The following is a 57,671-nucleotide window of genomic DNA, read 5'->3' on the forward strand; positions in this document are numbered from 1 at the left end:
AACCATACAGCTATTCAGCCTGCTTACTTTCGAAATGGACGGAATCCGTTTATTGAGCGTGCTGACTGTCGTCAATACATTGATGATCGTTCTATTCACGGCAGCGGTCGGAAAATGGATCACCGGTAAGAAAGAGGAACCGATCATGTACACGGGATTCATCCTCTTCGGACTGGGTTATTTCTTCATGGCCTTCAGCAATCATATACTCACCCTATTCCTCTCCGTGATCGTCCTGACCATCGGCGAACTGCTTTATGTGCCGACACGACAATCACTCCTCGCCGATATCGTGGATGACAGCAAGCGGGGAGCGTATATGGCCATGAACGGACTGGTCTTTCAGGTGGGGAAGATGATCGGCGCCGCGGGCTTGATTGTCGGGAACATCATTGGTGGAATGGCGATGGGAGCCGGATTCTTAGGGCTCGTCGTCCTTGGGATCTTCTTTTCAAAAGTCGCTTTGAAGAGTGCAGGAAAGGAAGCCCCTGTCATCAAGACAAGTGCTGCGGTGGGTAAATAATACAGGCACGATCGAGTGTCCACCGGTGTGATACATTTATTTAAATCAAATCAAGGGGGACAAATCTTTGAGACTCATATTATTATTCGGACCCCAAGCTGTCGGAAAGATGACGGTGGGGCAGGAATTAGAGAAAAAGACGGACTTAAAACTATTTCATAACCATATGACCATCGAACTGCTCCAACCGTTCTTTGGATTCAGTGAAGAAATGTGGAGCATATGTCATATGATGAGAGAAGAAATCTTTAAAGCCTATTCAAAAGGTGACGAGTACGGGATGATTTACACGTTCATGTGGGCATTCAACGAAAAAGGGGACTGGGAATGGGTCGAGAAGGTCACAGATATTTTTGAAGCGAATGGTGCAGACGTGTATTTCGTAGAATTGGAGTCTAACTTGGACGTACGATTAGAAAGGAACAAAACACCGAACCGTCTGCAGCATAAACCAACCAAGCGAAATATAGAAGACTCTGAGAAAAGATTGCTTGAATCGTTGGATAGCCTCCGGTTGAATTCCCATGAAGGAGAGATTGTTAGAGAGAAATACTTGAAGATCAATAATACAAATTTGAGTGCAGAAGAAGTTGCTGAGATAGTGATCAGGGAGTTTCAATTGGGGCAGGGGGACACTGTCTGGGAATAATGATAATTCGACACGGAGGATCGATTATTTCCAGAGCAATCTATTGAAACCAGTATCAATAAATCGGAAACAGGATCAATTATCCCGAATCCGAATAGAAAGTTGATCAAACAGGATGAATGATCGGAACAGGTCGATATTCTATGACATTTCACAAGCGGTTATGGCGCAGTGTCCGTGAATTGGGATCTTCTTTTCAAAAGAAGGGAGAAAATCAGAAAGGAGAAATGAAGAATGATAGAGTTGAAATACTTTGTGGAACAGGATTTCAATCAGCTGATCGATTGGATGGATTCACCTGAGTTTTTGCTGCAATGGGGAGGTCCGGCATTCCACTTTCCATTGGATAAAGCCCAGTTGGAGAAGTATCTTGAGAACGCTAATCAAGAGGGGACAGAAACCCTGATTTATAAAGTAGTGGATCATGAGAAGGTCATTGGTCATATCTCCCTCGGGAAAATCGATCGTCGCAATCGATCGGCCAGAATTGGGAAAGTACTGGTTGGTGACAAAAGTACAAGAGGCAACGGAGTAGGGCAGCAGATGATGAAAGAAATCCTCCGCATCGCCTTCGATCAACTTCACTTACACAGGGTAAGCCTGGGTGTATTCGACTTTAATGCTCCAGCCATACACTGCTACGAAAAGGCGGGGTTTACGAAAGAGGGATTATTGAGAGATGCCAGGAAAAGTGGGAACGACTACTGGAGTTTGTGGGAGATGAGCATACTGGAGGACGAGTGGATGGTGAAATCAACATAGTGTGATGGCCGCCCCGGCACGCAATGAGTGACGTGCCGGGGCGGCCATCATTTATGTAATCAGCGGTTTAAAGAAAATTCGACAGGAGGAATCAATTAATTGAAAACAGGATCAATTCATTATACTCAGGATCAATAAACCTTAACCTGGGATCAATCATCCCAAGTCCGGATTGAAAGTAGGTAAAAAGGGATCAATTGCTGGCACAGGTGGGTTTCCTATGACCTTTCAAACACATAAATCACTTCAAATAAGCACTATTGACCATAAACACACCACCCTTCAACCATTTTGTAAAAAAACGTAAGAAAAAAGGTCGAATTTTGTTAACACAATCTTCATTAAGCCTTATTTTAAACTACATATCCACTCAACATCCCTTTCCTAAACTGAAGTAGAAATACATATTCAGGATAGGAGATGAAGAAATTGAACAAAAAATTACTAATTGGTACAGGCGTTGCTTTTTCATTGTTGTTCAGCCCGTTCAGTCAGGCGTTTGCCGAAGAACCGACAGCAGGGGAAAGGAAGCAAGTAGACAATGTAGCTCACCGCGGGGCGGCAGGGTACGCACCTGAAAATACGATTGCCGGTTTTGATGTGGCGGTTGATATGAAGGCGGATTATATTGAAATCGATGTTCAGAGAAGTAAAGATGGTGAATTGGTCGTCATTCATGACACAACGGTGGACCGTACTACAGATGGAACGGGAAAAGTAGGGGACTTAACACTTGAACAGCTTAAAGGTCTTGATGCTGGTAGTTGGAAGGGAGAATCATTTGCGGGAGAACCCATTCCGACATTTGAAGAGATTCTTGATCGTTACCACGGTAAGGTTGGAATCTTAATCGAATTAAAGGCCCCGGAACTTTACCCTGGTATTGAAGAACAAGTGGCAGAAGCATTAAAAGAACGGAATCTCGACAAACCTCAAAATGAAAAAATCATTCTTCAATCATTTAATTTTGACTCGATGAAAAAAATGGATGGGCTGCTTCCACATGTTCCAGTCGGTGTGTTAACGTCCAACCGTGCACTTACTACACCGGAAGCGTTAGAAGAAATCTCAACCTATGCGGAATGGTTCAACCCAAGCTACGGAATCGTGACAGAAGAAGTAGTGGATAGAGTCCACGCCCAAGGGATGCAAATTGGATCATGGACGGTGCGCAGCCAGGAAGCGGCAGACTTTCTTTTCGACATGAACGTGGACGCGATCATTACGGATTATCCGGATTATGTAGATCCTAGAAACTAATATTCTAATAAAAAGGGAGTGGCTTCTGCTGCTTCTTTTTTTCGGGTCTGACCCTCCACACTTGGGGTCAGATCCTCTTTTTTGTGGTATAATTATCCAAAAAAGAAGGTGGTCATCATGTATCTTGGAGATTTACTCTTTCAGTTTGTCTTCTTTTCATTACTGCTACTCGGAGCTGTATCCTTCTCCCTTTTCATCAGAAGGATCAACATCAATAGACGTAAAGAAGTTCGTACTTCTGATGATATCAATAAGAAGTTAGATAGAATCATTGAATTGCTGGAAAAGCAGAAGGGTGGCTGAACAGCCTACTTGTAAAGAGGAGGTTCTTAAATTAGGAATCTATGATAATGGACAAAGATGTATGGAGAGGAGACATGAGATGCAACTTTTTCACTATCACTGGTGGACGGACAGACCGGAAGAAATGGAAAGGTTTTATCGGCAGTCAGGATTCAGAACCACGTTAAGAGTCGGTCGATACAATGGGGAAATGCACACATTCAATCCTCCTTTGAACTGGGAAGATTTTAGAGATAAAGACATTCGTTTCAGAATAATCGAAATGGTCAAAGGTCAAACCAATCTAACATTTGGACACGGAAAAAAGGATATGTTCGACCATATCGGCTTCCTGGTTACGGATACTGAGTATTCAGGGATCATAGAGAGGGCGGGAAAACTGCAGTGGAAGGTAGATGAAGGCGAACGAAGAACGTTCATTTCCACCCCCTGGAAGTTTCGGATCGAACTACAAAAAAGGCGGGAAGTGGTGAGTGAAGAAAAACACCCATCTATACAAGCGATGGAGATTCACATGAATTTCCGCGAAGACCCTGCCTTAGTCAGCAGGCTTTTAGGTTTTGAACTGACAGAACAAACGAATGGAAAAGTGACAATGGGGAACGAAGAATGCACCCTTATTTTTTGCAGCAGTGAGAAAAAGGAGACGCGTCTGCATTCCGTTACGTTCCTTGCCGATCATAATTTCACTATGGCCGACACTGTTCATACGAAATTAATCGGCAGAACACAATGATGGAGTGGGAATCAATGAGACGGCACCGTGGCTAAGGGGATTACCGGTATGTTCTTTTATTAGAATAACCTAAATATAGATGACATATCTTATCGCTTGATCAGAAAGGGGGAATTTCATGTTTTTATTTATCGCATTGGCGCTATTCTTCCTGAATGTGGCGTTTCTTATCTTAAAGCTGGTGGCTCCATACTCTGAAATGATGAACTCCTTTAAAACAGTCAATGGATTCTGGAAGGCTCAAGCCGCTTGCTTGGCTTTTGTCCTGCTCTTTGTATTCCTGCATTTTTCAGGGGAAGAGAGGGCCAAATGGCATACCAGCCCGGACTTTGTTTCAGAAGGCAATTTGTATTTGGGTGATGAGAAGGGGAGCATCGAGTACAATTCATTTGTGGTGGAGGAAGAAAATTTTGAAACGAATCTGATACTGCCTGAGAAAGCCGTAGGTGCCGATAAAATCCGTCTTCTATTCACTCATGATGGAGATGGAAAAAGAGCACCCCTGGCACTGCCCAATTCCCGGGAGAAGGAACAACCAGTGACGCTGTGGTTTCCAGCCAGTGGACAATGGAGAATGGATATTGAAATAGATGGTACCGTCTATTCTTCAATTGTATTGCCTGTCAAAGAGAAGTAACCGGATCACAGGGATCTGTTCCCTGTGGTCTTCGGAAACTGGTCGTCCATCATTAAGTAGAATGCGTGGGCGGTCTTTTTTTTTGAAGAACAACCTCTCATTAATCACATCTCAATGTATAGATAGGAATATTTTGGAACCTTTTTCAAGTGAATCCGTACTTGTAGGAGAGGTCAATTTATTCACATGAAGGAGGAGTCGTGATGGATTACAGATTACTTACCATTGGAGTCGCTCTGTTACTGATTTCGTATCTCGTCGGTGTGAAGAAACAAACGTGGCTGTTGGCCGGCTTTAATGAAAAGATGATCAAAGATAAGTCGTTGTTAGGTACGATAACAGGGGTACTATTCTTTCTTCCCTTAGGGGTGCTTGGGATCGTTAACAGTCTGTTGGATTATGCCCATGAAGGGACCATTTTTGTGATAGTCATGTTGGTTTTACTTACCGTTGTGTATGTAGTTATTAATAGAAAGTTCCTGAAATGAAGGGTGTGTGAAGATGAAAGGAAAGCGTATCACGATCAATGGGAAATCGATTTATGTGTGTGTGAAAGGGGAAGGGGAGCCGATCATTTTTCTCCACGGCGGTCCAGGCGGGAGTCTTGACTATTTTCTACCGCATATGAATCCTCTCGCTGAAGACTATCAGATCATTCTCTATGATCAAACAGGCTGCGGTAAGTCAGGGGGCGATACCTATTCCATAGAAGAGGAAATCTACACTATTGAAGGAATAAGAAAGGCACTTAACCTAGAAAAAGTGACCCTGCTCGGCGAATCGTGGGGGAGTATCCTGGCTTTGTCTTATGCAGCAAAGTATCCATCCCATATTCATAACATCATCCTGACAGCCGCCATCGGTTTATCCTCGAAAGACTATGTAACGTTTAAAAAAGTCTTTCTTCAAAAGTTGGGTCCCTATAAAAAAATGCTGCTCGGTTATTACTCTTTATCATCCATTTTCGGAGTGGATGTCTCCCGGAGGCTCGACAATCTGATCGACCCTTACTATGTATATTCAGTCGAGACATTGAAAAACAAAAAAGAGATCCGCTTCAACAAAGAGGCCCTTCATAACATAGGCAGAGATATTGAACAAAATTACAACCTATTCCCACTTCTGTTTCAAATCGAATCGTTACCTATTTTGATCGCTCAGGGAGCATTTGATATTCTTCCCCCAGCCTATATACAGGAAAATGTCATCCCATATTTGAAGAGCGCAGAACTTGTGGAAGTCAAAGGAAGCGGGCATTGGACCATCTTGGAACAACCTGAAGAGGTGCTGGCATTGACCCGATCGTTTATGAGTGGAGGAAAGGTGGAGAGCCGATGGATATAATCTTTCGGGTAGTGTTGTGAACAATATACATAATCATTCTTGATTAATAATAGGGGATGATTAATGGGGCTTATCGGAGACTTGGTAAGCTTCTTTTTTATGGAAAGAATGCGACAGAGGGAACGAGGAGATTTTTACTTACTTATATTGAAAGCTTTAAAAACTAAGCAAGAATGAGATCAATGCAGGCTTTATTAGAGCTTTCTTGTAATGAGGGGATTGCTTTATATTTTGTCTCAAATGAATAGTTGTCTACCGATAACCATAAAAATATTATTAAAAATAAATAAATATTTATTGATAATCAATAAATGGAGTGGTAGATTAAAATCAATAATAAATAAGCGAGGTGCTTTTTATGAAACGGGAAACACTCTTCTTAAAGATTGCTGTTTTTCTTATCGGGGCTCCCATTGTTGCTTTGTGCGTTTTGGGGTTACCCTGGTTAGCCATGGATGTAGCAGAAAGTGATTCGAAGCTTGCGTATGTGGTATATGGCATTCTGGTCGTTATGTATATATCCGCTATACCGTTTTTCATCGCATTGTTTCAAGCTTTTAAACTTTTAAGCTTTATCGACAAGAACAATGCGTTCTCGGAATTATCCGTAAAAGCCTTAAAGACGATAAAGAAATGTGCCATTGCCATCAGTCTTTTATACGTGGCAGCGATGCCGCTCTTTTACATTCTGGCGGAGGTTGATGACGCCCCTGGTATCATATTGATCGGGATGATCTTTATTTTCGGCGCAGCGGTGATTGCGGTCTTTGCGGCTGTCCTTCAGAAGCTGTTGAAAAATGCCATCGATATCAAATCTGAAAATGATTTAACGGTCTGAGGTGAAAATATGACGATAATTATCAATATTGATGTGATGCTGGCTAAAAGGAAAATGAGCGTAACAGAGCTTTCGGAAAAGGTCGGAATCACGATGGCAAACCTTTCGATCTTGAAAAATGGAAAGGCAAAGGCGGTGCGGTTCTCAACGTTAGAGGCGATCTGTAAGGCTTTGGAATGTCAGCCGGGAGATATTATGGAATACCAAAGTGATGAAGACAATCAAGAGCAATAAGTTATTTGAAAAAAGGCAGGAGGCACGCATGATGAGAGCACTGAAACAGCTCGTTCGATTTGGTTGGGAGCAGGCCTTGTCATGTTTGTTTCCCGTCGTTATTTTTTCCTCACTGGCACTTACACAGATCATACCGTTTCCTTTTCTGCCAAGGTATGACTGGCTTCTCTTCATCTGCCTGCTCATGCAGTGGGGGATGGTGAGATCGGGACTTGAAACAAGGGATGAACTGAAAGTAATCACCTTGTTCCACCTGATTGGTCTGGCACTTGAACTGTTCAAAGTCCATATGGGCTCCTGGTCGTATCCTGGGGAAGGATATTCAAAAGTGTTAGGAGTGCCATTGTACAGCGGATTCATGTACGCAAGTGTGGCGAGTTATCTTTGCCAGGCGTGGAGGAGGCTGAAGGTTGAACTGATTCAGTGGCCGCCATTCCCGGTCGTTGTCCCCCTTGCAGCTGCGATTTATTTGAACTTTTTCACCCATCATTATTGGGTCGATATCCGCTGGTGGTTATCAGGCATTGTCATGATTGTCTTTTTGAAATCATGGGTCACTTACGAGGTGGGGGGAATCCGTTACCGCATGCCACTCGCCCTATCGTTTGTGCTCATTGGATTTTTCATATGGATTGCCGAAAACATCGCCACCTTCTTTGGCGCCTGGGAATACCCGAACCAGACCGATGCCTGGAGTATCGTTCATCTGGGAAAGGTAAGCTCATGGCTCTTGCTGGTGATTGTGAGCTTTTTAATCGTGGCGACGTTGAAGCGGGTGAAAGGAAAGAGTTCAGTCCGGGCGGGAACCAGCCACTATTCTTAATGTCAAAGAAATGATCAGTCGTTCAGGAACGACTGATCATTTTTATTAATGGCCTAATTACGCAGCCTTCATCAAAATAGCCTTTGCAGGTTCATATAGGAATAAGGGGGAATCTCCTGAAAAAGTTGCTTCGGATAAATTGTCCATATAAGAAAAAAATATAGGAAGCTAAAAAATGAACGAAAAGGACTTACCTGGTCCGATTCTGTGGGAGTGACATGAAATTGACGATACTCGTAACGGGCTTTAATGGAAAAGTGGGAATAGAGGTTGCCAAGAAATTGAAAGAACGGAGCATTTCCATGAAATGTGCTGTTAGAAATGTTGAAAAAGCAGAAGAAATGTACGGAGACGGCTATCGTTTCACAACATTGGATTTGGCCGATCCCACTACATTTGATGGGGCTCTGGAAGAGGTGGATCAGGTCTTTCTCATCTATCCACCTGGAGACAAACTTGAGTTTCAAGCGTTTCTCCAAGCTATCAAACAGAAGGGAATCAAGCATATCGTTTACTTATCCGTCAAGGATGTCCAATACCTTCCTTTCATCCATCACTATAAAAACGAAAAGCAAATAAAAAAACTCGGCATCCCGTATACCTTTATAAGGGCCGGATATTTCATGCAGAACCTGCAGGACTTTTTGGGTGATGAAATTAAGGAAAGAAGAAGGATTTTCATTCCTGCAGGAAAGGGGAAAACCAGCTTCGTAGACACACGTGACCTTGCAGAAATCGCTATCCATGCTTTTCAGAATCCCGGGGAGCATACGAATAAGAGCCACGTCATTACCGGGGATAGAGCACTTGATTTCTATGAAGTCGCTGATCGTATGACAATGATTTTTGGGGAGAAGGTTCACTATTCGAACCCGTCTGTTAAGGAATTTAAATCGTATATGTTGGAAAAAGGCGAAAAAGAAGATTTCGTGAATGTAGTCATCGGCATCCATTTTCCAACCAAGTTCGGATTGGCAAAAGGAGTCACTCACGATTTTGAAAAAATAACTAATACAAAACCCATTAAACTTGAATGTTATATTGAAGATTATAAAGAGAATTGGGTGAAGGGTTGAGCACTGATGAGTTCCCACAGGGACAGGTACCTTGGTTTCGCATTTTCCTAAAAGGGAAAAAGCCGGGTAACCTGTCCCATTTGTATTTCAACCTGAAAAAGTAAGAAGAGGGTAGAAGGACATCATAGATCCATCATAGATCAATGGAAGAACCCGACACTTAACCATTCACCGCAACAAACGCACCTATTAAAGGATAATCCAAACCCCTCCTCGAATAGAAATAGATAGAATGGAGGGGATGCCCATGAATGGCAAGATCGAGGTTGAGAATTTGACCAAAACGTTTAAAAAAGGAAACGTCCAGGCGGTGAAAGGCATCACATTCCAAGTCGATGAGGGCGAGTTTTTCGCCTTCTTAGGACCCAACGGAGCGGGGAAATCGACGACGGTACAGATTCTGACGACGCTCATCAATGCTTCATCCGGAAGAGTAGAAGTGGCAGGTTACGATGTGATCCGGGAGCCGGAGCATGTTCGTCGCCATATTGGAGTCGCCCTTCAGGAAACGGGGGTCGATCCGGATCTGACAGGGCGTGAGATGGTGGAACTTCAGGCGTACATATTCGGATTCGGGAAGGAAGAAGGGAAAAGGAGGGCTCAGGAACTGCTTGAGATCGTAGATTTGTCAGAAGCATCCGAGCGGAGGATCGGAGGTTATTCAGGGGGCATGAGGAGAAGGCTGGATCTGGCCCTTACCCTGGTCAACGAACCGAATATCCTTTTCCTGGACGAACCGACGACGGGACTCGACCCGTCGAGCCGGGCGGCGATCTGGAAGGAGCTTCGACGGCTGAATAAGGAGAAGGGGACGACGATTTTTCTCACAACACAGTATTTAGAAGAAGCGGACTCCCTGGCGGACCGGATCGGAATCATCAATAAAGGCGAAATCGTGGCCATGGGGTCTCCGAAGGAATTGAAGGCACAGATCGGTCAGGACCTGATCACCCTTACGCTGAAAAATCGTGAAGCGATCGATTACAGTGTAGATCTGATCCGCACACAATTGGAAGGAGTCAATGTCCTGGCTCAACAGGAAAAGATCCTCGTTTATGTAGAGGAAGGGACAAAGCAGCTGCTTGAGGTCGTCCGCATCCTGGACAATGAAAACATCGGGATCATCAATATTCAATTGTCTTCCCCTACCTTGGATGATATTTTCTTGAAATTGACGACTGAGACGAAGAAAGGGGTGAAGAGCAGTGGGGAATAATGTACTCAAGGATACGTGGCTGATGACCATCCGTAATATCAAAACCACCATCCGAAACCCGTTTTCCTACATTCCTAACTTAATCATTTCTGCTTTCTTCCTGCTTGTGTATGAAGGTGGACTGAGCGGGATTTCCGAGCTGCCGACTTTTGAAGGGGCCGACTATCTCGCCTTCATCCTTCCCGTTTCGATTGTTTCTGCAGCCATCGGTGGAGCCGGCGGAGCAGGGCAGAGCATCGTGAAGGATATTGAGACCGGATTCTTTTCAAGATTGCTTCTCACACCGGCATCGCGCCTGGCCATCGTCTTAGGGCCGATTATTGCCGGGATGCTCCAACTGCTCGTCCAGACCCTCCTTATCATCGGGATGGCCTTTTTAATGGGGCTGAACGTCAAGACCGGGTTTGCCGGTACTCTGTTCGTTCTGTTGATCGCAATCGGCTGGGGCCTTGCTTTTGCAGGATATTCCGTGGGGATTGCCTTGCGGACGAGAAATGCCCAGGCAGCCCAGGCGGGTACGTTCATCTTTTTTCCGCTTATTTTCTTAAGCACAACGTTCGTTCCATATGAATTGATCGAAGCCCAGTGGTTAAAGATTGCAGCCACGATCAATCCCACCACCTATGTGTTTGAAAGCATGCGTACTGCCCTTATTGACGGTTGGGTGTTCTGGGATTTGATGCAGGGTGTGATTGCCATTGTGATCGTCTGCGCCATTACGATCACATTTGCTGCCTTTTCCGCCAAAGGGGCGGTTTCGCGAAAATAGTCTGATGTAGAATCCTTCTGGACGTGGGAGGATTCTTTATTTGTTGGCTCTTTTAAAGGTAAATATTGATATTAGATTCCTCCCTGGATTCTTAGTAAAATTACTGTTAGCACAAATGTTCTGGAGGACGTAAGCCTGAGCATGGCGCTCAGTAACCTTCTAAAGCAATCAACTATTTATCTGAATAAATGAAAATTCTGAGGTGTTTTAATATGTCAAATCCAAAACTATTTACACCCATTTATATAGCAGACACCCCTTTTGTAAACGGCCAACTAAAACCAAAGAAAGCCAAGAAATATGATTTCAGAATTCACAGTCGCGAGCAATTAAATAATAGTGTTTATCACTTTGTTTACAGCAGAGCAGACAAGTTGATTCATTGTTTCTATGTTGTAGAGGACTGGCAAGAGCCTGATAGAATATTATTTATCGAAAATAATGAATTATATGATGAATTCACTAAACAATTCGGAAGAGAAGGTGAAGGGGATCTTGGCGGTATGGATGTTTACTTGGATACTAATTCATTGAAAGATGTCCCCATAAGAGTAAGTGAAGCTATAAAAGCTGGCACTTATTATGAAGAAACTCCGCTTTGCCATTTGTATGGTCAAGGTATGTGGCACGACAATGCTTATGTCGTTGCCAATCGAATCGGTCTGGAAAAACTTCGAGAAGCTATTGATATTGCTTTGAATAATGGGGAATTTAGAACGTGCTCTTCGACATCAGATCATGAAGGGTATGATTTATTTATATCTTGTGTTCCAGATAACTTCAATTGGGATTCCATTGATATGCCTTACAACGATACCGACTTTTTTGAGAAAACAAAACCTCCAGTAGTAGCTTTTAATAAATATAGTTTAAAACTAAGATAGTTTGATCTCACTTAACGAATGAGAGAATAGGTAAGAAAGAGTGGGAAACTTTTATAGTGCAGTTTCCCACTCTTTTTAATTTATCATCATTAACAGTTATCACAGCCCCTTTATTAAAAAGATGGTTGACAATCTTAACTGTAAATAATATTATTACAGTGTACCCGGAAAACAACGAGTATATTTTTATGATCAAAACTGTTACTTTTTTTATTACATTTAAGAAGGAGTGTGTAAACATATGGTCAATCTATTTCTGACACCAAGCTGTACGTCCTGCCGCAAAGCAAGGGCATGGTTTGAGGAGCATTCTATCGAATATGTCGAACGCAACATGTTGACGGAACCGTTGACACCTGACGAGATCAAAGCGATTCTTCGCCTGACGGAAAATGGAACAGAGGACATCATCTCAACTCAATCAAAGGCGTACAAGGAATTAAAGGTAGACATTGATTCATTGCCACTCCAGGATTTATATACATTAATCAGGGAGAATCCGCAAATGCTGAAGAGACCCATCATGCTAGATGAGAAGAGATTGCAGGTCGGTTATAACGATGAAGAAATCCGCAGCTTCCTGCCAAGGAAAGTGCGTACATTCTCATACAATGAACTGCAAAGGCTTGCCAATTAAACGAAAAACCGGATTCTTGACAGTATAAACTGTAAAAGTTACCATTACAGTAACATCCGTGAAGGAGGCAGGCCATGAATAGTGACTTTACCTTAGCCATCCACAGTTTAACGTACCTGGCACTGCAGACGGACCGCATGTCCACAAGCGACGCCATCTCAGAAAGTGCCGGCGTCCATCCAGTCCGGATCCGCAAAGTCCTTAGTCTGTTGAAGAAGAAGGGATTCATCGCGTCCAAAGAAGGAACGGGTGGCGGATTCATCTTTGCCAGGGAACTGAGCGATATCCATTTATGGGATATTTATAAAATTACATCAGAAGGCGCACTACAGCCAAAATGCACGGCTTCCAACGAAAAGTGTCTCGTCGGGGCGAACATGAAAAACGTCCTTTTTCAGATTTTTATTGGGGCAGAAGAACAACTGGGTGATTACTTAAAGGATTACACCATCAAAGATATCATCGAGATGATCAATCAAGAGAAAGCATAGAAGGCTTTCTTTTTACATTAAATGTAACAAATAATATTACAGTTAAGAAGGTGAAGAGGTATGTCAAACCAGCATTCTATATTAAAAGTTGGAGATTGGGTCAAAGGGAAATTACTGACTGGTGAATTGGTCATAGGCTATATCGAGAACCTTGATACCCAAGGGGGAGCCGTAAAAGCGAAAATCGTGACCAGCGACAATAAGACCATTGAAGGTAAAAGCATTCCACTGTTAAACAGACAGGTAAATAAAATTCCTGATGCACATGTCAAAAATAAGGAGCAGATACAGTTTCTCATTGACCTTGCCTTGGAAACAGGGGATGAAGAGTGGTTCCTGGAGCTCACTGCTAAATTGAACTCCATGCGGGAACTTGCTGAAGGTGTGAAATGAATAACGTGAAAAAAAGCTGAAGAGAGGGATTCTTCAGCTTTTTTTCGGTGTATGGGGGTGTCACTTCGGTTGTCGATCTACATCTGCCGGCTAAAGACCCTTCCGGTTAAAAACAGCACGATCATTGCACATCCCCCAAACACACAAGCATACAGATAAGGCATGACGATATCACCCAGGTCCCTGATCGGTTCGGGAGGGACTAAACTAATCCCAAAGGAAGCAAATAGTATATAGAAAAGACCAGTACTGAGAGAAATCAAAGCCATATCTTTTCCACACCATTGCTTCTTCCTTCTATAGAGGAGAAAAACAACTGCCGTGATAAAGAGAGACCATGCAAAAGATACCCATAACCCAGCTATAGATCGAGTTAAAATAAACGCGAGCAACAGTAGTAAACTAAACAACATTCCTGAAAGAAAATTCTTCATATGGCCCCCTTTTTTTCTTTGGAGATTTTCACTGCAAATCCAGCAAGGAAGGCTAAACAGGTATACACCAAAACCCATACCAGGAACGAATCATTGAATACCGTAAATGTGGCAACAAGCGTCGCTAGGAAGACAACCAGTGGTGAGACCAAGATGTTTTTAAAGAGGAAATAACCAACCATACCGACGATCATAGAAAGGACCGGAAATCCAACTAAAATCATGAGCACAATATCCAATGAGAACCACCATCCTTTTAGTGTAATTTTACACAAAAAGGATATATTTATCAATTGGTTATTTTGAAGCAATTTATGTATCGAAGACATTACTAACCAGCATGAAAACAAGTTGACTTCAAAATAAATACGATATATAATTATCTCATATTCAAGATATTTTAAATGAGGATTTATTTTTTTTGGTGTATATCTCGAATTCGAGATAATAATGAAGAATACGAATCAACACTTTCGAAAACATTACCTATAATAGGAGAGTGAATAGAATGAACAAACAAACAATGGGGATCCATCATATCACGGCAATCGTCGGGCATCCGCAGGAAAACGTGGATTTTTATTCCGGTGTCCTTGGACTGCGCCTAGTCAAGCAAACCGTCAATTTTGACGATCCGGGTACCTATCATCTATATTTCGGGAATGAAGGCGGTAAGCCGGGTACGATCATCACATTCTTCCCATGGGCTGGAGCTTATCAAGGGAAGATCGGGGACGGGCAGGTGGGAGTGACCTCGTATGTCGTTCCAAAAGGCGCAATGGGCTTCTGGGAAGAGAGACTCGAAACGTTCAAGGTTCCGTTTACAAAAATGGAACGATTTGGTGAAGAGTATTTAGAATTCGATGATCCACATGGACTTCACCTTGAAATCGTGGAACGGGAAGAGGGAGAAGCGAATACCTGGGCGCATGAAGGAGTGACACCTGAAGTTGCCATCAAAGGTTTCGGCGGTGCGACTCTCTTATCGGCTCAACCGGATCAAACGGCGAATCTATTGGAAAACGTAATGGGGCTCGAACTCGTCGGGGAAGAAGGAGATTTCAAACGCTTCCGCTCACCTGCTGACATCGGGAATATCATCGATCTGAAATCAACCCCGATCGGCCGCGGTCAGACAGGCGTCGGCACTGTTCATCACATCGCCTGGCGTGCAGTCGATGACAGAGACCAGCTGGAATGGCAGAAGGTCGTAGCTGATAATGGATACCGAGTCACACCGGTACAGGACCGCCAATATTTTAACGCCATTTATTTCCGCGAGCACGGTGAAATCCTGTTTGAAATCGCAACGGATCCTCCTGGATTTGCACATGATGAATCACCTGACACGATGGGGGAACGTTTGATGCTTCCGGAGAGATATGAAACTCATCGGGAGCAGATTGAACGTAAGTTGATTCCGATAGAGGTCAGGGGTCTGGATTGATTTGAATGAAAAGGACGGTGTGCTTGTCTATAAGCAAACCGTCCTTTTGTATAAAAAATCCTACAGTTCGGAATGACTCCTAACTATTTCAATTCTCTAAAGACCAGACGTTCGAGTCGCGGAAAGTTCGTTCACTTAATTCCGAGTGTCCTCTGCTTATTTCATTTTGGATAAAATATTCCCTTTATTTGATGATCTATGCTTTAGGTGTCAAAACAAAGCACAAAATGACAGGTGTAAAGTTATCAGAAGGATTAAGATAAGACCGTAATCCTGTTAAAAGGAACGACATTAAAAAGGGGGAAATGAATATGCCTAGCTTCAATGTAAGTATAGTTCAGGCAAGAGGAGACTCTTTTCAGATTGGCTTAAAAACGGGTGAAAATGTCTGTAATACTTCCATCTTGAAGATTTTTGAATCGGTCACCAAGCAGGAGATTGATCTTTATAGCATGAAGTCGATCTATTCCACATTTGCCCCGCATTTGCTTGAAGAATTAGAGGGTCTGGCACAAGGATTAGGGATTTCGCCGGACAGGGCAGCAGCTTTGTTTAGTGGATATGATGTTCCAAAGACTGAGGCAATGGGGTGTTCCACACTTCTTACAAACGAATATTATGTGAGAAATTACGATTTTTCTCCCGCTCTATATGATGGGATATTCAGTTTGATACAAGCGGATGAAACCTTTGCTACAGCCGGGTACAATCTTCAAGGTCTGGGGAGGCACGATGGAGTGAACGAGAAAGGGCTTGTTGCAGGATTGCACTTTGTCAGTCATGATGGGTACGCGAAAGGAGTTTCTCCCTGGACAGCTATTCGGATGGTACTGGATCGTTGCTCTTACGTTGATGAGGCCGTCGCCATGCTGAAGGAAATCCCTCACTCCGCCTGTTATAACTTTTCCCTTGGTGATCAAAAAGGAAATATGGCAGAAGTCGAAGCGAGCTCTGAGAAAGTGATTGTCAGGTATGGAGACTCAGCCCTATCATGCGTGAATCATTTTCAGGATGACCGGCTTAAAAGTAAAAATCGGGACTCCATTGAAGGTTCGGTCCAGCGTAATGAACATCTTCTTCGATTAGTGGATAAAAGCCTTACCCATCATGACATGTTCCGTCATTTTAAAAGTGTAGAGTCACCTATCTTTTTCACTGCTTATGAAAGCTTATTCGGAACCCTCCATACTTTTTCGTACTCCTATCAACATTCAAGGATCCTCACGACCATTGCCCGGAGCAGTCAGATACTGGATATAAACTTAAAGGATTGGGTAAAGGGACAAGACATCAGGGAAGAGAGTTTAAGTGGATTTATTGTTGAAGGATAGATAACAGGGGGCAGTAAAAAACTGTGATACCCCATTTTCTTTCAGGTTACTCGAAAAAAACAATGCCCCTGCCAGGTCAGCAAGAGCATTGTCCTCAATATTCATAGAAACCCATCGGCTTATTTATATCCTGAAAATCTTTTATACAGTTACATCCTTTTCCTCGTGATCTTTTCGGATTTGATTTAACTCCTCCGTCAACCGCAGGAATTCCTCTTTGTTTCGATCACGTAATGATTGGTCGATTTTCTGTTCGAGTTGCTCTTTCCGGAATGTTAGCAGGGCCTTGTCCAAAATCATTTCTGCAAAAAGAGAGTCTATGCCGGGTACCTCGGACTGTGGTGAATTTAGCAAATACTTCTTCATGAAAAATCAACTCCTTGACCTTTTTTCTATTATACTAACCATTATCTCAATATTCAAACATTTTAAACAAAAAAGTTAAATTTGTTTTGAAAATGTAAAAACACTGACATTCTTTTTCCGTTTAATTTAGCATGATAGATAGAACGTGAAAGGGGGATTTCATTTTGAAGAAGCCAGAAGTCATATTGAATGTCTTTTCATCTATTGATGGGAAAATCACTACTGCTCCGAACCGAAATGTAATGGAATGGACAGCGGCAGGGATAGACGGGGAGGCGAATGACGTCACGCATCAGCTGTATGATGAATTGGATTGTGATGGGTTGGTATCAGGAAGTGAAAGTCTGATTGTATGGGGAAACGATTGGGTGGAACTGGAGAAATCGATTTATGAGCCCGGAAAATCAAAGGCATATATTGTGTTTGATGGAAAGGGACGCATTGACTGGTCTCAGACAGAAGGCTTATTGGTTGTCACCAGGGAGGATGTTTCGGGTGATTATATCGAACAATTAGAAAGTAAGCGAATTACCTACCTGCAAGCTGGCAGAGGTGATTACATCGATCTGCCTCTCGCGTTACATAAACTCTATGAATCAGGTTTCAGGCGATTGGGGCTTAGTGGAGGCGGGGGGATCAACGGAGCGTTTTTAAGACAGGGTTTGATTGATGAAGTGAGCTTGGTGATTGCCCCTTTAGCGATAGGTGGAACGGCCACACCTTCCATTTTCGATTCCCCGGGTTTAACCGGTTTGGGGGGAGCAGCCCGATTGGAATTGAAAACGATGAAGGCTGTCGGTGAGGGTTCTGTCTGGCTTCATTATAAGGTGAAAAAGTAGCGGGGAATTAAGCCGGAAGCCTGTCCTTCTCGATGAAACGAGGTGAGGGGCAGGCTCCAATTTTCACTTAAAGAACATCATCAATAATCTCCTCAAACGTATCACTCACACGGCTTCTGTTAACCAGGATCTCCTGATTGTCGAGGGTCACGCTTCCCCTGTGTTCATCCAGGTTGAACTTTTCTTTCAAGACAGCCATCGATCCTTTGCTGCGTTTGTCGATTTCGAAGTAGATAGTGGTCTCATGGTCCCCTTGAAGGATATATACTTCAAGTTCGTCTAGCTTCCGGCTGTATTTCCCAAAGGTTGGTGTGAATTCATATTGCTGCACGAATGGACGGTTCGTTTTCATCCAAACCGGGGTGTTCTGACTTTCCATCTGCTTGAATTTAAATCCGATGACCTTGATGGCATCGATAATATTTTCATGAACGGTTGAAGGGTCTACGGATACATAATCCCTGTCCTTGGGATCGACGGCATTCTTGATATCGATGCCCGTATCGATCCAGACCGGCGGAACATTCTTCTGAGTTTCAGGGTGAACCATCGTAATTGGGGTATCAAGAGGCACCTTGAATGAGAACGGAATGATCTTCTTTTCCCCCTTTGAAATGGTAAAGGGCTCATTTAGTCGGTGGGCTTCCACGACGGCAGGTGACAGTCGATCGCCCCCTTCATGGCCGTACAACGTCATCAGCTTCAGGTGGATTGACTCGATTCGTTGCTCCGTGCCTCCACCTTTTACCTCCACGACTCCCTCGAGCATCTCCCCCTGCTGAATATAGGCATTCTTCACCTTGGTATCAACCGTCGCCGAACCGATGCCTAAACTGGCAATCACTTTATTGAACATGGACATGTGAATTCATCCTCCTTCTTATTATTCCCATGGTAGCATAGATTACCAGTTTGAGAGGTTAGGGAAATGAAATAAAAAAGTGTTCATGCTTGATGAACACTTCTACCTCTATGATTGTCACGCCGCCAGAATGGCGTAACGCCAATCGTATAAGGTGAATGTGATCCCTCACATTCTTCTTTTAGCCTAATGTATGAAACGGGTTTCATAGCAAGGGGAATTTGAAATTAATAATAAGCATTGCTTGTTGAGTCTCCAGTGAGCCTAAAGAAAATTCGACACAGAGGATCAATTAATTGAAAATCGGATTAATAATTCAAATTTCAAATCAAAAAATTCTAAACCGGATTGATTATTGTCGGAAGATACACTCGACTAAGAAATCCCCCTAATTCGGCCTGTTGCCTATACAAAAATCCTGACCTTTTAAAATTAGATAAAAACCTAGCCCAAAAATCGTTAAATTCCACTAATTTTCTAGATTAGGGATCGAGAAGGAAAAATAGGTTGAGAGAGAGAATGCCTAAAGAGCGGAATAGATTGAAAACGTAGAGCCTAAAAGGCAAGCAAAAGAGAACCTAAGGGAAGTGTATATCATGAATACGAAGCTGATCATTGTTGAAGGTATACCTGGGTCTGGCAAGACTACAACGGCTGCCCATATCAAACATCATTTGGAGGAGTCCGGATTACATGTAAAGCTTTATCAGGAGGGAGATACCAGACACCCTGCAGATTACGAATTTACTGCTTGTTTAAATCAAACTCAATTCGGGGAGATCTTGACTAAATATCCAAAAGAGCAGGACCTAATAAGGGAGTATACAAAAGAAAAAGAGGATTTGTATTTTATTCAATATCACGAATTGCGGATAGAGGATGGCGGTAACTCATTTATCGCGGATGATTTAGCCTCTTATGATGTATATGAATTGGACTTGGAAACGTATGAAAATGTCTCTTACAACTATTGGGAGGAATTTATCAACGGTACGAATTTTGATAATACCGTATATATTTTTGAATGCTGTTTTCTACAAAATCCATTTACAACATTCATTGCAAAACATAACGCCGGCATTCCGAGGCTGGAACATCATGTATCCAGGATCGGCTCTTTGATTGCTCCTCTGAACCCTTTGCTGATCTACTTGTATCAAGATGACATCCGTAAATCTTTTAAACAAGTTTATGAAGAACGTGATCAGGGGTGGAGGGACTTCTTTACCGACTATCACATGAAGAATGGCTACGGAAAAGATACACAACTTACAGGGTTCAATGGACTGGTTGAGTATCTTGAAATGCGAAGGGATGAGGAGTTAAGACTGGTAGAATCAATGGATATAAGAAAACTACTCATAATGAATGATGAGAAGGATTGGGAAGAGTATTATCGATTGATTAATAGGGAGCTTTCTCATTTGGAATAAACGTTCTTTCTTGGGGGGACCCGCTTAACTTATGAATGTTGAAGTGAATATTAGTGTTTAAGAACCGGTCAGTGATGGCTGGTTTTTTGTTGTGTAATTCTCTACATACTGAAAATCTGCCAGTGCCTACCAAGCATTCCCGTAATTCATTTTCCATCTTTTTAGCCCTCCTATACTATGGTAAATTAAGAAGAATAGTAGTTTGAGTTTTCGAAAAATATACTGATAGAAACAGAAGCAGAATGATCATTATTCTGCCTCGAGTAATGGAGGCGCTATGTTTTTCTCACTTCGCAACCGATTATTTATGATCTTTACGTTGCTTCTGACGTTTCCTTTTCTGGTTTTATCCATCTTGATCCCCAACTGGTTTACGTCCATCATGGAAGACCGGACGAAGGATTCGACGATCGAGATGATGGAGCAATATTCACTATATATTGATTCGATCACCTCCCAGGCGGAGGATTTAGGGAAGCAGGTTTTGGTGAACCCGACGACTCAGGAATGGATTAAGTCCGAGGAAAAGGATGGGGAGGCTACGAGTGCCGAACGGCTTTTGAAGAAGAACCAGTTGAAAACCGAGTTATCCTCGATGATGATCAATAATTCCAAGTCGATGTCCGTGTCTGTTTATCTGAACGACGGGACGGGCACTGGGGGAAATCTTCCTCCACTTGAGAAGACGATTTGGTTCAATGATTTTTATGAAGAAGACCAGCGCTGGCTGCGGTCCCATAATGATTTGATGGCTGATCAAGTAAATAGTTATCTTCTTCCTCTCTTTGATATCAACACCCTTGATTTGTCTGGTGTGATTAAAGTCAACTTTCCATCCTCACTGCTTGAGAAAGCGTTAAGTAAAATCAAGCTGGGGGAGAACGGGCGGGTTTACTTGCTGGATGGCCGCGGAAGGAATGTGCTGACGGGTAGCATCGATACACCAAAGAGCGTGGTGAAAGAAAGTTTGCAGTCCATGAAAACGGGGACCAGGAGCTCCGGCTTGATCGAAATCCCTTATGAAAAGGAAGAGTATATGATCTTCTATCAGAAGGTAAAGGTAGGGGACTGGGTGCTCGTCAGTGAAATTACCAAGTCTGAATTGTTCGCGAAGATCGATGAGCTTCAGAGGAACCTTCTTTTGACGAGTGGCTGGATTTTCTTATTGACGATCATGGCGTCTTATCTTCTTTCTTCTACGATTGTCAAGCCGCTAGGGAAATTGACTGGTGCCATGAAGCTGGTGGAAACAGGAGACTTTAAAAGAGCGAAGGATTTCATCCCTTCGATCAAAACGGCAAATGACGAGATTGGCTATGTGGTGGATGTGTTCGGGCAGACAACGAACCGGTTGAACACCTTGATTGAAACTGAATATGAAGCGAACATCCGCAGGCGGGATGCGGAATACAAGGCACTGCTCTTACAAATCAATCCCCACTTCCTCAATAATACGCTGGAGATCATCGGTGGTCTGGCAGCGCAAAGGAAGAACAAAGAAGTGATTGATGTCACGATCCATTTAGGGAGGATCATGAGATATTCCCTCAATACGGAAACGGACATGGTGACACTTGGGGAGGAAATGGCCTATATTCGGAGGTTTACAGAGATTCTCAAGCTCCGTTATGAAGAGGCTCTGAAGGTTTACATCCAGGAGGACTCCGAAGCTGCCGCACTCCCGATCATTAAGTTTGTCATACAGCCACTCGTGGAGAATGCCGTGAAATATAGTTTCATAGAGAAAACGGAAGCCTCTATCCGCATTTCCACTAAGAAAGTGGATGACTGGGTAGAGATTGTGATTGAAGACAACGGAATAGGAATCCCTGAGGAAATCGTGGAAGAATTGAAGCATATTCTAGACCGCCATGAATCAAGGAATGTATTGGAGAGCAAAGGGCGGAGCATAGGCTTAAGAAATGTCCTTGGCCGCTTGAAGTTGTATTACGGAGATAATTTCACCTATCAAATTAAATCAGAAGAAAGACAAGGCACTACCATTGCCTTGTACATAAAGAGTGGAAGGGGGGATATACATGCTGAAGGTGATCCTGGTGGATGATGAAATCCAGATTCGGAAAGGGCTCAAGTGGAAGGTCAATTGGGAAGAGGAAGGATTCGATATCGTCGGTGAAGCTTCAAATGGAAAGGAAGCGCTGAAGGTCGTAGAAGAAGAGAAGCCTGATCTCGTCCTGACCGATGTCAGGATGCCCGTCATGGATGGGATTCAACTTGTGAAGATGTTATCGGCCGAGCAGCCGGATATCAAGGTCATCGTGTTGTCTGGATATGCTGATTTCGAGTATGTCCGGTCTTCGCTGGTGGAAGGAGTTAAAGATTATCTTCTCAAGCCTGTCGATCCTGAGGAATTATCCGCTGCCCTCAGAAAGAGCAGAAATGAAATCGAAGCCGAGAAAAAGAGAAGAATAGAAACGGACCGGATGACCCAATTGATTCACCATCATGCAGAGGAAATGCGGGAGCAGTACCTGCTTCATCTGGTGAAGGATGAGTGGGCGGAACTAAACATCACCGGGGAAAGACTGCGGCAGCTGAAGCTGGATGAACTCGTAGGAGAGGAGGCTGTCGTACAGTTTATCACCGTCGAAATTCGAAGTGGGGACCGTGAGCAGGTAAGGGAGCTTTTCCTCCCTTTCAGGATGCTGTGCAGGGAACTATCCTATGAGCATGAGGGCGTTTTGTCCTTTTATGATACGAGCTATCCGAATATGATCCATTTCCTCTGTCATCATCGATCCGGTGAGAATCAAGCTCGTCCTTTTGTTAATGAGCTTCAACGCAGTGTCAGCACGTACCTGAATCTTGAAACGGTCATTGGGTTAGGGAAAGAGGTGAGGGGCTTACCTCAGTTAAAGAACGGATATATTTCAGCGCTCCTTTCCTGGAGCCAAAGTTCAGCAGACGCCCGATCTCAGCTCGTCGATGGGACAACGAATAAACAGACCATCGAGCTTACGGAGGAAGCGGAATGGAAGCTTTCAAACAGTATGGAGCAGGGTGAATACGACACCTTCAAGAAACTCCTCCTCATGACTCTTGCAGAATGTGACCAGCAATCGATGATGTCGTATTCCTTCGTTGCGAACCGGGTGTTGTTCATGCTCGGGTCCATGGCAAGGAAATATGACTTGTATTCCGATGACATGAAGAAGATGATGTGGAACTGTCAATTGAGTATATGGGAACTGACTTCCCGGGACAGGGTGAAAGAACATCTTCTGAAGGCAGCAAGGTCGATTACGGAAAAAGTGAGTGAAACCCGCCGTTCCTCAAATGGTACCGCCATCGTGGAGAATGTGAGGCAGTATATGGATCGGCACTACGCCAATGAGATCTCCTTAACCTCCCTTGCGGATCAGTTCCATATCAATTCAGCCTATTTATCGGAAATGTTTAAAGAACAGGTAGGACAGAATTTCAGTGATTATCTCGTGGATCTTCGAATGGATAAAGCCCGGTCCCTGTTAAAGGATGAACAGTTAAAGATCATTGAGATTGCCCATCTTGTGGGGTACTCGAATTCAGGTTATTTCAGCACCGTTTTCAAGAAGAGGTTCGGGCAGAAGCCCCTAGACTATCGAAAATCCATGATAGCAGATAGGGAGGGGGAGTCGCGATGAAATACAAATTAACTGCCATCTATCTTGCAGCTTCGATTCTCATCGTTACCGCGGGGGTATACATCGTCTTCTATTTCACCTCCTATCAAGAAGGCGGAGGAGAACAAGTAAGAGAAAAAGCGGATGACGAGTCTAAGATCCACCTGACCTTCTGGAGAAATAGGGGGACTGATCTTGAAAATCAGGCATACGACGAGCTGGTGGCTGACTTCAATAAGGAGAATCCGGAAATTGAAGTAGAGATGGTCCCAATAGCATATGGCGATTATGAGTTGAAGCTTAGAACCGAGATCGCAGCGGGGGATCCTCCAGATATCATGACGATTGATACGCCGACCCTCGCCCTGTATGCCAGTGCAGGTGCGATTCTTTCATTGGACAGCTATATGAGAGAGGAGGGGCATATAGAAGATCTGGCCTCGCCGACTTTAAAGGGGATCACGTATGAGGATGAAATCTACTTATCGCCGATTGTAGAGTCAAGTGTGGCACTTTTTTATAATATTCATTTGTTCGAAAAAGCCGGAATACCGCTCCCAAGTCAAAATCCGAATGATCCGATGACGTGGGAAGAGGTCCTGGAAGCAGCCAAGAAAATATCAGCATTATCCCCGGATGTCACGGGTATCGATCCTGCACAGGGATTCCCTGATGGAGAATCGCCGTCCTACTTCAAGATGCCGATCCTCTGGCAATTCGGTGGTGACGTACTGGATCCGGATAATCAGACTGCGAATGGATACTTGAACTCCCCGGAATCACTTAAAGCGCTTCAGTTTTATCAGGATCTGTATCAAGTCCATAAAGTTGCCAATGTGGAGATCCCTCCTGAGGCACTGGAAACCGACAAGCTTGGGATGACGGTGCTCGGTTCATGGATGGTAGAGAGCCTCTCTAAGATGAATCCTGATTTCCGACTGGGGGAGGACTTCGGCATTACCGCCCTTCCTAAGGGAACAGAGCAGGCTGTCCCGAACGGAGGCTGGTCCCTCGGCATATCGGCTGAAACAGATTATCCTGATGAAGCGTGGGAGTTTATCCGTTACGTCACCAGTTTTGAAGGAGCAAAGAAGTATGTGGAAATCACTGGGGATGTTCCTGCCCGATATTCTGTTGCACAAGCCTTTCCCGAGTTCAATGAATATCCGAAGAATATTTTCGTACAGCAAGCACAAAAGTATTCAAAGAACAGACCGGTTACCCCCGCCTATCCTGTCATTAGCGAAGCAGTCAAAACCTTATTCGAAGACGTGGGGATCGGAGGGAAGAATGTAAAAACGTCTGCAGAAGAAGCCGTCCGAAAGATTAATGAAGAATTGAATGATATGGAATAGAAACCTTTGGCGAATGCCAGAGGTTTTTTTGTATGAAAAGTTCCAAAAAATTTAAACCTTTTCAACCAAAAATAGTAAACGTTTTCATTCTGGGATTCTAGTAAAGTGAAAGCAACAGACAGATTGGTAGTAACAAAAAGAGCAGGAGGTGACGTCATTCAATGGTTTTTATGAAACCGCTGTCAGATACTTGATTGATATTTAATAAAGGAGGTCAAAGGATTGCAACCACTTGCCAAGGCTGAAGCCCAGCCTATTTCAAAACCAAGGACCAATAGCAAATTGAAAACCAAGCTTCATTATATGAAGAAAAACTATATTCTTTACTTATTTCTTGCACCCGCTATCATTCTTACGATCATTTTCAAATACGTTCCCATGTACGGGGCGTCGATTGCCTTTAAGGATTTCAGTCCGATCAGGGGTATAGCGGGCAGTGAATGGGTGGGATGGAAGCATTTTTCGACCTTTTTATCATCTCCTAATTTCATGGATATCCTGGTCAATACGCTGAAACTAAGCTCGTTTGAACTTCTGATCGGGTTCCCGATTCCTGTGATCCTGGCGCTCATGCTGAATCAACTCAGAAAAGCAGGTGTGAAGAAGAACATCCAGTTGATCCTGTACGCCCCTCACTTTATTTCCGTCGTGGTCATCTCGGGGATGATCTTTCTCTTCCTATCGCCAACGGGACCGATTAATGCCATGCTTTCCGTCTTTACGGATAAACCGATTTCGTTTATGTCGGACCCTGATGCATTCAGGAGCATCTATATCTGGTCGGGTGTATGGCAGGGTGCAGGGTGGGCATCCATCATCTATGTGGCCGCACTCGCCAATGTGGATCCCCAGCTTCATGATGCAGCCACTGTAGACGGGGCTTCGCTGCTGCAACGCATTTGGCATATTGATTTACCGACGCTGAAGCCTGTCATGGCTGTCCTGTTCATCCTGGCTGCAGGTGGGATCATGGCAATTGGATTTGAGAAAGCTTACCTTTTACAGACTTCTATGAATCTGCCAACCTCGGAAATCATTTCGACCTATGTATACAAGCGGGGGCTGCAGGCGGGAGACTATTCATTTGCTACCGCAGTAGGATTATTCAATGCCGTCATCAATGTCATCTTACTAGTGTTTGTTAATCGGGTTGTAAAGAAATTAAACGAAGGCGAAGGTCTCTTATAGAAAGGGGGAAACGAGATGAACCAATACACCAGGTCCGATAAATTCATTCTTTTCATTAATAAAATCCTGCTTGGGGGAATCGTGATCGTCGTTCTGTTTCCTTTAATGTACGTGTTACTGGCGTCGGTCCTTGAACCGAACGTACTTGTGAAAAAAGGATTGTTCATCAGCGGTTCAGATTGGACATTTGAAGGATACAAACGGATTTTTGAAGACGGGACCATCGTCAAAGGATTCATCAATTCCATTCTATATTCATTTGGGTTCACCCTCATCACCGTGAGCGTCTGTATCTTTGCGGGCTATTCCCTCTCGGCTGATGGGCTCGTCGGCCGCAAGTTCATCATGGTATTCTTTCTCATCACGATGTTCTTCAACGGAGGACTGATCCCAACTTATATGGTGGTGAAGGACTTAGGGATGCTGAACACGATCTGGGCCATCATTGTCCCTAATGCCATTAACGTCTGGTTTATCATCCTGGCAAGAACGTATTTTAAATCAATCCCGAATGAACTAAAGGAAGCGGCAAGGATTGATGGGGCATCGGAGTTCAGAATCTTCCTGAACATCGTATTTCCACTGTCAAAACCGATCATCTTTGTCATCGCCCTCTATGCGTTCATCGGACAATGGAATTCCTATTTCGATGCGATGATCTACCTTGAAGACAGGGATCTGTACCCGCTTCAGTTGGTCCTGCGCTCGATCCTTATCCAGAATGAAGTACAGCCGGGAATGATCGCTGACCAGCAGGCGGCAGCGGAACTCCAAAGGATCTCTGAGATGATCAAGTATTCATCCATCGTATTGGCCAGTTTGCCGCTGATCATTATGTATCCATTCTTCCAGAAATACTTTGAAAAAGGTGTTATGGTGGGATCTTTAAAATAATCTAATTTTATAATGGGGGTTTAACAATGGGGAAAAAGACGAAGACAATGTCGGTACTTCTAATGTCAGGCATGCTCCTGGCAGCGGGATGCAGCAACAACAGTGAAAGTGCTTCTTCTGAGAATTACGAACTGGAAAATGTGAAGTTTCCGTTGGAGGAACAGGTGACACTGAAGATGATGACGTCTAGTTCACCACTCGCTCCGGATGATCCGAATGAAAAGCTGATTTTCAAAAGGCTGGAGGAAGAAACGGGAGTGAAGATCGACTGGACCAATTATACAGCAGGAGAAACCTTCAATGAAAAACGGAACTTGGCGATAGCAAGCGGCGAGCTTCCCGACGCGATTATGAATGCGGGATACAGTGATTACGAATTGTTGAAGCTTGCAAAGGATGGGGCGATCGTACCGGTTGAGGATCTAATAGATGAGCATATGCCCAATCTGAAAAAGGTCCTGGACGATGCGCCTGAATACAGGTCGATGATGACGGCACCGGACGGACATATCTATTCCTTCCCTTGGATTGAAGAGCTGGGTTCAGGGAAAGAAAGTATCCACTCCGTCGATGACTTCCCTTGGATCAATGTCGAGTGGCTAAATAAACTGGGGCTTGAGATGCCGAAAACAACCGATGAACTAAAACAAGTCCTGAAAGCATTCAAGACGCAGGATCCAAACGGAAATGGAGAGGCAGATGAAATCCCGATGTCATTCATCATCAATCATGGCGGTGAAGATGTGTCCTTCTTATTCGGCTCGTTCGGATTAGGGGAAAACTGGGATCACACCGTTGTCACGAATGACGGAGAAGTAAAGCTGACGGCAGCGGATGAAGGGTATAAGGATGCCATCAATTATTTGAATGAGCTATATAAAGAAGACTTAATCGACGTAGAAGCCTTTGAACAGGATTGGAATACTTACTTGTCCAAGGGGAAAGAAGGTCGCTACGGAATGTACTTTACATGGGACAAAGCCAATATCACGGGGATGAATGACAAGTATGACCTCATGCCTGCCCTTGAAGGACCGGATGGGACGAAGAATGTGACAAGAACCAACGGCATGGGATTCGACCGGAACAGAATGGTGATTACAAGTGCGAACGAGAACCTTGAATTGACGGCGAAATGGATTGATCAGTTCTATAGTCCGCTTCAATCGGTTCAAAATAACTGGGGAACCTACGGAGATGATAAACAGCAAAACATCTTTGAAATGGATTCCGCAACCAATTCATTGAAGCATCTACCTTTGGAAGGCACTGCGCCTGTCGAGTTAAGGGAAAAAACGTCTGTTGGAGGGCCACTGGCCATTCTGGACGAATACTATGGAGCTGTTACGACGAAACCGGATGATGCTGCCTGGAGACTGGGGCTGATGAAGGATGTCATGGTACCGGATATGAAGGCAGAAAATATCTATCCTCGAGTGTTCTTCTCCCTTGATGAATTAGATAAGCTTTCAAAGATCGAGACCGATTTACTTTCGTATGTGAAGCGGAAAAAGGCCGAATGGATCACGAATGGGAAGGCCGATGAAGAATGGGCAGATTACCTGAAAGAGTTGGATCGTCTCGGATTGCAAGAGTGGCTGAAAATCAAGCAGGATGGGTATGACCGAAATCAATCTTAATCAAATTGCTGGCTGCACCTTGCATGAGCAAGCGTGCAGCCTTTCGAAGGTAAAGGAGGATCCTTATGACAAATCCGTTTAGAGAAAAAACAAACCTATATTCAGAGGCACACCGGCCACAATTTCACTTTTCACCAAAGGAAAAGTGGCTGAATGATCCCAATGGGATGGTCTTTTTTGAAGGTGAATATCATCTGTTCTTTCAATATCATCCACACGGAACCACGTGGGGACCGATGCACTGGGGACATGCAGTCAGTAAAGATTTAATTCACTGGGAAGAACTGCCGATTGCTCTTTATCCTGACGGGCACGGTGCCATTTTCTCCGGAAGTGCCGTGGTGGACTGGAAGAATACGTCGGGGTTCTTCGAAGGGGAGAGTGGGGGACTTGTCGCCATTTATACAAGTGCTGATACGTATCCGGATTCCGAACGCCCGAGGCAGAGGCAAAGTCTTGCCTGTAGTCGTGACAACGGCCGGACGTGGGAGAAATACGGGGGGAATCCGGTCTTGTCTGATGAAGACATCACCGATTACCGGGATCCCAAAGTATTTTGGCATGACGACTCTGAACGTTGGGTGATGGTGCTCGCGACCGGTCAAACCATTACCCTGTATACATCCGCCAATTTGATCGACTGGGAGTTCGCAAGTGAATTTGGTCAGGACGAAGGGGCACATTTCGGAGTGTGGGAATGCCCGGACCTGTTTCCCCTCATGGTGGACGGAAATCCAGATCATATGAAATGGGTGATGCTGGTAAGTATAGGCGACAATCCCGATTACAAGGAAGGGTCAAGGACCCAGTACTTTGTAGGAGACTTTGATGGAAAGACGTTTACCAACCTCCTTGATGGGGACACCATTCTCTGGCTTGATTATGGACGAGACAACTATGCAGGAGTGAGTTGGTCCGATATTCCCGAAAAGGACGGCAGGCGCATCTACCTTGGATGGATGAACAATTGGAGATATGCAAACCAGGTTCCTACTGAAACGTGGAGAGGTGCCATGACGCTTCCAAGAGAGCTGACCCTGGTTACGACTTTAAGTGGAGTCCGTCTTATTCAAAAAACTGTATCTGAGTTTAAGCAAATTAGAAAAGAAACAAAGGTCAGCGAGCAAATAAAGCTTTCGGAAGAGGAATGCCATTCGATTGAAGTGGATCATGCATTAATGGAATTGAATCTGGTTGTAAAGCTGGATGATGCAAAGGAGTTCAACCTTGATCTCCATCATTCAGCAGAAGAGAAAACGAGTATTCGGTATGAAAGGTTCACCAATACGTTATCTGTCGATCGGACGCAGTCAGGAATAGACGGCTTTTCGGATTCGTTCTCCGGCATCTCGGAGGGGCATGTGGAATTAATGGAGGATAAGCTCATTCTTCAGCTATTCCTGGATTCATCCTCTATAGAGGTATTCGCACAGGAAGGCCGTTCCGCTTTCACCAATCTTATCTTTCCGAAGGGAACGGATACGACCCTTTCATTGACGGCTATTGGAGGAAAGGCGAATGTTGAACAACTATCCCTTACTGAACTCTCTTCTATCTGGAGTAAGGAATAGGAGATTAAAGGAGCTTGGAAAAATGAATGAACCCACGATTCTGTGTATCGGAGAATTACTCATCGATTTCTTCTGTACAGACATTGATACAGACCTGACTAAAGGACAACACTTTTCTAAACAAGCAGGAGGAGCTCCCGCCAATGTGTGTGCGACCATTACCACACTTGGTGGCAAGGCCCGATTCCTAAGCAAAGTAGGAAATGACCCATTTGGCCATTTCCTGAAACAAACCATGATGGATCTTACCATGGATGATTCTTCGATTATCGTAGATGGAAATCATCCAACGACGATTGCTTTCGTCTCATTAAAAAAAGATGGAGAAAGAGATTTCGTGTTTAATAGAGGGGCAGACGCCCATCTGACAGAGGAAGAGCTGAATGAAAGCCGCTGGCGGGACTCATCCATCATTCACTTTGGCTCAGCCACAGCCCTACTGGATGATCCCCTTCAATCCGCTTATTTAACCTTCATCCAGACGGTCAGAGAAGGAGGGAGATTCGTCTCCTTTGACCCGAACTTTCGAAGTGATCTGTGGAAAGGAAGAAAGCGGGACTTTATTCAATTAGCAGAAAAGTGCATCAGTCAAGCTGACTTCCTCAAAGTAAGTGCAGAGGAATGTAAACTCATTTCCGCATTCTCCAATCTTACAGCGGGAGTTGACTGTCTTCACAGAATGGGGGCTCGTGCTGTAGCCGTCACCTTAGGGAAAGATGGAACCCTCATTTCAAATGGAAAACAATCGGCCGTCGTACCAAGTATTCCTGTACATTCCATCGATTCAACAGGAGCAGGGGATGCCTTTGTTGGGGCTACCCTCCATCAATTCAATCAACACCAAAATCCACACAACCTTTTGGACGATTTTGAACAACTCAAGAAAGTCATTAGCAATAGTAATGAGGTAGGGGCAGAAGTCTGTACAAAAATCGGAGCCATTAGCGGGATAATGGGACTCGGGGACAGGCACCGAGTCACACTAAGATAAAAAGAGGGACGGACCTCCAATCCAGAGGTCCGTCCCTATCTTATTCTCCTTCATTCAAATACTCTTCATTCTTCCAATCCATGACAAACATACAGCCCGGAGCATGAGTGATCATGTAGGGGATCTTTGCATGGATAGCGACTGCTTGAGGTGTCACACCGCAAGCCCAGAACATAGGGGTCTCGCCATCCATGATCCCGACAAAATCGCCATAGTCGGGCTTCGTTATATCTTCAATGCCTATTTCACCAGGATCGCCAATATGGACAGGAGCCCCGTGCATCTTAGGAAATAACGAGGTAATGTCTGTTGCTTTCTGTACTAGGTGATCGGGAATCGGTCTCATGGAAACCACCGTCGGACCCTGGAATACACCCGCTTTTTCCGTCTGGATGTTTGTCGTATACATCGCGACGTTTTTATTCTCCTCAATATGACGCAAAGGAATCTCACCCTTGATCAGCTGACTTTCAAATGTAAAGCTGCAACCGATTAGAAAGGTGACGAAATCCTCTCTCCAGACATCATCGATCCGCGTTTTCTTTTCGACCAAATGACCATCTTCATACACATGATACATGGGGATATCCGTTCGAATATCTGAACCCTCCGCGTATCTGGATTCGAATTGACCCGCTTCCAGCACTTCGACGATGGGGCAGGCTTTTGAATTTCGGATGGTGAACAGTAAAAAATCAAAAGCATATTCTTTAGGAAGAACGACGAGGTTGGTTTGGACATAATCCTGGCAATACCCGGACGTATGGGTTTGGTGTTTTCCGTTCCTGATGTTGGATCTTAGCTCAGATGGTAGCATGGTTTCAAACTTCCTTTCTCTTAAACAAGTTGTAACGAATATTAAGAATATTATACATTTTATCATAGTAGTGGCACAGGGAGAAAGGCAACGTGCTCCTGTCATTTACGATTGAACAGTTACTTGTTTTCTCTTCTCCTATTCATTAAGTACATGATGAAAAATCCAATGAATACTCCAAAACTATATAAAAGAATAAAGGACAGATCTTGTTTTCCTATGAAATACAACCCCAGGAAGACGACAATACCCACAAGGAAGGAAAAATACCATTGATTCATGATCATCACCTCATTTTTTGTGTTTAAAAATACTAATTTTACCAAATTAGGTTATAGTACTATACCCGGTTGATGGATTACTAACCTAGAATGTAGGCCTGGGTAGTAACACATCTTCTCAAGCATCGCATATGATATCGTGGTAAAAACCTGAAAGGAATGAACAGTATGTACAATGTTCCAATGTCTTATCCATATCATACCTATGCGAATCCAACTACCATGACACGAAACGGACAGGAGACCCACCAGCAGCTAGTGGATGTCCTCTTAAATGGAATCAAAGGAAAAGCTTCTTCTGCGGATTTTTATAGCCGGTTAGCGAGTGCAGCACCGAACCAGGACCACCAGCACAACCTCCTTCAAATGATGGAAGATGAACAGCGACACTGGTGGCAGTTGACCAATCTGTATACCTCCATAACTGGAAGTCAGCCTTCTTACCAGGTCGAGAGTGTCCCATTTTATTCCTACCGGGAGGGACTGCAGAGAGGATACGAAACAACATTAGCGGACTATGAACAGTTTCGGATTGCCTGCTTGCAGGCGCAGCATTCACCTGCGTATGAAGTTCTCCTGAACACTTGTAAAGATGAATGGGAGCATGCGAAGCGATTGAGTCATCTGGGGGCAGATGCGGACCAGCGAGTCACATTGAAGGATTATGGTCCTGCGCCGTTTGTGGTGAACATCGACGAGGCCACGGTCCAGAATGATACGTTCCGCACTGCCTTATGGACGGGAAAACATCTTCAGGTCACCTTGATGAGCATCAATCCGGGCGAAGATATCGGTCTCGAAATCCATCCTTATCTTGATCAGTTCCTGCGCCTTGAACAAGGGAAGGGGATCGTTCGAATGGGAGATCGGCAGGATAATCTGTATTTTGAGAGAGAAGTAGAAGAGGACTTTGCCATCGTCATTCCTGCAGGTACGTGGCATAATCTGATCAATACGGGTGATAAGCCGATTAAGCTGTATTCAATTTATGCTCCGCCGCAGCATCCATTCGGGACGGTTCATGTGACGAAGGCGGATGCGGAAGCTGCTGAGGCAGCAGAGCAGGGACGTTATTACTCAGGGTACTGATGGAAATACAGGGGCGGTTCAGAGCCGTTCCTTTTTCATGAAAAAACCTGGGCCCTAGATTAATGGGCTCAGGTTTTTAACTTTCGTTATTATCTCTTCTTTTCATTCGTGCTGTAGTAGAATTTAGCAGTAATGGACCCATCTTCTTTCTCTACGATATCTGTTACATGAATTCCTGAATCAGCTGGCGTTGAGCCATTGCCCTTCCAGAAGTAGTACGACCCCGTGTGAACATTTCCGGAAACTGGTGTCAGTTTATCCCCGGTTTTGAAGAAGTCACCGGAATCTCCACGATTCACGTTTTTCTCGAGATCATAGTTTCCATCTGATTGAAGAACAGATAGACCATAATGAGTGACAACTGTTCCGTCACTTGCTGTTTGAGTTTGATTATACTGGAATCGCTTATTCATCCAGTTCTCCACATTGTTTGGACGGAAGCCGGCTGTTTGATATAGATTGATGATATTTTCATCCACATGCCATGCTACCAAACCGTGTGAGTCTTCACCTTGACGGACTAGACCTTTGTTGAATCCGTCTTGCTGAACGTTTTCGAATAAGAAATATTCAGTACCGTTTGATCCCGGTACTTCCATTTTAACGATTCCATTGTCGGCAGTTGCTTTGTTGATTGGTGGTAAATTGATTTCCTGAATACCATCTTCAGGTGCTACATTTTTCGGTTCTGCCCATCCTAAGAAAATCTTGGAGAACGGATCAAAGTGTGTCGGTGAGTTCCCAGAGTAGGCTGGGGCATTTGGATAACGCATCCACGAGCCGCCTGCCATCATGGAGTAGTTTCCTACACCCTCAGAAGAGTACGCTGTATCATAGAAATCCGGTAAGCCAAGGGCGTGTCCGAATTCATGGGCGTATACTCCGGTTTGGGCAGGATAAGGCCCTTGTTTCAATTCATCCTTATAGCCATCCGTAACCATATCATATCCTGCAACGTTTCCACCGATACCAGGCTGGATGTTATAGTTATTAACGACAACGCCATCATACGTCATATCCTGTGCAATAGTTTCATCAATCCATTGGTCTACATCTTTCCCTTCATAATCAGGCGTCGGTTTACCAGTTTCATAGTACTTCCCAAAATAAAGGGCACTTAATAGAGACCATTTATGAGACCAGAACTGGGCCGGGTCACGGCTGAATTCAGCACCTGTTCCTTCATGGACAACGAAGATATTTGGAACTTCTCCATTTTCAGCATATTTCGAGAAATCAATCTGATCGTCTGCAGACTTTAGGAGATCCCGAATGAATTCACCTGTGTGGGCGTCGCCATTCGCATTTCCATTTACGTATGTACCGTTTTCAGCATATGTGCCTTCCTGGTCCAAATAGTAGGAAGCGCCTTTTGGCAGTTCAACCCATGCAAAATCAGTATTTTCTTTACGTATCAGGTTGACTTTCCCATAACTGGATTCTTTGTAAGCATTTTGCATAGTACGGTCTTTCGGTACATCTGGACTATCATATTGCTTAAATACATCGAGTTTATAAGGATTATACTCTTCTCCAAAAATTAAATCCTCATAGTATTTCGCCGGAATCTGACCTTTCATGTCACCGATTGGTTCGTCCCCATCTTTGTACTTGGCTAATATGACAAGTACTGGCACGTCACCAGTAGCCTCTTTATAAGCAACATGATTATCACCAGCTTGTTGGAACTTTGCTCCGTGTCCAGCAATTTTTTCAGCAGGATCCGCTTTTGCTACATCAATCCCTAACTCTTTTGCCTTTTCGGCCAGTTCAGGAGACGCACCCACATAATGGGCAAGACTTAAATCATATTTGCTAGATTCCTTTGCAGGGCCATCACCTGCTTGGAAGCCTGCCATCGCAACTCCCCCGGCTATAACAAGAGATAAACCAGCTTTAGATAGAACTTTTAACAAGAGCACCACTCCTTTATATTTGATACAAATTAAATATATCAGAATAATCTGTCAACAAATAGTTGAATTATCCTACATATTTCTACAACTATTTCATGTGAAATTGAGAACAAAAAAAATTCTACAAAGAAAGACACAAGTATTAACACATGCTTCCATTTTTGTCTGTTTTTATTAATGGTTTTTGTCTAAGATTGTAAAAATATTTTGAGGAATAAAGGATGAATTAGGGGATGCGTGTAGGATTCCTGAATATTAAGAGTCATTATATTCAAGGATTCTTTATTATTCAAAAAGCACTAACCAAAAACAAAAAGACGAGCTGCTTAAGCCCGTCTTTTTCAAAGGATTCCAATTTAATAACGAGTACTTGGATCACTAATCCCACCATAAGCAGGAGGAATCTCATCATATAAATCCGCATTCACATTCTCCACCGTACCATCAGCAATCGAGTTCAAAATATCATAAATCGGTGCTTTAACGGTTTCCTTCAGCATTCCATTCTGCTTTTGGCCGAGTGTTTGGGTTTGCCCCTTGACTTCGATCAGCATGGTAGCGGTTCCGTTTAGTTGTATGGCTCCAAGGCCGGATCCAGGATAGTTCACTTGTGGGTACTGCTGGATCGCTCCGAACGAGGAGAATCCTCTTTGCAAGGATTGATAACCTAATACGGTGATTTGTTTACTAAGCTTTTCAACGTCATCATTCACTTTATAGGTTTTTCCTGTGAATGGATCAGTGTAGGGTTTGGTTGTAAATAGACCAAGGACGGAAATGGAAACAGAGCGGTTATCATCTTCAGAAAGAACATTGAATCCTCTGTGATGCACGTCGATGGCGACATCTGGATGGAATTCTTTCACAACATTGGTAACTGCCTTGGCTTCAGGAGAAACCACAAACCCGGTTGAAAAAGGATTATTCGTAGAATCGCTGTTTAACACTTCCGCCAACTTTTCTTTATCAACCTCATTAATATCAAAATCATAATCGGGATTAAAGTCACGATTTAAGTCATAGCCCGGGATGCCATAATTGATTCTGCCATCATTGGCTTGTCCTCTTTCCGATCCATCGGCGTTATAATACCAAGGGTAAGCCGTATCAGCAGGCATTCCTAATTCTTCCGGGTTCCACGCTTGATGGTTGTAGCGTACCGGGTACCACTTATCCTCGTATTGAGTCATCGTTCCATCAGGGTTGACCCTGGGCATGATCCACACAGACACCTCATCCAGCATGTCGTTGACTTCTTTACCCCCAGAGTTGAATTTCTGCATGATTTCCATCGCTGCTTCCGTGCCAAGAACTTCATTCCCATGGATCTGGGTATAAAGTAAAACCCGCTTTTTATTTGGGTCATTATCACCATACTTCGCCACATAGAGAGGAGTACCGTTATTGGAATAGCCTGCGATGTCCAGCTGCATTTTTCCTTGAGAGGAATGTTCTAATTTCATGAGTGTCTTTTCTAATTCTTCGTTCGTCATCAAACCGGATAGTGACACATTTTGTTCTTTTTCTACATAAGGACCATTTGGATTGGATTGCGGATTTGCATATGTACCTTGTGAAGTGATCAATGCAAGTCCCAGGGAAGTAGTGAGAATAGCTAGTTTCTTCTTCATGATCTTCCTCCTGAGTAAATATTTAGCGTTACGAACTAAACGCTTGTCTCCATACTACGCATCCAATTTCGGGAAATTTGTTGAAATTTGAAGGCTGGCATTAAAATGAGGCTTATTCACTAAGGTACTCAACATCCAGGGGTTCCTTGGTCCTGCTGGAGGGACATGGGGAAAGGTTCGTTGTCCCGGGTAGTAGGTTCTGTCAAACAAACAAATGGGACACGGAACCTGTCCCTCTTTCCCGATCATTGTTGAGGTGACAAAAAAAGCATTGAGCTCAAGATGAGTCCAATGCGTTTTTGTCTGGCTAGATATTTTCCCCATCCGGATAATCACAATACTCAATGATTGTGCCTTCTGTATCAGCAGGGTTCAAATAGATCAATCTTCTGCCATGCTTGTTGATGCGAAGGCTATCATCCAATGTGCGGATCCCCTTTTGTTTCAGTTCCTCGAGAGCGATATCGAGGTCATCCACACGATAGGCGATATGGTGGACGCCCTTGCCTTTTTGCTTGATGAACCGTGCGATGGGGGAGGTATCATTATTCGTCGGCGCAAGTAGCTCCGTCCTGGCGCCGTCCACTTCCATGATGGCAATCTCACTTTCGACACCCTTGGCATCACTTCGGTAGCGGTCGATCAGTTTCGCTCCGAGGACATTCTCATAAAAGTGGATGGTATCATCCATGTTTCTGACAGCTACTCCGATATGGTCAATTGTCTTTTTCATGCTCATTCTCCTAAAGTATGAATCAGTGTAGGTGTTATCTTACCATATCTATTTGATGACGTGAAAGAATCAGTCGTCCTTGTGCATACACATGGTCCATCCCTATTAATAACAGTTAAAACGAAATACTACCTGCCTAATACAATGGGCACGCTTCAAAAAATGACCTTGTTTACCCTCAGTTTTTGCAAAAAACATGCAGACGAAAATAAACTTCAAACTTATATAAAAAATTTATCTAACCCGTTTATCGTAGAATGAACGGGATATAGTTAAAGTGTAGGAATTACACAATCTTAAAGGAGGAGTTCACATTGTCACACGAAAAATACCAATCGGCAATCAACGCACTACATGAATGTATGGTGGCTTGTAATCATTGTTACGATTCTTGTCTAAAGGAAGAAGATCTCAACATGATGAAAGAATGTATCCGGTACGATCGGGAATGTGCGGATATGTGTGCATACTTAGAACAATCCTTAGTAAGAGGGACACCATTTGCGTCTGAACTCGCTTCAGTGTGTGCTGCGATTTGCGAAGCGTGTGGGGAAGAATGCAAGAAGCATGATCATGATCACTGTCAGGCATGTGCCGATGCTTGCTTCAAATGTGCAGAAGAATGTAAGAAAATCGCCTAATGAAGTGAACATAAGAAAAGATCAAAGGACAGGGAGCCTTTGATCTTTTTTTACTGTTTCTATATTTTCCACTGATAGCCGATGCCCCATATCGTCTTAAGGTGATGTTCAATGGGGAAACCTGCTTTCTTCAGCTTTTCCCTTAAATTCCTGATATGGGAATCCACGGTTCGGATATCGGTCGTGGAATGGATATCCCATACCATGAGAAGGAGCTGTTCACGGGTGTATACCCGTTCTGTGTTCTTCATCAAAGAGTGCAGGATTTTATATTCTTTTAACGTAAGAGAACTGATTTCATTTTCGTATTTTAACGTGTAGGAGTCTCCATCCAACGTGAAAGCCCCTCTGTTCAAGCGTTGATCATCTACTTGGTCATACTGTTTGATCCTTCTGAACTGAGCATTCACACGTGCGACCAGTTCGCCTTCGTCAAAGGGCTTCGTGATATAATCATCAGCCCCGGCGTTTAAGCCTTTTATGATGTCACCCTTATCCCCCCTGGCCGTTAACATGATGATGGGGACATTTGAAAACTCCCTGATTTTTTCACAGGTCTGAAAGCCACTGAGCTCAGGCATCATGATATCTAATAAGACCAGATCTACGGAATGTTTCTTAATCGCCTGAATTGCGTCATAGCCGTTATTTTTCTTTTTGCATACATACCCGTGAGGCTTCAGATAAAGCTCCAGCAGGTTAAGCATCCTTCTTTCATCATCTATTAATAAAATGGTATTCACCAGACTGACCTCCAAGCTTCACAGAATAATGTTGATCGATGTTCCTTTATTTCGTTCACTTTGTATGGAAATTTGACCGCCATGTGCTTCCACCAGTTCTTTCACAATGGATAGCCCGAGACCGGATCCACCAAATTCCCTCGAACGGGATTTCTCCACCCGGTACATCCTGTTGAATACTTGTGGTAGTTCATCCGGTGGGATGCCCATTCCCTGGTCGTTAATCACGAGGCTGATATTCCCTGATTCTGTTCGCTCAACCGTCACCTCAGTGGTTGAAGGAGAGGGCGAATGTTTTAGGGCGTTATCCAACAGGTTCATAATGATTTGCTCGAGACGAATGGGGTCGGCATGGAACGTGAAATCTTCCTTCACATTCAAAATGAGGTTGATCCCCTTTCTTTTAAAAACAGGGGTTATCTTGTTGATGACTCTTTGAAAAAAAGGGCTCGAATCGATGGCTGCAGTTTGAATGGAGAAATTGTTTTCATCAATTTTTGCCAGCTCAAATAAATTTTCGATCAACGTCAGGATCGTTTTGGATTCTTCCTGGATAATGTTCAGATATTCTTTTCGTTCAGATTCCAGGATGTCCTCTCGAAGAGCCACATTGGCATACCCTTGTACATAGGTCAGCGGGGTCCTAAGCTCGTGAGAAATATTGGCTAAGAATTCAGTGCGTTCCTGTTGAATGGTTTCTAAATCTGTCGCCAGTCTCTGAATGGAATCGGATAGATCCCCTAGTTCATCCTGACCCAGTTCCGGAAGTTTCACCTCAAAGTTCCCTTTGCTCAATTTTTCTGTCGCCTGCTTCATTTTTAACAGGGGACGCGTCAGAATTTTCGATAGGAGAAAATGGATCCCCGTTAAGATAATGAGACTCAGTATTCCTGCAAGAAGGAAATGACTGTTCAATTGGCTGATCAGATTCCGTAATGGTGCGGCGCTCTTGAACATATAGACATATCCTTCGTTCCGTTCACTTTCGAAGGATGTGACGGTAGCTAAATAATTCATATCCTTCCAATTTGATTCGATGACCCTTCCTTCACGCGTCAACGTTTCAGGCGTGACTTGGATCAGTTCACGCATTCCATCTGTTAATTCACTTGAGCCAATGATGACGTTATGGCTTTGATCCGTGATCACGACTTCCGTTTCCGTTTTCGATTCCATGAGGGCAATGTGATGAAGTGTCGTTTCAGAATAACGGTCCTCTAACACATCACGATGACTGTTTCCCCGGGATAGAATCGATTCAAACTCCTCATCGACCCGTGTATCGATGATATTGTCATGTAGATAGAGCATCAACAACCCTTCCATCACGAGTACCGCGATCGTAAAGTAAAGAGCTAACTTGGTTGAAATTTTCTTCATGGTAAAACCTCATTTTGTCATTTCCTTTATTTTACCGAAAATATATGAAAAAACTATGCATAATGCCTGAAAGTCGGGTGCATTTGTCATAAATTCTTCATGGTTCTTGTCAGTTTCTCCATATAAATTGCAATTTTGCGGGGTAAACTTTAGTGGGAAGACGAAAAGGAGGATGACCATGACTACAAATAGTAAGAAATCGATTCTGTTACTCTTTACAGCACTGTTTCTCCTATTGGGGGCCTGCTCCAATAATGAAGAGGATATGGGACATGAAGACGGAAATGGCCAGGAAATGAAGGAAGAAATGGACGGGATGGACCATGGTGACATGGATCACTCAAGTTCAGGGGAAGTACCTGAAGGCTTGAAGGAAGCGGCGAATCCCACCTATGCAGCAGGAAGTAAAGCCATCATCCAAGATGACCATATGAGTGGGATGAAGGGAGCCGAAGCCACAATCACAGGTGCTTACGAGACCTTCGTCTATACCGTTTCCTATACACCTACCACTGGCGGAGAAAAAGTGGAAGATCATAAATGGATCATTCATGAAGAAATTGCCGATCATGGTGAGGAACGTTATTCATCTGGGGATGAAGTCGTCCTAAACGCCGATCACATGAAAGGGATGGAAGGCGCGACCGCGACAATTGATTCCGTTGAAGAGACGACGGTGTATATGGTGGATTTCACACCAGTAACAGGTGGGCAAGAGGTAAAGAATCATAAATGGGTGACAGAGAGCGAGTTGTCACCGGCTGAATAAAGGTTGTTTAGTAAATCTTAATGCATGAGCTTATTCTAAAAAAGGATAGGCTCTTTTTTGTGCAACAAAGAATTGAAGGAATCTTGAATAGTTGAAATAATTAGGAGGGAAGGGGGAATACCCATGAGCCTTACAAAACGGGTGTTGGTCCTATTAGGGTTAGTTGATGCAGTACTGATCATCATGTATCTTATGGATTACTACATACTTTTCTTGAAACCCACGGGACATGTGTTACCGATCCTATTGAATATCATTGTACTGGCTGTCATCGGATTTCGTTCAAGATTTCATAAAGGGTGGACTATCGCCTTCTTAACCGTGAGCATACCGGCCCTGCTCATACACAGTGTCATGGTCTGGCTAATGGATAACCAATATGCGACCATCGAGTCTCCGGAAAATAAGTCTGTGACCATAGAACACCGTTCATTTACCCTGGGTGAAACCACGTACCTTTATGAATTTTACAAGACATCGTTCGGGTTTATCGGTAAGCGCCTTGATGATCAAACGATAAAATTGATCATTCAAGGCAAGAATCATCCAACGGGTTTGGGTGCTGAAGATGCTTTAGGCATGGACACGGCTGAATGGATCACTGATGATACCGTTCGGTTCTCTACATGGCAAGGGATAAAAGAGCTATCATTGAATCCATCCAAATCTTCAGGAAGGGCAGAGGACTTCACGGCTGATATCGAATCGTTCATGACGAAGCTTGAGAGTAAAGAGAGCGGTGAAACCATCAACATAAATGGAAATCAGCTAGTGGCACATTATGATGAAGCAACGGATCAGCCCTGGATCGAAATAACGGCTGACAATGATGAGGGAGCCATTCCGAGACAGCAATGCACCCGTATCGTGCGGGATGAAGAGAGGGGGTATTATATGCTGGAGGAATGCACACATAGATGGGAATATCGTCTGTATCCATTAAATGATAGATAAAACGAAGAAGACGGCTTTACTAGACTTACTTTTAACCATTGTTGCCTGGGTGTTTTAATATGGGGAGGTATGATATATTTCACTTGAAGCAGCTGGAAGAAGGGAGGCTCCATCGTTCTTTGTTACTGGAATGCCGGACGATGAAGCCTATAATTTAATAAAATTAGATCCCGAAATATCCCTCAATGGATTTCGTCACTTCAAACGGTCCCGATTCTCTATTGGATGGAACCGACAGCTTCAAGTCAAGCTGAGGATAATAAGAGGCACGAAAACTGACGCCGGGATCATACCCCATCACATGAAACTTGTAGATTTCATCATTCCTTAGATTCATCCAGATTCCATAACCATAGTGGACCTCTCCATTCACATGGACATGAGGGGTCAGCAGCTTCTCCGTCGTTTCTTCATTTACTAGTTTATAAGAAAACAAAGCTTCCCAAAGGTTCATCATATCCGAGACAGTGATGAACGCCCCGCCGTCAGCACCGCCTTTTATAGGGATGGAGTAGAGATTAGTTCTCCAAGTATCCTCTTCTTCTATATACCCCACTGCTGTATTGGAAGGAAGGCAGTCCAATGAAAAATATCCTGAACTTCCCATGCCTGCTTTCTGGAAAATCTCAGATTCTATGTAATCTGTAAAAGACTTCCCTGTTTGCTGTTCGATGATCAATCCCAATAGGATGAATCCCGCATTATTGTAATGAAATCGTTCGCCTGGTGTGAATTTCATCTGACTTGTTTGAAAGAATGGAAGAAAGTCCTTAAGGGATCTCATATGGTAGACCGGGCGTTCTTTCCACAGCTCTTCAAAGTCAGACATCACTTCTTCATCGAAATAATCCGGGATGCCTGACGTGTGCGTCAATAGATGATGGATGGTCACGCCGTCATCAAAATGAGGAAAGTCGATATCCAAACAATCTTTCAGACGAGTGTCAAAAGAGAGTACCCCTTTTTCAACCAGTTGACCTATTCCTATGCTCGTAAATAACTTACTTCCCGATGCAATGCCGAAGCGTGTACCGGGAGTGTTGGGTAGGCGATCCGATCGATTCGCATAATCATGGGCGCTTTCCGATAATACTTCTGTTCCTTGTTTGACAAGGACGACACCAGAGAAGTCGAGTTCTTGGCAACTTTCATGTATCAGGTTATGCAGATCGATATGTTTGCTCATTGAATATTCCTCCATTATAGTCTATGACTCTAGTTATCTATTTGAATATTTTAACATAAATTTCCTTTGTTGGACATCGGGGACAGGCACCTTGTCCCACTATTAAAGCTTTCGTTTATAGCGTATAGGAAATAATCCTTCCGCCTTAAGGTTTCTGCTATACTACATACAATTACAATTTTTCCCTATCAAAAATGAATTGGAGGAATCAATCATGGACAGCATCATCTTCGACCTGGATGGTACACTCTGGGACCCAATCGAATCCGTACTTGAATCATGGAATAAGGTCATCAACGACCATATCCAGTTGAAAGAAGGAATAACAAGAAAGCATCTTGAAGGAACCATGGGACTTCAAATGAAAGAAATCGGAAAGAAGCTATTCCCTGATTTGAATGAAGAGGATAGAGAACAGTTATTAAAGGACCTTTCCCGTCATGAAATTCCACACTTAAGCAAGCACGGAGGCAGTTTATACAATCATGTTGAAGAGGTGCTTGTGGAGCTGTCGAAGAAGTACAAGCTGTTTATCGTAAGCAACTGCCAGGATGGGTATATAGAAGCCTTTTATGACTATCACGGGCTGGATAAACATTTTATCGATTATGAGAATCCTGGCAGGACCGGTCTATCAAAAGGCGAAAACATTAAACTGATCATCGAGCGCAATCACCTGAAGGACCCTGTATATGTAGGGGATACCCAAGGGGACCAAAAGGCGGCAAAAGAAGCCGGCATCCCATTTGTCTATGCAAGCTATGGCTTTGGAGAAGCAGAAGAATATAAGCATGTCATTCATTCATTTGATGAGTTAGTGGATCTTTTCTAAAAAACCTGAGGGACGGACCTCCTTGCTTCTTAAGCAGGAGGTCCGTCCCTCTACAGGTTTAATTGAAGCATTTCAACGTTTATTTCGAGGATTGACTTTTTACGATATTTGTCAGATAGTTAAAAGGTCCTGTCATAGAATGGGAGAAATGTAGATTACTAGTAGGAGCATGATAATGAGGGAATTTCATGATCGTTTACATAAAAAATATTATTATATGATTGTTTCTGCGATGATTTTGTTGATGGTGTTGGGGGCAGTGGTCAATAATCCGTTCAATTCACGGTTTGTGTTGCATAGTGTGATGGTGGTCATTGTTTCTATTTGTCTGCTCGTTTACCCTCAATATGAGAATACCTGGATGAGATATGCGACGGTAATAGCGGCTACCGGGTACTTCTATAGTTTGTTTTACTTATACCCGGAAACGTGGTCGGGGTTTGTTTTGCTCTGTTTTGTCCCTGCCTTTTCCATTCTCTTTTTTGACAGGGGGCTGTTTTACTTTTCCCTGGTGTTAAATGCCTTGTTCATTGCCTTCACGCTTGGACTTATTGTGGTGGATGAGGGACGGACCTACCCATACATATATAAAGATATTACGGGAAACATTGTTAACTTTATGGCCAGTCAGATCATTCTGTACTTCATTTTCCATTTAACGAGTCTCCGGATGAACAAGCAGCGGTTGTATTATGAGCAGGTGCAGCAAGCGGAACGGATGAGGACAACGGGGCAGCTGGCAGCGGCTGTCGCTCATGAAATAAGGAACCCCCTGACCGTCGTGAATGGTTTTCTTCAGTTTTATGTCAAAGACCCGTCCTTCACTGATAACCAGAAGCAGAACTTTGCCCTTATGATGAATGAGCTCGATACGGCGGAGCATGTCATTTCTCAGTTTCTTTCCGTTTCTAAGCCTGACAGTGGAGAAAAAATGGACCATGTGGACGTCGAGGATGTGTTGCAGGATGTCACGGAGCTATTGAGCATGTACGGGCTGTTGAATGATAATAGTATCGACCTTCAAGTGGAAAAAGCCATTCACATCGCCGGCAATTCCATCGAAATCAAGCAACTCCTCATCAACCTGATCAAAAATGCCATCGAAGCCTCTCCCCATAGCGGATCCGTCTCGATAAAGGCTTTCAAGCAAAAGGCTGAGGTCGTCATTCAAATCATCGACAACGGCCAGGGAATGACGAATGAGGAATTGAAAAGCCTCGGAACCCCGTTTTACTCCTTAAAAAGCAAAGGAACCGGCCTTGGTCTCATGATCTGCTATAACATAGTCGAAAAATACAACGGTGCAATCCACTTTGACAGTGAGCCCGGAAACGGTACAACAGTAACCCTCCGATTCCCCCTGGATGACCTATAAAGGTCCGTCCCTCAACGCTTTAACGCATTGAGGGACGGACCTTTGGTTTTAGGGTTCTCTAGATACCCAAGAAAAGACAGCAAATCAATCATTTGCTGTCTAAGTCTTGTATTTAAACATGGCTTTGAACTAATTTTTCAATGGCTGTTACCAGTTCGTCTGTATCCCCTTGGAACATATGGAAGTTAAGAGAGGATTGGAGTTGTGCACTTTGAGTGCTAATGTCATCCTTTTGATTGAACTCTGCAGACCAATGGATTGCAGGTATTGATACGATGAACCTCTTGTCCGGCGTTTTATGGAGATAAACTTCAGCCAGTTTGTTCCCTGACAGATTTATTTTCTCGTATGAGGTTATCATTTCATCACTCATTTCAGTTTTATGTTAGATAAGGTAAGTATAACAGGATTAACCGGAGAAGGCGAAGCGTGTACATATGGAGAGCTTCATCACATCAGAACCCTACCCCGACTGTGTTAAGGGGCAGGGGATGGCTGAAGCGGTCCGTTGATAGACAGATGCCGAAGAAGCTTATCACCATCAGGTAAGCTTCTTTTTCATTGAGGCTATACTATAAAACATGTCCTTAAAATGGTAAGCTAATATTTTAGTGATAGGAAAATCTCAGGAGGTCGACATATGAACCTAAATAATAACGATCTATTAATTCGATTACGATATGCATTGGATCTTAAAAATACAGAAATGGTTGAGATCTTTGAGCTCGGAGGCATTGAACTGTCAAAGGAAGAAGTGCTGAAGGTTCTCACGAAAACACAGTACAGTGATGATTTCGAGGACGATATCCTTGAGGATGAAGACCATATCCCATGTGATGATGAAATGTTCGAGTCATTCTTGAACGGCTTCATTATATTTAAAAGAGGGCCAAAACCGGGACAGCAGGAACGACCGGAATTGACATATGAACATGTGAATAATCTTCTTTTAAAAAAAGTGAAGATCGCCCTCTCATTAACAAGTGAGGATATGATCGAGATCTTGGATCTGGCTGGAGTGACGATTACAAAAGGCGAACTCGGAGCGATTATGCGAAGAGAAGGCCACAACAATTACAGAGTGTGCGGTGACCGGTATGCACGGAATTTCTTAAAAGGGTTGGCCATCCGATACAGGGGATAAAAGATGAACCATACTTATTCGGGTGAGACCATACAGTTTGAAATCAAATATAAGAACAGGACCTCCATCGGCATCTATCTGGATACCTATGGACATATCGAGGTCCACGCACCTAAAGGGACCCCGGATGAATCTGTGATCCGTCTACTGGAGGATAAATGGGATGTAATCCTGAAGAAATCGAATGAGATGAAGGATCGTCTGAATGGCCCGCAGGAGAAGACCTATGACCATGGGGAGCCATTTTTGTATCTGGGAAAGAGCTTTCCCATAGACGTTCAACACGATCCGTCGGTGACACAGGATCATGTTACATTTGACGGAAAAACACTGCTTATTCAAGTGAAAGAGCTTGAGGATGAACGGACCCAGCAGGCGTTAAAACGTTTTTACTACAAGCAGTGCAAAGCATTGGTGGAGAAAAGCATTGCGGTCCATCAACGTCACTTTAAAACCAAGCCCCGTTCCATCCGCATCACAGACAGCCAAACGACCTGGGGCACCTGTGATGGGAGAAGACAGCTGACCTTCAACTGGAAGCTCGCCATGGCTCCCCGGGACGTCATCGACTACGTCGTCGTCCATGAAATGTGCCACATGGTCCACCTTAATCACGATCGGTCCTTCTGGCGGCTCGTCGGGAAAATCGTGCCCGACTATAAAGAAAAAGAACAGTGGTTGGCACAGTCGAGTTGGAAGATGACAGTGTAGTGGTGGGATGGGGGGACAGGCTCCTTGTCCCATTAAATAGTTCAAAAGAAAGAAGTGAAGGGTATGATTAAATATACGTGTCTTCATCACGTGAGTCTTACGGTGACAGATTTGGAAAAAGCAAAAGATTTCTATGGGAAAGTGTTATGTTTAAACGAAATACCTCGTCCGGATTTTGATTTTCCAGGCGCCTGGTATGAAATAGAGGGACAGCAGCTCCACTTGATCGTCGATCCTTCGTCGCAGACCATACGTCAGGATAAGCGCCTATCCAGCAGGGAAGGTCATTTTGCCCTTAGAGTGGAGAACTATTATGATACTCTCCAATGGTTAAAAGAAAACGAAGTGGAAATCCTCGAAAAACCACAATCAAAAAGTGGGTTCGCCCAAATTTTCTGCGCCGATCCAGATGGTAATCTGATTGAACTTAATGTGGAACAAAAAGATTTATAATTTCCAATGAAACCAACAGGAGTGATGGACTCAAAAAAGAGTCATGCTCCTGTTGGTTTTGTTTTTAGGGGATGCCGTATGTTATCTATATCAGTGGAAAGAATAAGGGTGTAACGTATTTTATCGATAATTCTTATTAATTGATAATAATTATAAATAAGGATATAATACATTTATAACACAGACAAAAGGAGAGAACATACATCAATCAACAATTAGTCGTGGCACTTAACAAACAACTTGCAAACTGGAACGTTCTTTACACAAAACTACACAATTATCATTGGTATGTAACGGGTCCGGAATTTTTCACATTACATGAGAAGTTTGAAGAATATTACAACGAAGCGGGAAATTATATTGATGAAGTGGCAGAAAGGATACTGACGATCAAAGGGAAGCCAATCGCTACATTAAAAGAATACCTTGAAACGGCAACAATTGAAGAATCCAATGGAAAAGAATCGCCCGTTGAGATGGTGGACGCGTTAGTAAACGATTTTAAACAAATCGTGAATGATTCTAAGAAGATTATTGAAGCTGCAGAGGATTCTCAGGATCAGCCTACAGCAGACTTATTCATCGGGATTAAAACTTCACTCGAACAGCATATTTGGATGTTGAATGCATTCAATACACGATAAGACAAGAAAGCATTGACCTGTAAGGGCCAATGCTTTTTTAACATCATGGATATTCATTCGCCCATTCGCTCCTTTTCCTATAAAATGAAAGTATCACGGTTGAAATGAAAGGATGATGAAAATGAATGATTCACTCACGATTAAAGAAAGAGCAGTCTCATTTCTGGAACTTGTGGCATCAGGAAACGTCCGGGAAGCATACGAGCGTCACGTTGGACCTGACTTTCGCCACCACAATCCGTATTTTCCAGGGGATGCAGATTCGCTTAAGTCTGCCATGGAAGAGAATGCAGCCGGGAACCCGGACAAGATACTAGAAGTCAAACGTGCCATCCAGGAAGGTGACACAGTTGCGGTTCATTCACATGTGAGACAGAATCCAGAAGACCTTGGAGGGGCTGTCGTCCATATTTTCCGTTTCGAGGATGACCGGATCGTTGAGTTGTGGGATGTTGGGCAAGCCATCCCGGAGGATTCACCTAATGAGAATGGGGTTTTTTAACTTCTACATAAAAAAAGTCGATTCCAATGGGAGTCGACTTTTTTATGTTCACCACTGGGCCAGGAGAAATTTCGAGCGGCTTCATATTTATTGTCGACCTTGAGCACTATATAAATAAAACAAAAAGGGTGGTGAAAATATGTCGAAACAGAAGAATAAGGACCTTAAGAATAATAAAGCAATGCCGAAGTCAGATGTGGAATTTGCACAAGATGGACTTGAAAAGGTGGCCATTAAGGCACAGGAAAGAAAGAATAAGTAAATAGAAATATAAAAATGAGAAGTTAGGCAACTTCTCATTTTTGGTCTTACGGTATCGTTAGTTAAAAATATTATTGAATGCTAATATCATTGATTTCCAAATAACCGGCGGGACTGATAGAAAAATCTTTTACGTTGTTTCGAATCGCAGCCATGTTCTCAATCACCCGAACCGGAATATAGACCGCGTCTTCCATTTCCAGCTCCTGAGATTTTGCATAAAGCTCCAATCGCTTCTCTGGATCCATTTCAGAACGTGCCTGTTCGATCAATTGATCGACCTCTTCATTACTGTAGAAAAATGTATTTCCGGCAGGCCCATGGGAATTACTGTGGAAGAGATTGTATTGATTATAGTCTGCATCACCTGTAGCATTTCTCCAACTGATGATGAACATTTCTGAATTTCCACTTGTGGCTTGCTCTACAAAGGTGCCATACTCCTGAATCTGGATTTCCAAATCGATTCCTATTCCTTTGAGCTGGGATTGCATGACTTCAGCCAGGCTGATCCTTTCCTTACTGTCCATTGTAAGCAATGTGGTTTTAAATCCATCAGGGTACCCAGCCTCGGCCAGTAACCTCTTGGCTTCATTTACATTATACTCATATGCCTTCATATCCGGGTGATAGCCAAACACTTTAGATCCTAATAAGGAGTTTGCCTTTTTTCCAATATTATTAAATACACCTTTCATGATGGAATCCATTTCAACCGCATGGGATATGGCTTTCCGGACACGGACATCATTGAAGGGTTCCTTTTGTACATTGAATCCTACATACTCGGTACCAAAGCCTTCACTTCGGTATACTTCAACATTACTGGAGGCCTTCACGGAATCCATCATCGTCACAGAAAGGGGTTCAGCAATATGGGCTTCACCTGTTTCAAGCATGGAGATTCTCGTTGTCTCTTCTGGTACTACTTTGAAAACCACTTCGTTTATAGTTGGTTGATCTCCCCAATACTTTTTGTTTCTATTAAACACAATCTCTTTTCCTGTTTCCCAGGACTTGAACACAAATGGACCTGTGCCGACTGGTTCTTGGATAATGTCTTTCCCGTATTTTTCAATGGTCTTTGGACTGATGATTCCGCCTTCATGACTCGCCAGGATGGATAATAAGGGTGAAAAAGGTTCAGATAAAAGAAATTGAACGGTATGATCATCTACTACTTTTACTTCCTTGACCATTTTAAATACAACCGCACGAGGTGAAGCCACTTTTGGGTCTGTTAAACGATCGAACGTTTTCTTCACAGCCTCGGCATTAAAGGGTGTCCCATCATGAAACGAGACATCATCTCTTAGCTTGAATTCCCACGTAGTATCATCCAACTGCTCCCATTCCTTTGCAAGTAATGGCTTAATTTTGGCATTTTTGTCTCTGCCGACAAGCCCCTCATAAATTTTACCGTGCGTTACACTTGCCGCATTGATGGTGGACATAAAATGATGATCAAGATTCTCCACATCGGATAAACGGGCAATGACCAACTTATTTTCTTTCTTGGAAGCCTGTCCATCAGCCTGGTCACCCGAATTTGCCCCCATATTGGTGGAGCAACCGCTAATCGCTAACATCAGCACCATCATTCCAATCATGACAACCCTGCTCCTGAAACTACTTACCTTCATCTTCATCTATTTATCCTCCCCTCCGTATTTATTTAATTATAAGAATTTTCAGATATATAAAATTAAGATATCTTTACCGTTTTTTTTGATTTGTTGACCTTTTGTTTTTGGGAGAATGTTTTGGTAAGGGAGGATACAGAAGTTACGAAAGAAACACTGATTGATTTTGCTGAGTCCTTCAAGTGGAAGATTGCTGCAATGTTGTTCGAACGAGCTCCAGAAAAGGCGAAAAGCTGAAGATCAATCATTTGATCTCCAGCCTTGATTCAATTATCATGCAGGTTATGTTCTGACGCGATCAAGCTCCAAAGGCAAAAAAGCATACTCTCCGTCTTTCATAATCTCACCTTTTAAAACGGGAACAGGTTGTTTGAAAAGCGGTCCATCCACTACTGTGGTATGGAACTCTCCACCTTCTCCGCAAGGATCGATCCCCCGGGCTTCAAGTTCCTTTATGTATTCATGGGTCAACGTTCGCCCTAAATCTTCAAGGCGCATTCCCAGGGATAAATTAACCGTAACAACGATGGATACAAATCCCAGATTGATGAACTCTTCGACAGCTTCACGATGGTTCATTTCCCATAAAGGCATCCCGAGCTTCAGCCTTGCGTTCTTAGCCACTTTTTCATGCCAGCAGCCGTGTTCAGGCATATCCAGGTCTCCCGTCACTAACACTTCTGCCCCTTGATTCTTTGCTTTTTCTAAAAGGGTCATGTAGGCTTCTTCATAATCTGTCCAACTGGCAGCTGCTGTGAATACGGGCAAGCCGATCGACTCTGCTTGTGCACGGATAAGCTCCGGAGGCATCCCGTGGGATCTGGAACGTTTTCCTTCTTCCTCCAGCATCACAATCAGGCCGATCGCATCTCCATCCTTCGATGCTTTGTATAGAGCTAAGACACTATCCTTTCCTCCGCTAAACGAAGTGATGAATGAATGGCCGCGAGCACCATGTTTCCATTCCTTTGATTCTGTCATTCTTATCTTTCCTCCTTAATCGTTTTTCATATTTTCTAACTTGTTTCATCGTTTCTTTCATTCTATCACGATGAGGCTTTATAGATAACATCATACAAACCTAGATGTCTAAGTCCATAAAGACAAAAGAGCCGCCTATTTGACGACTCTCTTACAGAACCGATATGAATTTGCTCTCATTTTCTATGGATCCGAATCTCATTAATCACCAGTGATATCACCACTAACCCACTCGACACGAAAAAGCTGATCCAGGTCGATTGAATTGAATTGTAGCTTAGTAGAGACAGCAACCCGGTTCCTAAACCAATCAAAGAACAAAAAGGTAGGAGCACCGGGATCGTTCTTTTATAAAAGATGACCGCCAACATCGTCGGAATGATGGCTGCATACACCTGGGCAAAAAAGAAGATAAGCTCCAACAGGCTCGGTGACAAGATCGAGCTGATGAGAAAGAGTGAAAGGGAAAGCACACCGGAGACCAAATAGGTCTTTTTCAATTGCTGGTCTTCACTCCAATCGAACGTGTGGTTCAGCATATTGCGGATGACCATGATCGAAGTGGCATGGAGCTCGGCCCCCACGGTGGAGGCGATGGCACTGAAGCAGCAGCCGATAAATAATAGAAGTAGGAACAATGAGTCGATTTTCTCCACTAGCTGACTCAATATGGAGTAAATGTTTTCAAAGCCCTGCCCATAAACCGCAATCAGTACAATCGCGGTGAAGGCAAGGGGAATGGTCGCCCATATGATCCCGGCCATCATAAAGGATGTTCGGACCTTGGATCTTTCAATGATATAGATCCGCTGCCAGCTCGCCCGGTCGATCAATACTTGTCCGAATCCAATCAGAAATGCGGTAAGAATGAACAAGGTGATTTCATTATGTTTCAGAAATAATAAGTAGGGATGATAAAGGAGCAATCCATCATAAACGGGAAAGATACCTTTTTGGATAAAAAAATAAACGGGAATCAGGATGATGGCTGCAAAAATAAACGAGATATGAATCCCTTCAAAGCGATGGATTTGCTTCATGCCTCCTATGGACAACAGGAAGCAGTATAAAAAGAATACGAGTAACCCTACATAGATCGGTGTTTTTAATAGAAAATGAAATAAGACGCCTGCCCCCAGTGCTTGTATGAGCAGGGAGTCCAGGCTTGTCAGGAGCAATACCCACATGACGAACCAGTATGACCGGCCACGTAGCCTTTCTTTCAATACATCCCCCAGAGTCATGGAGTGTGGGAATCTTTCCCTGATATAGGGGGTGATCCACCCGAATAGAAAGAGAGCGGTGGCTCCCATCATGGCGTAACCAATTCCACCAAGCAGTCCATATTTCACGAGGGTTTCAGGAGAAGACAAAATCGTATTGCCGGTCACCCATCTTGCCAGGAGTGAAACGACTCCATACGCCACTCCAAACGTAATGGTTCCTTGTATATACTCACGATACGTTCGTGGCTTCATTGATTTATACCTTCTCTCTTATCCGATATTCCCTTGGAGTGTATCCTGTTTGCTTCTTGAATAATGAACTGAAATAGTGCTGGCTGCTGAATCCGCACGCTTCAGATATAGAAGAGATGGACTTTTCGGTATCCTGCCGCAGTAATCGTTGTGCGGCCTGGACCCTGAAATCATTCAGGTACTCAGAGAAGCTGATCCCCATCTCTTCATGAAATTTTCTGCTCAGGTACGTACCGTTGATATGGATCTGGCTCGCCAATGAAGAAAGGGAAAGCTTATCGCTGTACTGTTCATGGATGATCGTTAACGCTTCCTGCACGATATGGGATTGGATTGATGCGTATTTATAGTGGTCGAGCACTTGGAATAATTCTTCTTCAATAATCGGTTTTGTCAAATAATCCTTTGCTCCGAGTCGCAGTGAGGCCTGTGCATAATCGAATGATTGGAACGCCGTGACCATAATGATGTCGATATGGTCATATTTCTTCATTTCCATTCCGAGTTCGATCCCTGATTTACCAGGCAGTTGAATGTCGAGGAGCGTAAGACGGATCGGGTGTTCCGTCAGGATCTTTAGCGCCTGTGATGCATCCGCGGCTGTATGAATCGTCCAGTAAGGGTATTTTTCGTGAATCATGTAGTTGAGCTGCTCCAGTTCCAGGGGCTCATCGTCAACGAGCAAAATATGCATGTAGCTTCCTCCTTCATCAAGTAGTGGTATCTTCTTTGGTCATATGAGGCCAGAAGATCTGGACACTCGTTCCTCCGGCTTCTTCATTCAGCTGAATGAGGATTTCTTCCTTAGGAAAGAGCATCTGTAATCGCTTCTGGATATTGTGTAATCCAATTCCCCGGTCTTCCTTTTGAGTATCAAGGTCGTCCAAAGCAGATGACGAGCTGCTGTTCCATACTTCTACATACACTTTGTTCCTTTGCTCATTCAGAATGATGATCAGCTTTCCTTGCCCGGGATGCTTTTCAAGGCCATGTTTAAAGGCGTTTTCGACAAGGGTCTGCAGGAGGTAAGGAGGGACTAGGGAAGACTTGCAGCTCTCTCCCACGCTCCATACTACATCGAGCCGATCTCTGAACCTCAACCTTTGAATGTCGAGATAATATCGGGTGTATTGGATCTCCTCATCCATGGTGATTAATGGATCAGTCTGTTTGTATTTAAACTTAAAGTATTTGGAAAGTACCTCGATGGCAGAAATCAGTTCTTCCTTGCGATTCAGACGTGCCAGGCTCAGGATGACATTAAGTGTATTGAAAAAGAAGTGGGGCTGGATCTGTTGGTTCAGTTGGTTGTATTTTGCTTCCTGTAGTTCCTGTTTCAGAAGCAGTTCGTTTTTTTCTTTCTCCAGTTGATCGAATCGTTTTTCAAACAGAAAGAGAAATAATAAGCTAAAAGCCCCAATGATTGGGGCTAATACGGACAGCATGATATAAAATGAAAAGGATTCTTGTGTAATCATGTGAAGAACTCCTAAAGGGATGAGTCATACTTTCTATTTTATAAGAAAACTAAGATCCTGAAAATATGTTTAGACATAATGGCACCTCGTGAAATGCTCCCCATGACCGGTCATAGGAGGCAGTTCTGCTTTACACAAATCCGTTGCCAGAGGGCAGCGGGTGTGAAACTTACACCCTGCCGGCGGATTCAATGGGGAAGGGACATCCCCTTTTAAAAGGATCCTTTCTCTTTTCTTAGAAAAATCAGGTACTGGTATGGCCGAAAGCAAGGCTTTGGTATAAGGATGGGTAGGGTGGTCGAATAAATCATGCTTTGTCCCGATTTCGACAACCTTTCCCAGATACATGACGATCACCCGATCGGATATATGACGTACAACACTTAAATCATGGGAAATGAAGAGGTACGTCAATTTCAATTCTTTCTGAAGTTTCTTTAACAGGTTCAAGATTTGTGCCTGAATGGATACGTCCAGTGCCGATACGGCTTCATCACAGATGATCACTTTCGGATTGACCGCCAATGCACGTGCGATTCCGATCCTTTGTCGCTGACCGCCGCTGAATTCGTGGGGGAGACGGTCGAGTGAGGTAATCGGGAGACCCACATAGTCCAATAATTCCTTCATACGATCTTCATGCTTGGAAGGGGGCAGTACTTTTTGTATGGTCATGGCTTCTTTGAGGATCTTTCTGACCGTTTGTCTAGGATTCAAAGAGGCAAAGGGATCCTGAAAAATGACCTGGATATCTCCCCTCATGTTTCTCAATTCCTTTTTGGATAGACTGTTCAATTCGATTCCCTTGTATTGAATGCTGCCTTCCGTCGGTTTATCCAATTGTAGGATGGCACGGCCGGTTGTCGATTTGCCACAGCCGGACTCACCTACGATACTGAGGGTTTCACCTTCATACAGGGTGAAGGTAATATCATCCACGGCTTTTACGACTTGTTTCGGCTGGAACAATGACTCCCTTTTGATAGGGAAGTACTGTTTCAGGCCCTTCACTTCTAAAATAGGTTTTTTCTCTGTCATCACAGCGGTCATGTCATCTGCACCTCTTTCTCGGCGTTATATAGAAAACATCTGATTTGACTGCCATCCTTTAAGGAATTGAGCTGTGGCTCTTCCTCGTGACATCGTGCAGTCGCCAATGCGCAGCGGGGAGAAAACCTGCATCCTTTTGGCATGTCATAGGGGGAAGGGACACTTCCCGGCATCGTTTCCAGCTCTGCCTGGTCTTCATGCAATTTCGGTAATGAAGAGAGCAGCCCATTTGTGTAGGGATGCTTCGGATTGGAGAATAACTGTTCCGTCGAACTATATTCCACCACTTGTCCGGCATACATGACCGCTACCTTGTCACATAGCTCGGCTACCACTCCTAAATCGTGTGTGATGAAGATGATGCCCATATTCAGCTTTTTCTGAAGGTCCTTCATCAGCTCAAGGATTTGTGCCTGGATCGTTACATCAAGTGCCGTGGTCGGTTCATCGGCAATCAGGACTTCGGGATTGCAGGCAAGAGCCATCGCGATCATGACACGCTGCCTCATTCCCCCGCTCAGTTGGAAAGGCTCTTGTTTCGCCCTTTGTTCAGGTGAAGGGATGCCTACTAATTCGAGCATCTCGACCGCTTTCTTCCATGCGTCTTTTTTCCCGAGCTTTTGGTGGACGCGTATGGCTTCTGCAATTTGCTCCCCGACCGGTATGACAGGATTCAACGACGTCATAGGCTCTTGAAAGATCATGGAAATTTGGTTTCCCCGCACTTTTCTAAGCTCAGGTTCAGACATTTTAAGGATGTCCTTTCCTTTCAATTCAATGGTCCCGTCCACTATCTTTCCGGGAGGGGAGGGGACAAGACGAAGAATCGAAAGGGAGGTCATGCTTTTTCCACAGCCCGATTCTCCGACGATCCCGAGCGTCTCGCCTTCGTGAAGGACAAAATCGATGCCATCAACGGCTTTCGTCACTCCTTTTTTCGAAGTGAAATGGGTTTTTAAGTTTTTTACTTCCAAGACCACATTTTTACTCATTGCAACCACTCCTAGTTAAGTTCAATTCGTTTATTAAAGAAACGGTATAATACATCTACGAATAGATTGACGATCACAAAGACCAGGGATGCGACCAATACCCCGCCCTGAACCATAGGTAGATCACGTGTACGGATGGAGTCGACGATCATACGGCCGAGACCATTAATGGCAAAGACGGATTCGATTAGTACCGTCCCTCCGAGAAGTGCCCCAAACTGAAGGCCCACCACCGTAATGACCGGAATCAATGCATTGCGCAGGGCATGCTTATAAATAATGACAAAGCTTTTCAAACCCTTTGCCTGAGCAGTACGGATATAATCCTGCCTTACGACCTCCAGCATGCTGGAACGGGTCATCCTGGCTACGATGGCAGCTCCTCCGACTCCCAGCGTAAAGGCCGGTAAAATGATGTGCAGCATGCTATCCCATCCT

The 57,671-nt window shown here is 43.8% G+C and carries 64 protein-coding genes (2 of these 64 cut by a window edge); 43 read left to right on the plus strand and 21 right to left on the minus strand.

The annotated features are described in order from the left end of the window. The 19 genes from ACCB35_RS04695 to ACCB35_RS04785 all read left to right on the plus strand — a co-directional run. Nucleotides 1-523: the 3' portion of an MDR family MFS transporter gene (locus ACCB35_RS04695; protein WP_374055969.1), read on the plus strand. It extends 749 nt beyond the left edge of the window; 523 of the gene's 1,272 nt are visible here — the last part of the coding sequence; its start codon lies beyond the left edge, outside the window; it ends in the stop codon at nt 521-523. A gap of 67 nt (nt 524-590) precedes the next feature. Continuing rightward, on the plus strand, nt 591-1,172 hold the full coding sequence (locus tag ACCB35_RS04700; RefSeq protein WP_374055970.1) for a shikimate kinase: 582 nt from the start codon (nt 591-593) through the stop codon (nt 1,170-1,172). Nucleotides 1,173-1,406: 234 nt separating this feature from the next. Next, nucleotides 1,407-1,934, plus strand: a complete 528-nt coding sequence (locus tag ACCB35_RS04705) for a GNAT family N-acetyltransferase (protein WP_374055971.1) — start codon at nt 1,407-1,409, stop codon at nt 1,932-1,934. Between the two features lie 429 nt (nt 1,935-2,363). Then, nucleotides 2,364-3,194, plus strand: coding sequence for a glycerophosphodiester phosphodiesterase (locus ACCB35_RS04710; RefSeq protein WP_374055972.1), 831 nt, complete (start codon nt 2,364-2,366; stop codon nt 3,192-3,194). Nucleotides 3,195-3,311: 117 nt separating this feature from the next. Next, on the plus strand, nt 3,312-3,497 hold the full coding sequence (locus ACCB35_RS04715) for a DUF4083 domain-containing protein (protein ID WP_374055973.1): 186 nt from the start codon (nt 3,312-3,314) through the stop codon (nt 3,495-3,497). A gap of 79 nt (nt 3,498-3,576) precedes the next feature. Beyond that, the gene (locus ACCB35_RS04720) at nt 3,577-4,233 is read left to right on the plus strand and encodes a hypothetical protein (protein WP_374055974.1); all 657 of its coding nucleotides are present in this window, start codon (nt 3,577-3,579) and stop codon (nt 4,231-4,233) included. Between the two features lie 118 nt (nt 4,234-4,351). Next, nucleotides 4,352-4,870 carry a hypothetical protein gene (locus ACCB35_RS04725; protein ID WP_374055975.1) on the plus strand — a complete coding sequence of 173 codons (519 nt, stop codon included), beginning with the start codon at nt 4,352-4,354 and terminating at the stop codon, nt 4,868-4,870. A gap of 203 nt (nt 4,871-5,073) precedes the next feature. Further along, entirely contained in the window at nt 5,074-5,358 is a 285-nt protein-coding gene (locus tag ACCB35_RS04730; protein ID WP_374055976.1) for a DUF3784 domain-containing protein, read from the plus strand. Between the two features lie 13 nt (nt 5,359-5,371). Beyond that, entirely contained in the window at nt 5,372-6,214 is an 843-nt protein-coding gene (locus ACCB35_RS04735) for an alpha/beta fold hydrolase (protein WP_374055977.1), read from the plus strand. A gap of 358 nt (nt 6,215-6,572) precedes the next feature. Then, nucleotides 6,573-7,052 (plus strand): DUF2975 domain-containing protein, encoded by a 480-nt coding sequence (locus tag ACCB35_RS04740; RefSeq protein ID WP_374055978.1) that lies wholly within the window; start codon nt 6,573-6,575, stop codon nt 7,050-7,052. Between the two features lie 9 nt (nt 7,053-7,061). Beyond that, nucleotides 7,062-7,286 carry a helix-turn-helix domain-containing protein gene (locus ACCB35_RS04745; protein ID WP_374055979.1) on the plus strand — a complete coding sequence of 75 codons (225 nt, stop codon included), beginning with the start codon at nt 7,062-7,064 and terminating at the stop codon, nt 7,284-7,286. A 31-nt stretch (nt 7,287-7,317) separates the two neighbouring features. Then, complete coding sequence (locus ACCB35_RS04750) at nt 7,318-8,109, plus strand: DUF817 domain-containing protein (RefSeq protein ID WP_374056950.1); 792 nt, start codon at nt 7,318-7,320, stop codon at nt 8,107-8,109. 218 nt (nt 8,110-8,327) lie between these two features. Further along, nucleotides 8,328-9,185 carry an SDR family oxidoreductase gene (locus ACCB35_RS04755; protein WP_374055980.1) on the plus strand — a complete coding sequence of 286 codons (858 nt, stop codon included), beginning with the start codon at nt 8,328-8,330 and terminating at the stop codon, nt 9,183-9,185. 247 nt (nt 9,186-9,432) lie between these two features. Next, entirely contained in the window at nt 9,433-10,401 is a 969-nt protein-coding gene (locus tag ACCB35_RS04760) for an ATP-binding cassette domain-containing protein (protein WP_374055981.1), read from the plus strand. Further along, nucleotides 10,391-11,170, plus strand: a complete 780-nt coding sequence (locus tag ACCB35_RS04765) for an ABC transporter permease (protein WP_374055982.1) — start codon at nt 10,391-10,393, stop codon at nt 11,168-11,170. The genes ACCB35_RS04760 and ACCB35_RS04765 overlap by 11 nt, the downstream gene beginning before the upstream one ends. A gap of 212 nt (nt 11,171-11,382) precedes the next feature. Beyond that, complete coding sequence (locus tag ACCB35_RS04770; protein ID WP_374055983.1) at nt 11,383-12,054, plus strand: hypothetical protein; 672 nt, start codon at nt 11,383-11,385, stop codon at nt 12,052-12,054. 241 nt (nt 12,055-12,295) lie between these two features. Next, on the plus strand, nt 12,296-12,691 hold the full coding sequence (spxA, locus tag ACCB35_RS04775; protein WP_044338850.1) for a transcriptional regulator SpxA: 396 nt from the start codon (nt 12,296-12,298) through the stop codon (nt 12,689-12,691). Between the two features lie 74 nt (nt 12,692-12,765). Beyond that, nucleotides 12,766-13,182 carry an Rrf2 family transcriptional regulator gene (locus tag ACCB35_RS04780; RefSeq protein WP_374055984.1) on the plus strand — a complete coding sequence of 139 codons (417 nt, stop codon included), beginning with the start codon at nt 12,766-12,768 and terminating at the stop codon, nt 13,180-13,182. A gap of 60 nt (nt 13,183-13,242) precedes the next feature. Continuing rightward, the gene (locus ACCB35_RS04785) at nt 13,243-13,575 is read left to right on the plus strand and encodes an IDEAL domain-containing protein (RefSeq protein WP_374055985.1); all 333 of its coding nucleotides are present in this window, start codon (nt 13,243-13,245) and stop codon (nt 13,573-13,575) included. Between the two features lie 77 nt (nt 13,576-13,652). On the opposite strand, the gene ACCB35_RS04790 is transcribed toward ACCB35_RS04785, so the two are convergent. Together ACCB35_RS04790 and ACCB35_RS04795 are read right to left on the minus strand one after the other, a co-directional pair. Beyond that, complete coding sequence (locus ACCB35_RS04790) at nt 13,653-14,009, minus strand: hypothetical protein (RefSeq protein WP_374055986.1); 357 nt, start codon at nt 14,007-14,009, stop codon at nt 13,653-13,655. After that, a complete protein-coding gene (locus ACCB35_RS04795; RefSeq protein ID WP_374056951.1) occupies nt 14,006-14,239 on the minus strand; it encodes a DUF2651 family protein in 234 nt (77 codons plus the stop codon). Before ACCB35_RS04795 ends, ACCB35_RS04790 begins: the two co-directional genes overlap by 4 nt. A 278-nt stretch (nt 14,240-14,517) precedes the next feature. Between ACCB35_RS04795 and ACCB35_RS04800 the strand changes: the two genes are divergently transcribed. Next, complete coding sequence (locus ACCB35_RS04800; RefSeq protein WP_374055987.1) at nt 14,518-15,456, plus strand: ring-cleaving dioxygenase; 939 nt, start codon at nt 14,518-14,520, stop codon at nt 15,454-15,456. A 311-nt stretch (nt 15,457-15,767) separates the two neighbouring features. Next, nucleotides 15,768-16,787: a C45 family autoproteolytic acyltransferase/hydolase gene (locus ACCB35_RS04805; RefSeq protein ID WP_374055988.1), complete on the plus strand. Its 1,020-nt coding sequence runs from the start codon at nt 15,768-15,770 to the stop codon at nt 16,785-16,787. A 141-nt stretch (nt 16,788-16,928) separates the two neighbouring features. Here the strand turns inward: ACCB35_RS04805 and ACCB35_RS04810 are convergent, their stop codons facing one another. Then, the gene (locus tag ACCB35_RS04810) at nt 16,929-17,153 is read right to left on the minus strand and encodes an IDEAL domain-containing protein (protein WP_282137216.1); all 225 of its coding nucleotides are present in this window, start codon (nt 17,151-17,153) and stop codon (nt 16,929-16,931) included. Nucleotides 17,154-17,317: 164 nt separating this feature from the next. Here ACCB35_RS04810 and ACCB35_RS04815 point away from each other — a divergent pair, with 164 nt between their 5' ends. Beyond that, the gene (locus tag ACCB35_RS04815; protein ID WP_374055989.1) at nt 17,318-17,992 is read left to right on the plus strand and encodes a RibD family protein; all 675 of its coding nucleotides are present in this window, start codon (nt 17,318-17,320) and stop codon (nt 17,990-17,992) included. Between the two features lie 67 nt (nt 17,993-18,059). Here ACCB35_RS04815 and ACCB35_RS04820 read toward each other — a convergent pair whose 3' ends face one another. Next, nucleotides 18,060-18,854: a sporulation protein gene (locus ACCB35_RS04820; protein ID WP_374055990.1), complete on the minus strand. Its 795-nt coding sequence runs from the start codon at nt 18,852-18,854 to the stop codon at nt 18,060-18,062. 596 nt (nt 18,855-19,450) lie between these two features. Between ACCB35_RS04820 and ACCB35_RS04825 the strand changes: the two genes are divergently transcribed. The 9 genes from ACCB35_RS04825 (at nt 19,451) to ACCB35_RS04865 (ending at nt 31,549) form a co-directional block, all read left to right on the plus strand. Continuing rightward, a complete protein-coding gene (locus ACCB35_RS04825; protein WP_374055991.1) occupies nt 19,451-20,287 on the plus strand; it encodes a hypothetical protein in 837 nt (278 codons plus the stop codon). Nucleotides 20,288-20,564: 277 nt separating this feature from the next. Next, nucleotides 20,565-22,352 carry a sensor histidine kinase gene (locus tag ACCB35_RS04830; RefSeq protein ID WP_374055992.1) on the plus strand — a complete coding sequence of 596 codons (1,788 nt, stop codon included), beginning with the start codon at nt 20,565-20,567 and terminating at the stop codon, nt 22,350-22,352. Beyond that, the gene (locus ACCB35_RS04835; protein ID WP_374055993.1) at nt 22,327-23,931 is read left to right on the plus strand and encodes a response regulator; all 1,605 of its coding nucleotides are present in this window, start codon (nt 22,327-22,329) and stop codon (nt 23,929-23,931) included. Before ACCB35_RS04830 ends, ACCB35_RS04835 begins: the two co-directional genes overlap by 26 nt. Further along, nucleotides 23,928-25,265, plus strand: a complete 1,338-nt coding sequence (locus ACCB35_RS04840; protein ID WP_374055994.1) for a sugar ABC transporter substrate-binding protein — start codon at nt 23,928-23,930, stop codon at nt 25,263-25,265. The genes ACCB35_RS04835 and ACCB35_RS04840 overlap by 4 nt, the downstream gene beginning before the upstream one ends. Nucleotides 25,266-25,487: 222 nt before the next feature. Next, a complete protein-coding gene (locus tag ACCB35_RS04845; protein WP_374055995.1) occupies nt 25,488-26,453 on the plus strand; it encodes an ABC transporter permease in 966 nt (321 codons plus the stop codon). A 15-nt stretch (nt 26,454-26,468) separates the two neighbouring features. Beyond that, nucleotides 26,469-27,347, plus strand: a complete 879-nt coding sequence (locus tag ACCB35_RS04850; protein ID WP_299745760.1) for a carbohydrate ABC transporter permease — start codon at nt 26,469-26,471, stop codon at nt 27,345-27,347. A 26-nt stretch (nt 27,348-27,373) separates the two neighbouring features. Then, the gene (locus ACCB35_RS04855) at nt 27,374-28,987 is read left to right on the plus strand and encodes an ABC transporter substrate-binding protein (protein WP_374055996.1); all 1,614 of its coding nucleotides are present in this window, start codon (nt 27,374-27,376) and stop codon (nt 28,985-28,987) included. 65 nt (nt 28,988-29,052) lie between these two features. Further along, complete coding sequence (locus ACCB35_RS04860; RefSeq protein WP_374055997.1) at nt 29,053-30,558, plus strand: glycoside hydrolase family 32 protein; 1,506 nt, start codon at nt 29,053-29,055, stop codon at nt 30,556-30,558. Nucleotides 30,559-30,580: 22 nt separating this feature from the next. Then, complete coding sequence (locus ACCB35_RS04865; protein WP_374055998.1) at nt 30,581-31,549, plus strand: carbohydrate kinase; 969 nt, start codon at nt 30,581-30,583, stop codon at nt 31,547-31,549. A gap of 40 nt (nt 31,550-31,589) precedes the next feature. Here ACCB35_RS04865 and ACCB35_RS04870 read toward each other — a convergent pair whose 3' ends face one another. Both ACCB35_RS04870 and ACCB35_RS04875 read right to left on the minus strand, forming a co-directional pair. Further along, entirely contained in the window at nt 31,590-32,366 is a 777-nt protein-coding gene (locus ACCB35_RS04870) for a putative hydro-lyase (RefSeq protein ID WP_374055999.1), read from the minus strand. 119 nt (nt 32,367-32,485) lie between these two features. Next, nucleotides 32,486-32,647: a hypothetical protein gene (locus ACCB35_RS04875; RefSeq protein WP_374056000.1), complete on the minus strand. Its 162-nt coding sequence runs from the start codon at nt 32,645-32,647 to the stop codon at nt 32,486-32,488. Nucleotides 32,648-32,830: 183 nt separating this feature from the next. On the opposite strand from ACCB35_RS04875, the gene ACCB35_RS04880 reads away from it, so the two are divergent. Further along, complete coding sequence (locus ACCB35_RS04880; RefSeq protein WP_374056001.1) at nt 32,831-33,736, plus strand: cupin domain-containing protein; 906 nt, start codon at nt 32,831-32,833, stop codon at nt 33,734-33,736. 89 nt (nt 33,737-33,825) lie between these two features. On the opposite strand, the gene ACCB35_RS04885 is transcribed toward ACCB35_RS04880, so the two are convergent. From ACCB35_RS04885 to mce, 3 genes are all read right to left on the minus strand, one after another. Beyond that, nucleotides 33,826-35,652: a M6 family metalloprotease domain-containing protein gene (locus ACCB35_RS04885; RefSeq protein ID WP_374056002.1), complete on the minus strand. Its 1,827-nt coding sequence runs from the start codon at nt 35,650-35,652 to the stop codon at nt 33,826-33,828. Nucleotides 35,653-36,008: 356 nt separating this feature from the next. Continuing rightward, nucleotides 36,009-37,283 carry a M14 family zinc carboxypeptidase gene (locus tag ACCB35_RS04890; RefSeq protein WP_374056003.1) on the minus strand — a complete coding sequence of 425 codons (1,275 nt, stop codon included), beginning with the start codon at nt 37,281-37,283 and terminating at the stop codon, nt 36,009-36,011. Between the two features lie 307 nt (nt 37,284-37,590). Continuing rightward, nucleotides 37,591-38,016, minus strand: a complete 426-nt coding sequence (gene mce / locus ACCB35_RS04895; RefSeq protein ID WP_374056004.1) for a methylmalonyl-CoA epimerase — start codon at nt 38,014-38,016, stop codon at nt 37,591-37,593. A 314-nt stretch (nt 38,017-38,330) separates the two neighbouring features. Between mce and ACCB35_RS04900 the strand changes: the two genes are divergently transcribed. Continuing rightward, on the plus strand, nt 38,331-38,657 hold the full coding sequence (locus ACCB35_RS04900; protein ID WP_324747251.1) for a four-helix bundle copper-binding protein: 327 nt from the start codon (nt 38,331-38,333) through the stop codon (nt 38,655-38,657). Nucleotides 38,658-38,716: 59 nt separating this feature from the next. On the opposite strand, the gene ACCB35_RS04905 is transcribed toward ACCB35_RS04900, so the two are convergent. Both ACCB35_RS04905 and ACCB35_RS04910 read right to left on the minus strand, forming a co-directional pair. Further along, the gene (locus ACCB35_RS04905; RefSeq protein ID WP_374056005.1) at nt 38,717-39,400 is read right to left on the minus strand and encodes a response regulator transcription factor; all 684 of its coding nucleotides are present in this window, start codon (nt 39,398-39,400) and stop codon (nt 38,717-38,719) included. An 18-nt stretch (nt 39,401-39,418) separates the two neighbouring features. After that, nucleotides 39,419-40,780: a sensor histidine kinase gene (locus tag ACCB35_RS04910; protein ID WP_374056006.1), complete on the minus strand. Its 1,362-nt coding sequence runs from the start codon at nt 40,778-40,780 to the stop codon at nt 39,419-39,421. Nucleotides 40,781-40,958: 178 nt separating this feature from the next. Between ACCB35_RS04910 and ACCB35_RS04915 the strand changes: the two genes are divergently transcribed. After that, a complete protein-coding gene (locus ACCB35_RS04915) occupies nt 40,959-41,549 on the plus strand; it encodes a YdhK family protein (RefSeq protein WP_374056007.1) in 591 nt (196 codons plus the stop codon). A gap of 123 nt (nt 41,550-41,672) precedes the next feature. Next, the gene (locus ACCB35_RS04920; protein WP_374056008.1) at nt 41,673-42,503 is read left to right on the plus strand and encodes a hypothetical protein; all 831 of its coding nucleotides are present in this window, start codon (nt 41,673-41,675) and stop codon (nt 42,501-42,503) included. Between the two features lie 163 nt (nt 42,504-42,666). On the opposite strand, the gene ACCB35_RS04925 is transcribed toward ACCB35_RS04920, so the two are convergent. Further along, entirely contained in the window at nt 42,667-43,689 is a 1,023-nt protein-coding gene (locus tag ACCB35_RS04925) for a serine hydrolase domain-containing protein (RefSeq protein WP_374056009.1), read from the minus strand. 214 nt (nt 43,690-43,903) lie between these two features. On the opposite strand from ACCB35_RS04925, the gene ACCB35_RS04930 reads away from it, so the two are divergent. Both ACCB35_RS04930 and ACCB35_RS04935 read left to right on the plus strand, forming a co-directional pair. Next, on the plus strand, nt 43,904-44,521 hold the full coding sequence (locus ACCB35_RS04930) for an HAD family hydrolase (RefSeq protein ID WP_374056010.1): 618 nt from the start codon (nt 43,904-43,906) through the stop codon (nt 44,519-44,521). Between the two features lie 175 nt (nt 44,522-44,696). Next, complete coding sequence (locus tag ACCB35_RS04935) at nt 44,697-45,896, plus strand: ATP-binding protein (RefSeq protein WP_374056011.1); 1,200 nt, start codon at nt 44,697-44,699, stop codon at nt 45,894-45,896. A gap of 112 nt (nt 45,897-46,008) precedes the next feature. On the opposite strand, the gene ACCB35_RS04940 is transcribed toward ACCB35_RS04935, so the two are convergent. Then, nucleotides 46,009-46,257: a YueH family protein gene (locus ACCB35_RS04940; RefSeq protein ID WP_374056012.1), complete on the minus strand. Its 249-nt coding sequence runs from the start codon at nt 46,255-46,257 to the stop codon at nt 46,009-46,011. 279 nt (nt 46,258-46,536) lie between these two features. Between ACCB35_RS04940 and ACCB35_RS04945 the strand changes: the two genes are divergently transcribed. The 6 genes from ACCB35_RS04945 (at nt 46,537) to ACCB35_RS04970 (ending at nt 49,612) form a co-directional block, all read left to right on the plus strand. Further along, nucleotides 46,537-47,040, plus strand: coding sequence for a DUF1456 family protein (locus ACCB35_RS04945; protein ID WP_374056013.1), 504 nt, complete (start codon nt 46,537-46,539; stop codon nt 47,038-47,040). Between the two features lie 3 nt (nt 47,041-47,043). Next, complete coding sequence (locus tag ACCB35_RS04950) at nt 47,044-47,751, plus strand: M48 family metallopeptidase (protein WP_374056014.1); 708 nt, start codon at nt 47,044-47,046, stop codon at nt 47,749-47,751. Nucleotides 47,752-47,814: 63 nt separating this feature from the next. Beyond that, complete coding sequence (locus tag ACCB35_RS04955) at nt 47,815-48,204, plus strand: VOC family protein (protein WP_374056015.1); 390 nt, start codon at nt 47,815-47,817, stop codon at nt 48,202-48,204. A 203-nt stretch (nt 48,205-48,407) separates the two neighbouring features. Continuing rightward, nucleotides 48,408-48,848, plus strand: coding sequence for a Dps family protein (locus tag ACCB35_RS04960; RefSeq protein ID WP_374056952.1), 441 nt, complete (start codon nt 48,408-48,410; stop codon nt 48,846-48,848). 121 nt (nt 48,849-48,969) lie between these two features. Continuing rightward, entirely contained in the window at nt 48,970-49,350 is a 381-nt protein-coding gene (locus tag ACCB35_RS04965) for a nuclear transport factor 2 family protein (RefSeq protein WP_374056016.1), read from the plus strand. Nucleotides 49,351-49,489: 139 nt separating this feature from the next. Next, nucleotides 49,490-49,612 (plus strand): hypothetical protein, encoded by a 123-nt coding sequence (locus ACCB35_RS04970; protein ID WP_258549680.1) that lies wholly within the window; start codon nt 49,490-49,492, stop codon nt 49,610-49,612. A 70-nt stretch (nt 49,613-49,682) separates the two neighbouring features. On the opposite strand, the gene ACCB35_RS04975 is transcribed toward ACCB35_RS04970, so the two are convergent. The 8 genes from ACCB35_RS04975 to ACCB35_RS05010 form a co-directional block, all read right to left on the minus strand. Next, nucleotides 49,683-51,254, minus strand: coding sequence for a glutathione ABC transporter substrate-binding protein (locus ACCB35_RS04975; protein ID WP_374056953.1), 1,572 nt, complete (start codon nt 51,252-51,254; stop codon nt 49,683-49,685). Nucleotides 51,255-51,536: 282 nt separating this feature from the next. Next, entirely contained in the window at nt 51,537-52,235 is a 699-nt protein-coding gene (locus ACCB35_RS04980) for a diphthine--ammonia ligase (protein WP_374056017.1), read from the minus strand. A gap of 176 nt (nt 52,236-52,411) precedes the next feature. Further along, complete coding sequence (locus ACCB35_RS04985) at nt 52,412-53,713, minus strand: hypothetical protein (protein ID WP_374056018.1); 1,302 nt, start codon at nt 53,711-53,713, stop codon at nt 52,412-52,414. Between the two features lie 4 nt (nt 53,714-53,717). Next, the gene (locus tag ACCB35_RS04990) at nt 53,718-54,407 is read right to left on the minus strand and encodes a response regulator (RefSeq protein ID WP_374056019.1); all 690 of its coding nucleotides are present in this window, start codon (nt 54,405-54,407) and stop codon (nt 53,718-53,720) included. A gap of 16 nt (nt 54,408-54,423) precedes the next feature. Further along, nucleotides 54,424-55,191: a sensor histidine kinase gene (locus ACCB35_RS04995; protein WP_374056020.1), complete on the minus strand. Its 768-nt coding sequence runs from the start codon at nt 55,189-55,191 to the stop codon at nt 54,424-54,426. 69 nt (nt 55,192-55,260) lie between these two features. Further along, nucleotides 55,261-56,241 (minus strand): ABC transporter ATP-binding protein, encoded by a 981-nt coding sequence (locus ACCB35_RS05000; protein WP_374056021.1) that lies wholly within the window; start codon nt 56,239-56,241, stop codon nt 55,261-55,263. Further along, a complete protein-coding gene (locus tag ACCB35_RS05005; RefSeq protein WP_374056022.1) occupies nt 56,238-57,233 on the minus strand; it encodes an ABC transporter ATP-binding protein in 996 nt (331 codons plus the stop codon). Before ACCB35_RS05005 ends, ACCB35_RS05000 begins: the two co-directional genes overlap by 4 nt. An 11-nt stretch (nt 57,234-57,244) precedes the next feature. Continuing rightward, nucleotides 57,245-57,671: the 3' end of an ABC transporter permease gene (locus tag ACCB35_RS05010; protein WP_044338889.1), read on the minus strand. It continues 494 nt past the right edge of the window; 427 of the gene's 921 nt are visible here — the last part of the coding sequence; its start codon lies beyond the right edge, outside the window; it ends in the stop codon at nt 57,245-57,247.

The sequence above is a fragment of the Rossellomorea sp. FM04394 genome, from assembly GCF_041889765.1.
Lineage (GTDB): Bacteria > Bacillota > Bacilli > Bacillales > Bacillaceae_B > Rossellomorea > Rossellomorea aquimaris_B.

Coding starts and splice junctions, on each gene's coding strand:
- ACCB35_RS04705 (WP_374055971.1), top strand. CDS start 1,407: ATGATAGAGTTGAAATACTTTGTGGAACAGGATTTCAATCAGCTGATC.
- ACCB35_RS04715 (WP_374055973.1), top strand. CDS start 3,312: ATGTATCTTGGAGATTTACTCTTTCAGTTTGTCTTCTTTTCATTACTG.
- ACCB35_RS04720 (WP_374055974.1), top strand. CDS start 3,577: ATGCAACTTTTTCACTATCACTGGTGGACGGACAGACCGGAAGAAATG.
- ACCB35_RS04725 (WP_374055975.1), top strand. CDS start 4,352: ATGTTTTTATTTATCGCATTGGCGCTATTCTTCCTGAATGTGGCGTTT.
- ACCB35_RS04730 (WP_374055976.1), top strand. CDS start 5,074: ATGGATTACAGATTACTTACCATTGGAGTCGCTCTGTTACTGATTTCG.
- ACCB35_RS04735 (WP_374055977.1), top strand. CDS start 5,372: ATGAAAGGAAAGCGTATCACGATCAATGGGAAATCGATTTATGTGTGT.
- ACCB35_RS04740 (WP_374055978.1), top strand. CDS start 6,573: ATGAAACGGGAAACACTCTTCTTAAAGATTGCTGTTTTTCTTATCGGG.
- ACCB35_RS04745 (WP_374055979.1), top strand. CDS start 7,062: ATGACGATAATTATCAATATTGATGTGATGCTGGCTAAAAGGAAAATG.
- ACCB35_RS04750 (WP_374056950.1), top strand. CDS start 7,318: ATGAGAGCACTGAAACAGCTCGTTCGATTTGGTTGGGAGCAGGCCTTG.
- ACCB35_RS04755 (WP_374055980.1), top strand. CDS start 8,328: ATGAAATTGACGATACTCGTAACGGGCTTTAATGGAAAAGTGGGAATA.
- ACCB35_RS04760 (WP_374055981.1), top strand. CDS start 9,433: ATGAATGGCAAGATCGAGGTTGAGAATTTGACCAAAACGTTTAAAAAA.
- ACCB35_RS04770 (WP_374055983.1), top strand. CDS start 11,383: ATGTCAAATCCAAAACTATTTACACCCATTTATATAGCAGACACCCCT.
- spxA (WP_044338850.1), top strand. CDS start 12,296: ATGGTCAATCTATTTCTGACACCAAGCTGTACGTCCTGCCGCAAAGCA.
- ACCB35_RS04780 (WP_374055984.1), top strand. CDS start 12,766: ATGAATAGTGACTTTACCTTAGCCATCCACAGTTTAACGTACCTGGCA.
- ACCB35_RS04785 (WP_374055985.1), top strand. CDS start 13,243: ATGTCAAACCAGCATTCTATATTAAAAGTTGGAGATTGGGTCAAAGGG.
- ACCB35_RS04790 (WP_374055986.1), bottom strand. CDS start 14,009: ATGAAGAATTTTCTTTCAGGAATGTTGTTTAGTTTACTACTGTTGCTC.
- ACCB35_RS04800 (WP_374055987.1), top strand. CDS start 14,518: ATGAACAAACAAACAATGGGGATCCATCATATCACGGCAATCGTCGGG.
- ACCB35_RS04805 (WP_374055988.1), top strand. CDS start 15,768: ATGCCTAGCTTCAATGTAAGTATAGTTCAGGCAAGAGGAGACTCTTTT.
- ACCB35_RS04810 (WP_282137216.1), bottom strand. CDS start 17,153: ATGAAGAAGTATTTGCTAAATTCACCACAGTCCGAGGTACCCGGCATA.
- ACCB35_RS04820 (WP_374055990.1), bottom strand. CDS start 18,854: ATGTCCATGTTCAATAAAGTGATTGCCAGTTTAGGCATCGGTTCGGCG.
- ACCB35_RS04825 (WP_374055991.1), top strand. CDS start 19,451: ATGAATACGAAGCTGATCATTGTTGAAGGTATACCTGGGTCTGGCAAG.
- ACCB35_RS04830 (WP_374055992.1), top strand. CDS start 20,565: ATGTTTTTCTCACTTCGCAACCGATTATTTATGATCTTTACGTTGCTT.
- ACCB35_RS04835 (WP_374055993.1), top strand. CDS start 22,327: ATGCTGAAGGTGATCCTGGTGGATGATGAAATCCAGATTCGGAAAGGG.
- ACCB35_RS04840 (WP_374055994.1), top strand. CDS start 23,928: ATGAAATACAAATTAACTGCCATCTATCTTGCAGCTTCGATTCTCATC.
- ACCB35_RS04850 (WP_299745760.1), top strand. CDS start 26,469: ATGAACCAATACACCAGGTCCGATAAATTCATTCTTTTCATTAATAAA.
- ACCB35_RS04855 (WP_374055996.1), top strand. CDS start 27,374: ATGGGGAAAAAGACGAAGACAATGTCGGTACTTCTAATGTCAGGCATG.
- ACCB35_RS04860 (WP_374055997.1), top strand. CDS start 29,053: ATGACAAATCCGTTTAGAGAAAAAACAAACCTATATTCAGAGGCACAC.
- ACCB35_RS04865 (WP_374055998.1), top strand. CDS start 30,581: ATGAATGAACCCACGATTCTGTGTATCGGAGAATTACTCATCGATTTC.
- ACCB35_RS04870 (WP_374055999.1), bottom strand. CDS start 32,366: ATGCTACCATCTGAGCTAAGATCCAACATCAGGAACGGAAAACACCAA.
- ACCB35_RS04875 (WP_374056000.1), bottom strand. CDS start 32,647: ATGAATCAATGGTATTTTTCCTTCCTTGTGGGTATTGTCGTCTTCCTG.
- ACCB35_RS04880 (WP_374056001.1), top strand. CDS start 32,831: ATGTCTTATCCATATCATACCTATGCGAATCCAACTACCATGACACGA.
- ACCB35_RS04890 (WP_374056003.1), bottom strand. CDS start 37,283: ATGAAGAAGAAACTAGCTATTCTCACTACTTCCCTGGGACTTGCATTG.
- mce (WP_374056004.1), bottom strand. CDS start 38,016: ATGAAAAAGACAATTGACCATATCGGAGTAGCTGTCAGAAACATGGAT.
- ACCB35_RS04910 (WP_374056006.1), bottom strand. CDS start 40,780: ATGAAGAAAATTTCAACCAAGTTAGCTCTTTACTTTACGATCGCGGTA.
- ACCB35_RS04915 (WP_374056007.1), top strand. CDS start 40,959: ATGACTACAAATAGTAAGAAATCGATTCTGTTACTCTTTACAGCACTG.
- ACCB35_RS04920 (WP_374056008.1), top strand. CDS start 41,673: ATGAGCCTTACAAAACGGGTGTTGGTCCTATTAGGGTTAGTTGATGCA.
- ACCB35_RS04925 (WP_374056009.1), bottom strand. CDS start 43,689: ATGAGCAAACATATCGATCTGCATAACCTGATACATGAAAGTTGCCAA.
- ACCB35_RS04930 (WP_374056010.1), top strand. CDS start 43,904: ATGGACAGCATCATCTTCGACCTGGATGGTACACTCTGGGACCCAATC.
- ACCB35_RS04935 (WP_374056011.1), top strand. CDS start 44,697: ATGAGGGAATTTCATGATCGTTTACATAAAAAATATTATTATATGATT.
- ACCB35_RS04940 (WP_374056012.1), bottom strand. CDS start 46,257: ATGATAACCTCATACGAGAAAATAAATCTGTCAGGGAACAAACTGGCT.
- ACCB35_RS04945 (WP_374056013.1), top strand. CDS start 46,537: ATGAACCTAAATAATAACGATCTATTAATTCGATTACGATATGCATTG.
- ACCB35_RS04950 (WP_374056014.1), top strand. CDS start 47,044: ATGAACCATACTTATTCGGGTGAGACCATACAGTTTGAAATCAAATAT.
- ACCB35_RS04955 (WP_374056015.1), top strand. CDS start 47,815: ATGATTAAATATACGTGTCTTCATCACGTGAGTCTTACGGTGACAGAT.
- ACCB35_RS04965 (WP_374056016.1), top strand. CDS start 48,970: ATGAATGATTCACTCACGATTAAAGAAAGAGCAGTCTCATTTCTGGAA.
- ACCB35_RS04970 (WP_258549680.1), top strand. CDS start 49,490: ATGTCGAAACAGAAGAATAAGGACCTTAAGAATAATAAAGCAATGCCG.
- ACCB35_RS04975 (WP_374056953.1), bottom strand. CDS start 51,254: ATGAAGGTAAGTAGTTTCAGGAGCAGGGTTGTCATGATTGGAATGATG.
- ACCB35_RS04980 (WP_374056017.1), bottom strand. CDS start 52,235: ATGACAGAATCAAAGGAATGGAAACATGGTGCTCGCGGCCATTCATTC.
- ACCB35_RS04985 (WP_374056018.1), bottom strand. CDS start 53,713: ATGAAGCCACGAACGTATCGTGAGTATATACAAGGAACCATTACGTTT.
- ACCB35_RS04990 (WP_374056019.1), bottom strand. CDS start 54,407: ATGCATATTTTGCTCGTTGACGATGAGCCCCTGGAACTGGAGCAGCTC.
- ACCB35_RS04995 (WP_374056020.1), bottom strand. CDS start 55,191: ATGATTACACAAGAATCCTTTTCATTTTATATCATGCTGTCCGTATTA.
- ACCB35_RS05000 (WP_374056021.1), bottom strand. CDS start 56,241: ATGACCGCTGTGATGACAGAGAAAAAACCTATTTTAGAAGTGAAGGGC.
- ACCB35_RS05005 (WP_374056022.1), bottom strand. CDS start 57,233: ATGAGTAAAAATGTGGTCTTGGAAGTAAAAAACTTAAAAACCCATTTC.